53 protein-coding genes and 4 pseudogenes are annotated in these 43,406 nt (G+C 59.4%); 23 read left to right on the forward strand and 34 right to left on the reverse strand.

Going from position 1 to position 43,406, the window contains the following annotated elements; all coding sequences use genetic code 11:
- Positions 1 to 4: 4 nt before the first annotated feature.
- Complete coding sequence (locus JP75_RS19945) at positions 5 to 1,408, reverse strand: error-prone DNA polymerase family protein (RefSeq protein WP_425277298.1); 1,404 nt, start codon at positions 1,406 to 1,408, stop codon at positions 5 to 7.
- 192 nt (positions 1,409 to 1,600) lie between these two features.
- Positions 1,601 to 1,981 (reverse strand): annotated as a pseudogene (locus tag JP75_RS27415) (PHP domain-containing protein); the annotation flags it as partial.
- A gap of 185 nt (positions 1,982 to 2,166) precedes the next feature.
- Between JP75_RS27415 and JP75_RS19955 the strand changes: the two are divergent.
- From JP75_RS19955 to JP75_RS19970, 3 genes are all read left to right on the forward strand, one after another.
- On the forward strand, positions 2,167 to 2,610 hold the full coding sequence (locus tag JP75_RS19955) for a hypothetical protein (RefSeq protein WP_035086314.1): 444 nt from the start codon (positions 2,167 to 2,169) through the stop codon (positions 2,608 to 2,610).
- A 433-nt stretch (positions 2,611 to 3,043) separates the two neighbouring features.
- Complete coding sequence (locus JP75_RS19960; RefSeq protein ID WP_035086373.1) at positions 3,044 to 3,274, forward strand: hypothetical protein; 231 nt, start codon at positions 3,044 to 3,046, stop codon at positions 3,272 to 3,274.
- Between the two features lie 439 nt (positions 3,275 to 3,713).
- Entirely contained in the window at positions 3,714 to 3,947 is a 234-nt protein-coding gene (locus JP75_RS19970) for a hypothetical protein (protein ID WP_035086319.1), read from the forward strand.
- Positions 3,948 to 4,327: 380 nt separating this feature from the next.
- Here the strand turns inward: JP75_RS19970 and JP75_RS19975 are convergent, their stop codons facing one another.
- Positions 4,328 to 4,621, reverse strand: a complete 294-nt coding sequence (locus tag JP75_RS19975; protein WP_035086322.1) for a hypothetical protein — start codon at positions 4,619 to 4,621, stop codon at positions 4,328 to 4,330.
- Positions 4,622 to 4,764: 143 nt separating this feature from the next.
- On the opposite strand from JP75_RS19975, the gene ku (JP75_RS19980) reads away from it, so the two are divergent.
- Complete coding sequence (gene ku, locus JP75_RS19980) at positions 4,765 to 5,622, forward strand: non-homologous end joining protein Ku (RefSeq protein WP_035086375.1); 858 nt, start codon at positions 4,765 to 4,767, stop codon at positions 5,620 to 5,622.
- On the opposite strand, the gene ku (JP75_RS19985) is transcribed toward ku (JP75_RS19980), so the two are convergent.
- The 7 genes and pseudogenes from ku (JP75_RS19985) to JP75_RS20010 form a co-directional block, all read right to left on the reverse strand.
- Positions 5,619 to 6,449, reverse strand: a complete 831-nt coding sequence (ku, locus tag JP75_RS19985) for a non-homologous end joining protein Ku (RefSeq protein ID WP_035086324.1) — start codon at positions 6,447 to 6,449, stop codon at positions 5,619 to 5,621. The genes ku (JP75_RS19980) and ku (JP75_RS19985) overlap by 4 nt on opposite strands.
- Positions 6,450 to 6,933: 484 nt before the next feature.
- Positions 6,934 to 7,278, reverse strand: a pseudogene (locus tag JP75_RS25995) (SOS response-associated peptidase family protein); the annotation flags it as partial.
- 30 nt (positions 7,279 to 7,308) lie between these two features.
- Positions 7,309 to 7,563: an SOS response-associated peptidase family protein gene (locus JP75_RS25520; RefSeq protein WP_051960976.1), complete on the reverse strand. Its 255-nt coding sequence runs from the start codon at positions 7,561 to 7,563 to the stop codon at positions 7,309 to 7,311.
- A 301-nt stretch (positions 7,564 to 7,864) separates the two neighbouring features.
- A complete protein-coding gene (locus JP75_RS19995; RefSeq protein ID WP_035086325.1) occupies positions 7,865 to 8,146 on the reverse strand; it encodes a hypothetical protein in 282 nt (93 codons plus the stop codon).
- A gap of 66 nt (positions 8,147 to 8,212) precedes the next feature.
- On the reverse strand, positions 8,213 to 8,962 hold the full coding sequence (locus JP75_RS20000; RefSeq protein WP_035086327.1) for a DNA polymerase III subunit epsilon: 750 nt from the start codon (positions 8,960 to 8,962) through the stop codon (positions 8,213 to 8,215).
- 96 nt (positions 8,963 to 9,058) lie between these two features.
- Positions 9,059 to 9,394: a response regulator gene (locus JP75_RS20005; RefSeq protein WP_051960977.1), complete on the reverse strand. Its 336-nt coding sequence runs from the start codon at positions 9,392 to 9,394 to the stop codon at positions 9,059 to 9,061.
- Positions 9,395 to 9,396: 2 nt separating this feature from the next.
- Positions 9,397 to 9,699 (reverse strand): hypothetical protein, encoded by a 303-nt coding sequence (locus tag JP75_RS20010; RefSeq protein ID WP_035086328.1) that lies wholly within the window; start codon positions 9,697 to 9,699, stop codon positions 9,397 to 9,399.
- 33 nt (positions 9,700 to 9,732) lie between these two features.
- On the opposite strand from JP75_RS20010, the gene JP75_RS20015 reads away from it, so the two are divergent.
- Entirely contained in the window at positions 9,733 to 10,041 is a 309-nt protein-coding gene (locus tag JP75_RS20015) for a hypothetical protein (RefSeq protein WP_035086331.1), read from the forward strand.
- A 10-nt stretch (positions 10,042 to 10,051) separates the two neighbouring features.
- A pseudogene (locus JP75_RS26350) lies at positions 10,052 to 10,156 on the forward strand (exodeoxyribonuclease III); the annotation flags it as partial.
- 641 nt (positions 10,157 to 10,797) lie between these two features.
- Here JP75_RS26350 and JP75_RS20025 read toward each other — a convergent pair.
- The 9 genes and pseudogenes from JP75_RS20025 to JP75_RS20060 form a co-directional block, all read right to left on the reverse strand.
- The gene (locus tag JP75_RS20025; RefSeq protein ID WP_035086332.1) at positions 10,798 to 11,010 is read right to left on the reverse strand and encodes a hypothetical protein; all 213 of its coding nucleotides are present in this window, start codon (positions 11,008 to 11,010) and stop codon (positions 10,798 to 10,800) included.
- Positions 11,007 to 11,189: a DUF3606 domain-containing protein gene (locus tag JP75_RS20030; RefSeq protein ID WP_035086334.1), complete on the reverse strand. Its 183-nt coding sequence runs from the start codon at positions 11,187 to 11,189 to the stop codon at positions 11,007 to 11,009. The genes JP75_RS20025 and JP75_RS20030 overlap by 4 nt, the downstream gene beginning before the upstream one ends.
- A gap of 762 nt (positions 11,190 to 11,951) precedes the next feature.
- The gene (locus JP75_RS20035) at positions 11,952 to 12,764 is read right to left on the reverse strand and encodes a hypothetical protein (RefSeq protein WP_035086336.1); all 813 of its coding nucleotides are present in this window, start codon (positions 12,762 to 12,764) and stop codon (positions 11,952 to 11,954) included.
- Between the two features lie 3 nt (positions 12,765 to 12,767).
- A complete protein-coding gene (locus tag JP75_RS20040; RefSeq protein WP_035086338.1) occupies positions 12,768 to 13,103 on the reverse strand; it encodes a hypothetical protein in 336 nt (111 codons plus the stop codon).
- A gap of 931 nt (positions 13,104 to 14,034) precedes the next feature.
- Positions 14,035 to 14,601, reverse strand: a complete 567-nt coding sequence (locus tag JP75_RS20045; RefSeq protein ID WP_035086340.1) for a type II toxin-antitoxin system VapC family toxin — start codon at positions 14,599 to 14,601, stop codon at positions 14,035 to 14,037.
- Between the two features lies 1 nt (position 14,602).
- Positions 14,603 to 14,965 carry a hypothetical protein gene (locus tag JP75_RS27115; protein WP_244446367.1) on the reverse strand — a complete coding sequence of 121 codons (363 nt, stop codon included), beginning with the start codon at positions 14,963 to 14,965 and terminating at the stop codon, positions 14,603 to 14,605.
- A 77-nt stretch (positions 14,966 to 15,042) separates the two neighbouring features.
- Positions 15,043 to 15,402 (reverse strand): hypothetical protein, encoded by a 360-nt coding sequence (locus JP75_RS26355; RefSeq protein WP_152565927.1) that lies wholly within the window; start codon positions 15,400 to 15,402, stop codon positions 15,043 to 15,045.
- A 242-nt stretch (positions 15,403 to 15,644) separates the two neighbouring features.
- Entirely contained in the window at positions 15,645 to 16,379 is a 735-nt protein-coding gene (locus tag JP75_RS20055) for a FadR/GntR family transcriptional regulator (RefSeq protein ID WP_035086341.1), read from the reverse strand.
- Between the two features lie 14 nt (positions 16,380 to 16,393).
- A pseudogene (locus JP75_RS20060) lies at positions 16,394 to 16,582 on the reverse strand (sugar ABC transporter permease YjfF); the annotation flags it as partial.
- 119 nt (positions 16,583 to 16,701) lie between these two features.
- Between JP75_RS20060 and JP75_RS20065 the strand changes: the two are divergent.
- Positions 16,702 to 17,658 carry a nucleoside hydrolase gene (locus JP75_RS20065; protein WP_152565928.1) on the forward strand — a complete coding sequence of 319 codons (957 nt, stop codon included), beginning with the start codon at positions 16,702 to 16,704 and terminating at the stop codon, positions 17,656 to 17,658.
- A 5-nt stretch (positions 17,659 to 17,663) separates the two neighbouring features.
- Here the strand turns inward: JP75_RS20065 and JP75_RS20070 are convergent, their stop codons facing one another.
- Positions 17,664 to 18,566, reverse strand: coding sequence for a MurR/RpiR family transcriptional regulator (locus tag JP75_RS20070; RefSeq protein WP_051960978.1), 903 nt, complete (start codon positions 18,564 to 18,566; stop codon positions 17,664 to 17,666).
- Positions 18,567 to 18,735: 169 nt separating this feature from the next.
- On the opposite strand from JP75_RS20070, the gene JP75_RS20075 reads away from it, so the two are divergent.
- The 13 genes from JP75_RS20075 to JP75_RS20135 all read left to right on the forward strand — a co-directional run bounded on the left by JP75_RS20075 (position 18,736) and on the right by JP75_RS20135 (position 30,146).
- Positions 18,736 to 19,719 carry an ABC transporter substrate-binding protein gene (locus tag JP75_RS20075; RefSeq protein ID WP_084587816.1) on the forward strand — a complete coding sequence of 328 codons (984 nt, stop codon included), beginning with the start codon at positions 18,736 to 18,738 and terminating at the stop codon, positions 19,717 to 19,719.
- Between the two features lie 209 nt (positions 19,720 to 19,928).
- Entirely contained in the window at positions 19,929 to 20,942 is a 1,014-nt protein-coding gene (locus tag JP75_RS20080) for an ABC transporter substrate-binding protein (RefSeq protein ID WP_035086345.1), read from the forward strand.
- Between the two features lie 60 nt (positions 20,943 to 21,002).
- Positions 21,003 to 22,397 (forward strand): amidohydrolase family protein, encoded by a 1,395-nt coding sequence (locus JP75_RS20085; protein WP_035086346.1) that lies wholly within the window; start codon positions 21,003 to 21,005, stop codon positions 22,395 to 22,397.
- Between the two features lie 3 nt (positions 22,398 to 22,400).
- Positions 22,401 to 23,240, forward strand: a complete 840-nt coding sequence (locus JP75_RS20090) for an SDR family NAD(P)-dependent oxidoreductase (protein ID WP_051960979.1) — start codon at positions 22,401 to 22,403, stop codon at positions 23,238 to 23,240.
- 13 nt (positions 23,241 to 23,253) lie between these two features.
- The gene (locus tag JP75_RS20095) at positions 23,254 to 24,063 is read left to right on the forward strand and encodes an ABC transporter ATP-binding protein (RefSeq protein WP_051960980.1); all 810 of its coding nucleotides are present in this window, start codon (positions 23,254 to 23,256) and stop codon (positions 24,061 to 24,063) included.
- Positions 24,063 to 24,821: an ABC transporter permease gene (locus tag JP75_RS20100; RefSeq protein WP_051960981.1), complete on the forward strand. Its 759-nt coding sequence runs from the start codon at positions 24,063 to 24,065 to the stop codon at positions 24,819 to 24,821. Before JP75_RS20095 ends, JP75_RS20100 begins: the two co-directional genes overlap by 1 nt.
- Positions 24,818 to 25,594, forward strand: a complete 777-nt coding sequence (locus JP75_RS20105) for an ABC transporter permease (protein WP_051960982.1) — start codon at positions 24,818 to 24,820, stop codon at positions 25,592 to 25,594. The genes JP75_RS20100 and JP75_RS20105 overlap by 4 nt, the downstream gene beginning before the upstream one ends.
- 4 nt (positions 25,595 to 25,598) lie before the next feature.
- A complete protein-coding gene (locus tag JP75_RS20110; protein WP_035086347.1) occupies positions 25,599 to 25,901 on the forward strand; it encodes a cupin domain-containing protein in 303 nt (100 codons plus the stop codon).
- Between the two features lie 6 nt (positions 25,902 to 25,907).
- Positions 25,908 to 26,492 carry an ATPase AAA gene (locus JP75_RS20115; protein WP_035086348.1) on the forward strand — a complete coding sequence of 195 codons (585 nt, stop codon included), beginning with the start codon at positions 25,908 to 25,910 and terminating at the stop codon, positions 26,490 to 26,492.
- Positions 26,492 to 27,067, forward strand: coding sequence for a nucleoside 2-deoxyribosyltransferase (locus JP75_RS20120; RefSeq protein ID WP_035086349.1), 576 nt, complete (start codon positions 26,492 to 26,494; stop codon positions 27,065 to 27,067). The genes JP75_RS20115 and JP75_RS20120 overlap by 1 nt, the downstream gene beginning before the upstream one ends.
- Complete coding sequence (locus JP75_RS20125) at positions 27,064 to 28,467, forward strand: amidase (RefSeq protein ID WP_035086351.1); 1,404 nt, start codon at positions 27,064 to 27,066, stop codon at positions 28,465 to 28,467. Before JP75_RS20120 ends, JP75_RS20125 begins: the two co-directional genes overlap by 4 nt.
- A complete protein-coding gene (locus tag JP75_RS20130; RefSeq protein ID WP_035086352.1) occupies positions 28,467 to 29,348 on the forward strand; it encodes an SMP-30/gluconolactonase/LRE family protein in 882 nt (293 codons plus the stop codon). The genes JP75_RS20125 and JP75_RS20130 overlap by 1 nt, the downstream gene beginning before the upstream one ends.
- A 42-nt stretch (positions 29,349 to 29,390) precedes the next feature.
- On the forward strand, positions 29,391 to 30,146 hold the full coding sequence (locus tag JP75_RS20135; protein ID WP_051960984.1) for a sulfite exporter TauE/SafE family protein: 756 nt from the start codon (positions 29,391 to 29,393) through the stop codon (positions 30,144 to 30,146).
- Between the two features lie 430 nt (positions 30,147 to 30,576).
- Here JP75_RS20135 and JP75_RS20140 read toward each other — a convergent pair whose 3' ends face one another.
- Positions 30,577 to 31,494, reverse strand: a complete 918-nt coding sequence (locus JP75_RS20140) for a transglutaminase family protein (RefSeq protein WP_035086353.1) — start codon at positions 31,492 to 31,494, stop codon at positions 30,577 to 30,579.
- An 85-nt stretch (positions 31,495 to 31,579) separates the two neighbouring features.
- On the opposite strand from JP75_RS20140, the gene JP75_RS20145 reads away from it, so the two are divergent.
- Positions 31,580 to 32,419 (forward strand): transglutaminase-like domain-containing protein, encoded by an 840-nt coding sequence (locus tag JP75_RS20145; protein WP_035086355.1) that lies wholly within the window; start codon positions 31,580 to 31,582, stop codon positions 32,417 to 32,419.
- 606 nt (positions 32,420 to 33,025) lie between these two features.
- Here the strand turns inward: JP75_RS20145 and JP75_RS20150 are convergent.
- The 4 genes from JP75_RS20150 to JP75_RS25525 form a co-directional block, all read right to left on the reverse strand.
- Positions 33,026 to 33,229 carry a hypothetical protein gene (locus tag JP75_RS20150; RefSeq protein WP_035086356.1) on the reverse strand — a complete coding sequence of 68 codons (204 nt, stop codon included), beginning with the start codon at positions 33,227 to 33,229 and terminating at the stop codon, positions 33,026 to 33,028.
- Between the two features lie 7 nt (positions 33,230 to 33,236).
- Positions 33,237 to 33,920: a RadC family protein gene (gene radC / locus JP75_RS20155; protein ID WP_051960985.1), complete on the reverse strand. Its 684-nt coding sequence runs from the start codon at positions 33,918 to 33,920 to the stop codon at positions 33,237 to 33,239.
- 1 nt (position 33,921) lies between these two features.
- On the reverse strand, positions 33,922 to 34,542 hold the full coding sequence (locus JP75_RS20160) for an acyl-homoserine-lactone synthase (RefSeq protein ID WP_051960986.1): 621 nt from the start codon (positions 34,540 to 34,542) through the stop codon (positions 33,922 to 33,924).
- A 128-nt stretch (positions 34,543 to 34,670) separates the two neighbouring features.
- Positions 34,671 to 35,396 (reverse strand): LuxR family transcriptional regulator, encoded by a 726-nt coding sequence (locus JP75_RS25525; RefSeq protein WP_152565929.1) that lies wholly within the window; start codon positions 35,394 to 35,396, stop codon positions 34,671 to 34,673.
- A gap of 239 nt (positions 35,397 to 35,635) precedes the next feature.
- Here JP75_RS25525 and JP75_RS20170 point away from each other — a divergent pair, with 239 nt between their 5' ends.
- Positions 35,636 to 35,914 carry a hypothetical protein gene (locus tag JP75_RS20170; RefSeq protein ID WP_035086357.1) on the forward strand — a complete coding sequence of 93 codons (279 nt, stop codon included), beginning with the start codon at positions 35,636 to 35,638 and terminating at the stop codon, positions 35,912 to 35,914.
- Here the strand turns inward: JP75_RS20170 and JP75_RS20175 are convergent.
- Positions 35,908 to 36,126, reverse strand: coding sequence for a hypothetical protein (locus JP75_RS20175; RefSeq protein ID WP_035086360.1), 219 nt, complete (start codon positions 36,124 to 36,126; stop codon positions 35,908 to 35,910). The genes JP75_RS20170 and JP75_RS20175 overlap by 7 nt on opposite strands.
- 1 nt (position 36,127) lies before the next feature.
- Positions 36,128 to 36,409 (reverse strand): hypothetical protein, encoded by a 282-nt coding sequence (locus JP75_RS20180; protein WP_035086361.1) that lies wholly within the window; start codon positions 36,407 to 36,409, stop codon positions 36,128 to 36,130.
- Between the two features lie 336 nt (positions 36,410 to 36,745).
- On the opposite strand from JP75_RS20180, the gene JP75_RS20185 reads away from it, so the two are divergent.
- Positions 36,746 to 36,946, forward strand: coding sequence for an excalibur calcium-binding domain-containing protein (locus JP75_RS20185; protein ID WP_201772963.1), 201 nt, complete (start codon positions 36,746 to 36,748; stop codon positions 36,944 to 36,946).
- Between the two features lie 213 nt (positions 36,947 to 37,159).
- Here JP75_RS20185 and JP75_RS20190 read toward each other — a convergent pair whose 3' ends face one another.
- The 7 genes from JP75_RS20190 to JP75_RS20220 form a co-directional block, all read right to left on the reverse strand.
- The gene (locus JP75_RS20190) at positions 37,160 to 37,900 is read right to left on the reverse strand and encodes a sulfite exporter TauE/SafE family protein (protein WP_035086363.1); all 741 of its coding nucleotides are present in this window, start codon (positions 37,898 to 37,900) and stop codon (positions 37,160 to 37,162) included.
- A 2-nt stretch (positions 37,901 to 37,902) separates the two neighbouring features.
- Positions 37,903 to 38,964 carry an ABC transporter ATP-binding protein gene (locus tag JP75_RS20195; protein WP_035086364.1) on the reverse strand — a complete coding sequence of 354 codons (1,062 nt, stop codon included), beginning with the start codon at positions 38,962 to 38,964 and terminating at the stop codon, positions 37,903 to 37,905.
- On the reverse strand, positions 38,961 to 39,815 hold the full coding sequence (locus tag JP75_RS20200) for a carbohydrate ABC transporter permease (RefSeq protein ID WP_035086365.1): 855 nt from the start codon (positions 39,813 to 39,815) through the stop codon (positions 38,961 to 38,963). Before JP75_RS20200 ends, JP75_RS20195 begins: the two co-directional genes overlap by 4 nt.
- Complete coding sequence (locus tag JP75_RS20205; RefSeq protein ID WP_035086366.1) at positions 39,808 to 40,692, reverse strand: carbohydrate ABC transporter permease; 885 nt, start codon at positions 40,690 to 40,692, stop codon at positions 39,808 to 39,810. The genes JP75_RS20200 and JP75_RS20205 overlap by 8 nt, the downstream gene beginning before the upstream one ends.
- Positions 40,689 to 41,072, reverse strand: coding sequence for a VOC family protein (locus tag JP75_RS20210; protein WP_035086367.1), 384 nt, complete (start codon positions 41,070 to 41,072; stop codon positions 40,689 to 40,691). Before JP75_RS20210 ends, JP75_RS20205 begins: the two co-directional genes overlap by 4 nt.
- Before the next feature lie 8 nt (positions 41,073 to 41,080).
- Positions 41,081 to 42,286, reverse strand: coding sequence for a Gfo/Idh/MocA family protein (locus JP75_RS20215; RefSeq protein WP_035086368.1), 1,206 nt, complete (start codon positions 42,284 to 42,286; stop codon positions 41,081 to 41,083).
- On the reverse strand, positions 42,279 to 43,406 hold a 1,128-nt coding region (locus tag JP75_RS20220; protein WP_201772964.1), incomplete at its 5' end, for a Gfo/Idh/MocA family protein. The genes JP75_RS20220 and JP75_RS20215, both read right to left, overlap by 8 nt.

The following is a 43,406-nucleotide window of genomic DNA, read 5'->3' on the forward strand; positions in this document are numbered from 1 at the left end:
AAGCTCAACCCTGAATCTGTGCCATGGGCGCTGACGGGGAACACGAAGGATAGCTCGTCGGCTCCAATCCTTGCCGTCGCTTGAGATAGGGATGGACCATGTCACCCTGAATCGGCCCCGGGCGAACGATGGCGACTTCGATGACGAGGTCATAGAACTCGCTCGGCTTCAGCCGCGGCAGCATGGACATCTGCGCCCGGCTCTCGATCTGGAAGACCCCGATCGTGTCGGCCCGGTGGGTCATTCGATAGACCCGCGGATCTTCCTGCGGCACCGTCGCCAGGGTCAGCGACTGGCCATAGTGCTGGCGCATCAGGTTGAAGGCTCTTCGGATGCAGCTCAACATGCCGAGTGCCAGGACGTCGACCTTGAGGATACCGAGTTCGTCGAGATCGTCCTTGTTCCACTCGATAACCGTCCGGTCCTCCATGGCGGCGTTCGAGATAGGCACCAGATGATCCAGCCGATCGCGGGTGATAACGAAGCCACCGACATGCTGACCAATGTGCCTGGGAAAGCCGTAGAGCTCATTGGCGATGGTCATGACCATGCGGATCAGATGATCTTCGGGATCGATGCCGATCTGACGCATGCGGTCTTCGGGAATGTCGATACTGCCCCATCCCCAGTTCAAACCGCTGATCATGCCGATGGTGTCGTCGCTCATGCCGAAAACCTTACCGACGTCTCGGATCGCGCCCTTCGCCCTATAGGTGATGACATTCGCGGTGAGGCCGGCCCGATGGCGGCCGTACTTCTGGTAGATGTACTGCATCACCTCTTCGCGCCGTTCGTGCTCGAAGTCGACGTCGATGTCGGGCGGCTCGTCGCGCTCGGTCGATACGAAGCGCTCGAACAAAAGATCGACCAGCATCGGGTCGACTTCGGTGATGCCGAGACAGAAACAGACGGCAGAATTGGCTGCAGATCCCCTGCCCTGACAAAGGATACCGCGCTCCTGCCGGGCAAAGCGGACGATGTCCTGCACAGTGAGGAAATACGGTGCGTAGCCCATCTCGCCAATCAGGGCGAGTTCGTGAGCGAGGCCCTTCTCGACCTTGCCCGGGATACCGCCAGGATATCGCGAACGTGCCCCCTCGTAGCTCAGCCTCTCCAGGGTCTGCTGGGCGGTTTCGCCATTGCCGACAGTCTCCTCGGGATAGATGTATTTCAACTCGTCGAGGTTGAAGGAGATAAGCGAGAGGAACCTGTTGGTCTCAGCGAGCGCCTCGGGATGATCCCTGAACAGGGAGGCCATGTCATACGGATCATGGATATGGCGGTATGCGTGGGGCGCCAGGAGAAAACCGGCTTCATCGATCTTCACATGTTCACGGATGCAGGTCAGAACGTCCTGAACCATTCTGCGTCGCGGCTCATGATAAAGCGGGTCCATGCTCGCCAGCATCGGCAGCTCATGGGCACGACAGCCGGCGGCCAACCGATTGAGACGAGCCGTGTCCTGCCCGTCGTATCGATAGGTCGCGGCAACCCACACTCTTCCCGGTGCCGACTTCGCCAACGCGGCCGCGACGAGGAGATCGTCCTCGACTTGCTCGTCCCGGGGCACCACGATCAGCAATTGTCCATCTATGTGAGTCACCAGATCCCGGCGTTCGAGATGGCATTCGCCCTTGGGAGCGCGGCGATTTCCCAACGTCAGCAGCGCGCTCAGGCGACCATAGGCAGATCTGTCGGTGGGATAGACCGCCACATCCGGCGTGCCATCGGCAAAGACAAGTCGCGAGCCCGTCACGTGGCGGAAATTCGGAAACTCCTTGGCTTGGTCGCGGGCGGCAGCGAAGGCGCGGACGACGCCCGAAAGACTATTGCGATCGCAAATGCCAATGCCGGTCAGGCCGAGCCCCGCCGCCATGCCAACCATCTCGAACGGGTGTGAAGCGCCCCTGAGAAAGCTGAAGTTGGTCGCTGCCAAAAGCTCGGCATAGGACGTCGCTGCCGGCAGTGGAGGGACAGGCATGGTTGACTCTTGACGAAGTTTGTTCTTCTTATGTTCTCATTCCGAATGGTCGGGAGAGTCAAGATGGACGCGATCACAAGCCGAGTGCTGTGGATACCAGGTAGAGGCGAGGAGGAAGAGCGGCACCAGCAGACGGTGGCACTGGTTCACCCGATGGCCAAGGTATTCAATCTGGGACATCGGCGATGACCAGTCCCTGGACCTTCATCCACAAGCACCGAAACCCGAACCATCCTGATCTGCGAGGATGCTGGCCGAGCGAGGCCGATGCCCGGGGATATCATGGACTGGTGCTCGTGCCCTTCTACGATCCACACCGTGGCGCCACGTTGTGGGGATGGTGGGAATTGCGCCATGGGCTGAGCAATGACCCGATACTGTTCATCAGGGCCGACAACGACGAAATGGCCGAGGAATACGGGGCGAAAGTCGCGGAAATGGCGAACTGGGAACATATGCGAACAGTTCCCGAATGGACTGCCCCTCCTCATTCGTACGAGTTGATCGACTACCTTCGTTCGACATACGAGGTTTTCTACCAGCCGAACTTCGAGGCGCTGTGGTCGAAGCCCGCCAGTCGCGCCCAGGAGATAGAGGATTGGGAACGAGAGGTACCCTACGGAAGCTAGGGAGCGGTGAGCCAAAGCACCGCGGAGTTCTGCTGATCGCGCTGGCGACTGCCGCTTCGGTAGCACGGAGTGTTCAAATCACCCTCGGGTCGGACCGATTGAACCGGGGCGTTTTATTCTTCGACGCGAGGGTTGGATAACTCACCAGGGGGCAGCCTGGGCCAGCGCCTGACCTCCATCCTCTGCCCTGCCCTTCTGTACGCACACCGGGCTACCGTCGTAACCGCAATAGCTAAGGCGTCCGTCAGTGCGCACACGACCGAAGGCAGCATTTGGCGTGCCGCATTCTTCACAAAAATAGATCGGAAACTTGTGCTCGGCGTCGGCGGTCGACGAGATCGCGCCAGTGGCGGATTGAAACTTTGTCGGCATGGTCTCAGGTGGAATCGGTTTCGCGAAAGTGGCATTATCGATAGCAGCCGAGGAGACGGTCTTGAAAGCCGAACGCTTCAATCAAGCCCTGAAGTCGCTGCACTGGTCCAAGGAAACCTTGGCTTCGATGCTCGGCTGCGACCTCAGTTTGGTTGAAGCCTACGCCAGTGGAGCAGTTGAACCCCCACCGAAGCTCAGCGCATGGCTGGAAGTGCTCGCGCAGCTTCATGACGATTTGGCGGATCAGATGCCTAAGTCCCTCGCTGGTCAAAGGTACGACAGCAACCGCTAACTCGGGCGGAGCCAACCGCGGCCGGTCGACCCGACCAGACGGATTGAAAGGGCCCGATGGAGTACGCCGCCGAAACGCCGGTGAATTGTCAAAGTCAAATGAAGAGACCGCCGCAACCTGCTAGAAATTCCGCTTCAAGGGGGAACTGGCTTGGGCAAATTTCGAGTCATTGATTTGCGCTCCAATACAATTGAGCCGGAGCACATAGTTGACGCCCGCTCGCCTGAAGATGCGGCGTTGCTGGCATTGGGAGAGAAAGGCATTCGGGGCGGCCAGAACCGGACGCGCCTATTTTGTCGCGTCTATTGGGTTCAGGAGGGGCAGACGAACATGGTCAGGCTCTATCGGCCCCTATGGGAGGAGCCGGACGCTCAAAATTAGGTGCTCGCCTTGCCCCTGGGGCGCCATACTTCTAAATTCGCGGCAGAGAGGTTTGACTATGGAACAGCATTCTCAGGTCCTCACCACCGAAGTTGAGTTCGACGGTAATTCCTACACGGCCACATACTTCGTCGAACACGGCATCATCCACGCCAATATCGACGGTAGACTAGTGCACGCGCCCCTCACCCAAGAAGAAGCTCAACGAACTGTGCAGGCAATGCTGACAGGCCATCTGCTCCAGACCCATCGCAAGTCGGCGCAGCGTGATAGCTGGATGGACCACGCTTGAACCAGTCGTGAAATGCGCGCTCAGGGGACAACGCACGACTTCATTGCCTTAGCGACGGGCTCCGCATTGCCCATGCCCCCGCGGAGTCCGCGACTTTTATTGGGAAGGCTCGGAGCGTTGTTGCAGGCACTTGGGAAGGCTTCGACTTTGAGGGCGGTCGAAGCTTTTCGTTCTTCACTCAATATGGAACCGAAGTATTTCGGTTCATACGGCAGAGTGCCCAGGCGAGTTCGAGAGCCTGACTTGTACTGGGCACCAACCCAAAAGCCGCCTCGTACCTCAACAGAAGGACGATGAGCGGCTTTTGTTTTAGGTCATCCATGTTTCCCTAACCGACGACCGAGAGCGGGAATGGCCAAGGGACTGCTTCGTCGACAAAGTCAGTATTTGGCGCTGGCGTCGCTCGCAGGAAAGCTTTCGTCCACCGCTTCATCTACGTCATCCCATTTCCTCGGGGTTTCCGCCTGTGCGTTAGCGCCGGCATCTCGCACCTGTACCGGGGAATCCTTCGGGCCCGGTTTGCGCCCCTGAGGCATCGCGGCAGCAGAGTCCTTCGAGACATTGTTGGGATCGGGCGGCGTTTGACCGACCTCGGGCACTGGCGTTTCGTCGGCGTCACTGCCTGGTTCAACGTCTTTGAGGTTGGTCTTCTGGGAATATTCTGTCTTGGACATCGCTGATCTCCTTTTTGATCGAGATCAGCGGTTCACCCGGGAGAAAGTTCCACCGTGGCGACAACTGAGATTTCCCCGCCTCATTTCGCGGAACACCTTGGGGTGGCGACACGTTTTCGTCTCGGGAACTCGGAGTGTTCGAAATGGCTGCTCGTGCCGTCTGGTCTGGTGTGGTGAAAATCGCGGAGCTCGTCTGCCCCGTGAAGCTCTATACCGCGGCAACGCAATCCGAGCGTATTGCGCTGCACATGGTCAATCGCAGCACTGGCAATCGACTAAAGCGCGTCTACGTGGACGACAAGACGGGTAAACCTGTCGAGAAAGAAGATCAGGTCAAAGGCTATGAGGCGCACGAGGGCTCGTACGTCATCCTTGAACCGGAGGAGATCACCGCGGCGGTGCCAGACAGCGACAAGGTCTTGAAGGTCGAGCATTTCATCACCTGCAGCCAGATCGAGACCACGTATTTCGACAAACCCTATTATCTGCTGCCGGCAAACGAGGTGGGCGAGGAAGCCTTCATGCTGATCCGCGAAGCGCTGCGGAAAAAAAAGGCGGCCGCCATCGCCTATACCGTGCTCTTCCGCCGTCTTCGACCCGTACTGATCCGCGCTCACCGGAAAGGGCTTATAGCAACGACGCTCAATTTCGACTACGAGGTTCGCTCGTCCAGGCAGGCGTTCAAGGGCATTCCGAAGCTCAAGATCGCAGACGAAATGCTGGAATTGGCTCAGCATATTCTCAAGACCAAAGCCGGAAAGTTTGACCCCGAAAAATTCGACGACCGCTATGAGGAGGCCCTTGCTGAGCTCGTTAAGGCCAAAGTTGAGGGCCGCAAGATTATTCCCTTCAAGCGTCCCGAAACGACCAAGCCCAACGACCTTCTTGAAGCGCTGCGGATGAGTGCGGCAGGCAAGCCCGCGACGCCGCAGGGCAAGGCCCGGACCAGCAAGGCCGCGGTGGCAAAGAAATCTGGCGCTCCGCGGCGAAAGGCAAGCTAGCGGCGGGTCTTCTTGGCAGGGGCTTCGGGCTTGCCTTCGAGACTCTTCTTGAGGGCGGCCATCAGGTCGATGACATTGTTCGGAGCTTCGACGTCTTCCTCTCTTTCAGCGTCGGCCTTGGGGCGATCCTTCTTCGTCTTTCGCTGTTTTTGCTTGATGATATCGAGCAGGCGGTCCTGCACGGGATCTTCGACCATATCGTCGGACCAGGTGGTCGTTCGCTCTTCAATGAGTTGTTCGACCATTGCGAGCATCTTCTTGTCGACGGGCTTGTCGTCGACCTCTTTCCAATACTCATCTTCATCGCGGACCTCATCGCCGAAACGCAGGGTCCAAAGCAGGATGCCCGCATCCCAGGGCTGCAGCATGACCGCGCGCTCCCGGCTGTTGATGACAAGACGGGCGATTCCGACCACGTCGGCGTCCGCCATGGCTTGACGGATGACGACGAACGCTTCTTCGCCAACCTCATCGGCGGGCGTTACGAAGTAAGGGCTTTCGAAATAGGTCCACTCGATGGAATCGGCCGGTGCGAATTCGTCAATATCGATGGTCCGGGCACTCTCGAGCTTTACGGCATCGAGTTCGTCATCCTCCATGATGACATATTCGTCTTCCGCCTTTTCATAGGCTCTGGCCTGATCATCCTTATCGACCACTTTTTCCGATACAGCGTCGATATAGCGGGTGGTAATGCGATGATTGGTCTTGCGATTGATGGTGTGAAACTTGACCTTCTCACCTTCGCTGGTCACCGGGGAAAGGATCACGGGACAGTTTACCAGCGATAATTTTAGGTATCCCTTCCAATATGGTCGAACTGCCATTTTCGCCTCCGTTTCGCTGCGGTCTAAACGCGCTGAGCGCGACAGCTGTTCCAAAGGCCAATGTGGCGCGCGAACGAGGACCATCCTCGATTTCTCCCAGCCGCGCACGTGACGATTAACGCTTGCAGACTTGAGGCGTTCGGCAAGGATAGAGTAGCAGGTGATCGATCCGAAGCCCGGCGTCGCCGCCGAGAGGCGACCGTTGCCGCCATTGACGTTGTAGGCGGCGATCTTCGTGGACAGCGGGCTCAGGCGACCAGACCGTGGTTCCGTCCACAGATGGCAATGGGCGGAAGTTCGCTCCTGAGATTTGCCGCATGCCTCAAAACTCCCTTTCGGTCGGGGAAAAGAACGAGCGACATTCGATGCCGTTGCCGAATGCAGAACGCGCGTATCGCCAATAGCAGTCGCCTGCTCACCACCCAACCGGGCAAGCGGAGAGGATCGCCCGGATCGGGTATGGCCTCGAGCGCGGGCACATATTTCAGCGCAACTCGGCAATGATCGTGAGCTCGCCGTTCGGCAATGGACGCTGAAGTGATTTCGCCTCCGCCCATGGCGCACGTAGCCATACGTCGCGTTCTTCCTCGGCCCGTCGGATCACGGGCAATGCCTTCTCGTGGACTGCGCGACGACATCGTTGGGCTTCGTCGTGAAAAACGCAAAGACCTTGTGATGCCGGGGGCCTTCGGCCTTCCGGCGCGTGCCAGTCGGTCCAAAGGCCGGCAAAGAAGGTCATCGGCTCGGACTCGAATATGGCGAACCACGCATTCCCACTGATACCATCGGGAAGCTTGGTCGGTTCAGCAAAGCGATTGATCGGGACGAGGCACCGGTTCTCGACACCAAGATAGCCTTTCTAATCGTCGAACCAGGGATGCCGGATATTGATATTACCACGGTTGGGCTTCTCGGTGACAGGATCTTTCAGCGACGGCAGACCCCAACGCGCGAAACCGAGCACCCGGGTGTCACCACGCGACTTGATGATGGGCGCCGTATAGTCTGGGTAGATGGCATAAAGCGGCGGAATGTTGCGCATGGCATCTTCCCACTCCAGGACCAGCGTTTGAATCGCCTCAGTCGTCGTGGTCATGCTGTAGAGATTGCACATTTATCCAGCTCATGGTCGATGAGCGAGAAATGGCAATATTGGATGGTGCCGGCCGTGCCTACGACCGCTTCACCAGTGGCTTCGATGACGACGCCAGAGGCGAACCAGCGGCACAGCGATGAGAATGATGATTGCGAAAGCCGACAAAATGCCGGCGATTAAAGCGATGTCCATGGGTGCCCCGACAGCCAGATAGGCTGAACTGCGCGTACGCAGTACGGATCGCGCCCAATGATCGTGTGGTGCTTCGCGTAAACGGGCTCCTAACACGCGAAGATTGTGATCGACGGGAGCCGGGGGACTAATTCAGTTCGACAAGAGTTGCGGAAATGGTTTCGTCGATATGGTCTTCGATCTCGGCAAATAAAGCATCCACGACTGCCAGGCGCTCCGCGGTCGTCAGAGTCTCCTGAGCGCTCACGGTAAATGTCCTGGTGTGAAGCTTGCTATCGCGACGCAGCGAATAGCCGACGCGGAACTCGATCAGGCCACGCTCGCTCCAGAGATCGACCAGAAATGTCTGCAGATAAAACTTGTACCGCTCGATGAGCGTGTTCGAAAGCTCGTCGACGTATTCGTGCATTTTCCGCCCCTCCGACGGGAGCTTAGCGCCGAATTGCGACGGTCGTCACTCGCAATTCAAAACGGTTTAGAGCAATCGGCCCTGTACAGGAGACATAGGCTCTTCTGAGGGCACACCTCCACGTCGCCGCAATTCGGTCTCTGCGGTGAACCGGACATCGACGTCACGGTCCTTCGAGTAGTGCTCCAGTGCCTGATCGCTGATGTCTTGCCAGCCCTTGCCGCGTTCGGAACCGGCTGGCACGCGGGGCAATAGACCCGGTTGGCTACTCCATTCCAGAAGCTGGTCGATGGCGGCCTGATTCAGCATGTCTCTCAGGTGATGTGCTGTGACATAGGCGTCAGGGAAGGCGCGATGCGCCGGCAGCCCCACTTCATGCACCATACCCACCGGCATACGCTGGTAGCGCAGCATCTGGTTCGAGAAGCTTTGCAAATGCGGCCACAACCGGAGAGCGCATTTCCATGTGCAGATCCATGGGGCGCCACCGGATAGACGAGGCGTACAATAACGCTGCTCAAACGCCGCTCTATGCGCGGCCAACGCAGCTACCCCACCTTGTGGTTGCAGCACCTCCAGAGCAATCAGCTTCCACAACGGCGCGTCGGCGACGTATTCGTCGATGATGTGATGAATCGCCATTGTTTCCGGCGAAATCGGCCTTCCGGGGTTTACAAAGAGCGCACCACGTTCATCTGCTAGCGACCAAACACCATCGTCGGCCAGCATCACATCCTGCCAGCCGATTTCACAGACATCATAAGGTCCATTGCCGGCGGTCTCTAGATCTATGACGCGTATGCGCGATGCAGTCATCTGTCTTCCTCCGCTACCCCTTTTGTCTCAGCGTACCTGCAGAGCAGACAGAACGCGGCCGTAGATGACGGCGCGGCGCGATCCAGATAGCCGCCGCTATGCGAACATCTTTTGCAGCGTCGCCGCGTTGGGTGCCTCAGCCATCCGATCGCGAGTGCTGCAGAAATCGGGAAGATCGCCGTCCTCTTCGGAGGTGATGATGACCGGGACTGCCTGTTGGTCGCACTCTTCGAGAACGACCTCGCAGGTTTCCGATCCTAGATGCGTATCGACAAATGCCAGATCCGGCTTTTCGCGCCAGATCAGCTCCAGGGCCGACGAACAATCCGGCGCAGGTCCGAGCACCGTGTGTCCAAGGTCTTCGAGCGCTTGCTTTAGCGCCTTCGCCTGATCGGCATTGTCTTCGACGACGAGAATGCGGGATGGGACCATGATCAGATCGATCCCCTGATGCGATCGATGATCTGCGACAGCATCAGCTGCCCGGCGACACTGAAGACGAAGCGTTCGCCGCTCAGCTCGCCCAAATCTTTCGATTCCAGTTCTGCTACGGCCTCGGGGTCAGCTCGGTGGCCAGCAGCATCATTCGCAATGACGCTTTTAATCGCGTCACCGCTTTCCAGCTGATGAAAGGCCGCGAAGGCAAAGATTGCCAGTGCCTTGTCGCTCAGATCGTTAGGCGTCGTCACCATCATCTCCATCGCCATGGCACGCGTCACAGCAACGGTATTTGCCACCACTCGTTCCTGTCTGAAGAAGGGAGCTCGGATATGAACACTGCCAATCTGCAACTCGAAGGCCTGCTGATGGCCATCGCCGGATTGAATCAGATGCTAGTCACCAAGGGCGTCGTTACCGTTGAGGAAATCGACAAGTGCCTTGCTCGATCGGAGCAGACTGTCCTCGGCGACGATCGCGTGGTCGAAGACCTCTCGCCGGCCAATCGCGACGCCATCGCCTTCCCGGTTCGGTTGCTTCGCCTCGCCAACAGTATGAGCGACAGCGCTGGCACGCCATCCTTTGGCGAACTGGCTCGAATGGTCGGTGAGACGAAGGGACCGGACAACGATCAGCTCTAGGCCGTTCGGCATGAAGATCGCGACCTACAACGTCAACGGCGTCAACGGCCGCTTCCCTGTCCTTCTGCGTTGGCTCGAAGAGGCTGAGCCGGATGTGGTGTGCCTGCAGGAACTGGGCGGGATGCCGGTCTGCGGATCGACCATCTCCTCCTTGCGCCGTCCGTGGCCAAACGTCTCACAGACGCCGGTGTCGATCGCCATGTTCGCGGCTGTGAGAAATCGAGCGACCACGCACCGACGTGGATCATTCTCAAATGACGGCGCCGAAGACGCCAGATACATCCTCGTCCGCGCTCGACTGTGGCGAGCCTCCAACCCAATTTACCGAAGCGAAATGCCAGAGCCTCACCGAGGGCTGATGGCGGCCTGGCGACGGGTTCGGTCGACTGATCCCCAAGTCATTCCGGCGGCCCGCCAAGCGGTCGATACAGCCAAGCACGCCTTGGGCGAACGCGGCCCACTCTGGTGGACTGGCTCCCCCGATCTCAACCGAATGCTAGCAAAGAATTCCCCTATGCAGAATGGGCGGCCTCGGTTCGGTGATGGCGTGCCCGAGGTCTAGTCTTTTGGAACTTCCGCCGCTTCCAAAGCTGGCGTGATCGAATTGGGATCGTCCGGCAATGGAATATACCCTGGCTCATGAGCCAGTCGCGAACGATGACAGAGAGGGCTTCATCTCGCGTCATGAGGCCTCGTGGTGGTCGGTCTCGATCCTCTATGAAGCAGTCGAGACCTTCCGAGAGTGCGTCGTCTAGCTCAAGCTTTGCCATTGCGGCCCTTGCCATCGCCATGCGGCGGCGCCTTGCCACCGTGGGTGTAGCTGTTCGTTCCGGGATCGTCCTTATCGGGAGGGTTCGATCCGCCAAGCTGCGGGATTTTGTCGTAGTCCTCTTCGGTAGACGGGTGAGGATCTGCGACATCATTCTTGGCGGAGGTGCCTTCACCGGTGGGCAAGCTGTTCCTGGTCATTTCGAGCCCAGCTTCTTTTCGACCGCCTCGCGGCTGTTGCCCACCGATTTGACGGCGGCCTTGACCTGGTCTTTTGACCTGCCGGTCTTTTCGGCCTCGTAATGGACCTCGTGATCCTGGACGGCGGCGACCCTGGCGCGATCCTGCGCGCGTCCTCGTGATGTCTGCGTTTGTGCCATTGTTGGTCTCCTCAGTTCTCCTGAGCGGCCAACGCCTGAAGGACTCTGAGAGTTGCGTTGCAACGGGAATGGAATCGCGGGCACTGAATTGCATCGCCGATGCCGATGAGTTCTCCATGCCGGCCTAGAGGCCGCCCCTCCTCAAGGCGGCACCGTAGCCCGGATTCACAAGCTACCCAGCGGTACCGCGAGGCAAGATTGGGGTGGAAGAACGGGCCGGCTGCCGCAGGCGGGTGAACGTGGTGAGATGGTGGCCATGCGCCTGAAGTCATCGCCTGATTGAGGATCGCATGGTTCGGGCGTTCCCTTTTGGCCTCTTCAATCTAGGAGCCAAAGATGATCACGATCCTTCCCAACTCCCTGTCAGCCCGCTGCGTCAGAAGCTGATCGAGGACATGACCGACGGCGACCCAGCGCAACTATATCCGCAGTGTGGGGGCGCTTCGCATCGTTCCTCCGGCGACCGCCGGACACCCAAACACGTTGCGCGAGATGATGATTATCGCACATTCCCCGGCATAGAAGCCGTTGTGCGATCTGACCATTATCGATCACCCCAGGCCGCCCACGGCTCGTGGCAGGTCATTGAGCGTTTGCTTGGCTTGGTGATCCCATTTCCGTTTCGGCGGGACCGACGAACCACTTGGCTGAGAGCCGCACGAGTTCCCATGCCTGAACCAGGCGTTGGATAGCCTCTGTCGTCGTGGTCATGGAATAGAGACTGCAATGCTTGCGCGCCAATCGTGCGGGGCTCGCATCAGGCTAGTCGCGTTCGAAGTCGGACGGTTCGTCCCGGAGGGTCGGAACTGCTTGGAGTTCATCGGTCGCTCGACGAATAGTAACTTTGCTGCTGTGATCGCCAAGCGCCGCCACAGGCTTTCCCGCCTCGTCGACGCTAAGCGCGCCCACTAAGCTCAGATCTGCGGTTTGAATATAGGACTCGGCACGGTCAAGTGCTGAAGTCAATCGCTCACGCAGATTCTGAGCGGTCACGCCCGCGGGCAGCCCACGTACCGAAAGATAGTCTTCGTCCGGCACCGAATGCGAACGGCGGCGGATCTCCTCGATGATTTTCTGAGGCGAGAAGTTGGGAGGTTTTCCCGACGCTGCCAGCACGAGCGGTCCGAGGTGAGAAAATCGCTCCTCGATGGTGACGAGGTCAACGTAGTCGCGAGCTTTGGTACGAGTTGAGGCTGCACCGACCTTGTTGACCGCCAAGTCCGCCGTGCTGAGTCGAACGCCCCATTCAGCGTCCCGAACCAGCGGAAAGTAGCGGTATCGGGTCTCGCTCATCCATTGCAGAATGGTGGCGTCGCCGCCTCTCGAAACAGTACATTCCACCACACCATAGATCAGTACGTCAGTGTTCACCTTGAAGCCGGCATCGGTCAGGGATGCCATGTCCTTCCGAGCTGTCGCGACAATTTCCTCATCGGTATCGTGGAATATATCGAGGTCATCCGACAGACGAAACCAGTCCTCATTCAGGACTGCACCGCCCGCCATATAGCTGGTGTCCGAGCGGTTTGCGGCGATGACCGCCATCACGTCTTTCTGCAGCGAAGTGAGAGCCATGATCTATGCCGCGCATTGTTCAAGAAGCTTGCGACCAGCAATAAAGGCCTTGGCATCGCCGCGGGCCATCAATGCCTTGGCCAGGACGCGCGCCTTTTCCTCGACATTGCCAAGACGTGACAGGTCGATATTGTCGAGCACCCTGACGCCATAGCGGATCACGACCTCGTCGATGCTTTGCTGAATAAGGTCACGACGATGCCTGTGGCTGCGGCGCATGGCAGCCGCATAAGACAAAATCTCTTCTCGTCCGCTGGCGGGCACGAGCACTTCAACACGAACGAGGTCCGCAGCGCCACCAGCCGATCGATATCGCTTGATCCTGTCCTGAATACTCATGGATTTCTCCTTTACGACCAAAATAGGCGTATCCGGGATACGCTTCAAGATCAAAACCGGCCATGCCTCTCCACCTGCGTTCGCCCGGCCGCGCCCACGCAGAGCAAGCATCCGCATCGTCAATGAGGTGCACCAAGAGGCATCTCATCGCCTTTGGCGCCGCCCCGCAGGTGGGCCGCGCCGTGTTCGACTATCTCTATGAAATGCGCCCTTGCTTGAACCTTCGTGGCACGCAACGCCGCGACCAGCATCGATGCGCAGCATCTGGCTGTACTGAGGCGCTTGGCCGTCGGGATGCGCGGAGAAGGCAGTCAGGCTCTCACCAGCTATTCCAATTCGCTCGACTGGGTGGAGAATTCCACGACACCATTGCCAAGGCCTCTGGCAACGAGTTGACGCGGGAGACTCCGGCGTGAAGGGGTCACGCGATCCCGAGGTCATCTTCAACCTAATCCGATATTGCTGGCCCATTAGCTTGAAACGAGCGCAGACGGCTGAATATGTACTCGCGCTTGACCGCGGCGTAGTGGTTGGCGCGTTCAAACCGTCGAACTGGGCACCTGCCCGAGCTGCGGATTCTCCCGACATCAAAGACAAACGCGACGAACCCGGTCGAATTGCGGCCGGCGCCAGAAGAGATATGGCAGTTTTACGTGGGTGAGCATGGCAAGCGGGCAAACCCAACCGCCTTACCTGCCGTTCGCCAAGCCTGCCGTTACATCAACTGCTAGCAGGAATGAGAGCATCGAGCGTCGCGACAGGATAGGGAGCGGAAAAGGCGCAGCTTTCGAAGCTGGGGAAGCCGGCCATGTGTTCGCGACAGACGCCGAAGCCGGAGGAATTTTCGTTGCTGCCAGCCGATCGGAAGAATGCCTCAGCTTTCACTACCGCTTTGAGGGCAAGGACGCGCGAGTTGGGGCATGACGAGATTTCAGGGTCGACGATAGAAGAGCACGCGAGCGGCGGGGACGAGTTGTAGCAGATAGTCGAAATCGGCAATGTTGCCGGTGAGCATCGCGAAGCCGAGCTTCTGAGCCTGGAGAAACAGGATGCAGTCGTGAAGGGCGCGAAGCCTCGCGTCCTTGTCGTGGCCTTGGAGTCGGCAGAGAATACCCGAGAGCATGGCAGCCCGCGCCAGAACCTCGACATCGGGGGCGAAGGTGCGATGTGCCGGCATCGCGTCGACAAGAACGCCGATCTGCTTGACGGCGCTTTTGGTCCGCGGATCGGCGGGATCGAGCACGCCGACGGTGTGCATCAGTTCCTGGATCGCCACGGTCGAATGGTTCGCTGTTCGGACATTGAGGAGTTCGTCAACGGCGTCGGGAGCCCGGCCCTGCAATCCATCGATATAGACGCAGGTGTCGAGCAATAGGCCATGACCCGCGCCGGGATGATCTCCGATAAAGGGTAGCTCTGCATCGTCCCGCCGCGACAGGGTGCGGCCTGGATCGAGCCGGCCCCAACGAACGGCGGCATCGAAATCGAAGGCGGCCACCTCAGAATCCGAGCTTCAGAGACGGATCGACCGTTCCACGCGTTTTGTCGAAGGCTTTGCTGAACCCGTCCTCGAGCGCCACATTGGCGAGCGCGAATTCGATGAGGTCGGTATCTGTGCTGATCCCCGTCTGCTTTTTGGCCTGCTCCAAGAGAGCCGGACTGATGCGCCCGCCGATGCGCGCGCTCTTTTCGCCGAGCAGTCCGGACTTCTCGGCGGCCGACAAAACAGCCGTGCGGCGAGCAGGATCGATGAGGACGAACCTCCCGGTCTTCGGCGCGCGGCCGAGCTTCGTCTTGCGGCTTTTGCTCGGGGAGCCGCTCATGCCGGCGCGAGCAATCGTGGGCTTGCTCGTCTTCGCCATTTCGTTGCTCCGATGTTGAACGTTTTTGAATTCTGTCCAACATAGCATCTGGATAGCTAGATTCAAGGCGAGGCGCATCACTTATGCAGCGGAGACCAGAATAGCGATCCCCAAGGATCTTGAGCGGCGTGGCAACAAATGTGAACACCGCCTCGCCGATTGCAGCCAGCGCTTCCAGATAGAGCATTTCGATGATGGGAATGCCCCGGCGCACCAACAATTCGCGTGCCGACAGGGCACCCCATCGAGAACAGGTCCGTGATGACACCGGTGCCGTTCGGATAGTCGACCTGTCCATGCAGCTTTGTCATGGAATAGAGGTAGGGCGAGTGCGATGGTCCATAAGGAATCCCGGAATGCAGCCCCACCGCCAAGTCGAAGACTCCACAATCGCCTGAACTGAAACCAAGATAATCGTGGACCTGCTCCTTGGACATGACTGCTCTTACCTCCTTAGCCCTAAGCACCTTAGGAGCGACGTCCATTCAGTCCAGTTTCCAAAGACCTCATTTCGCCCAGCGAACCAAATGCATATGGTTGCTCGCGTGAGGTTGTAGCATCTTTATCGGACATGGTGTCGGGGCATGGCGGAGACACCCTCAATGCGGCACCCGCGAGTCCGGCGGTTCGAGGGCTTTGCTTTGCAAAGCACCTCACCATGAGGGTTACTAGGACGGCTTCAGACCCCGTCCAAAATCCGCTTCTGATCGAGATCGAGGCAGGTGATGAGCGCGTCGCGTGCCCCGTCTACTTTGCCGGCCTCGATGGCAAGGATGACTTTTTCCAGCCCTGCGACCGTGGCTTCGCAATAGGCCCTCACGGTATCGCTGCGACGCGTCAGGGCGACAGCCAGCAGCAACTCTAGGACGCCCACGACGGCGCGCAAAAGCGTGTTTTGCGAGCTTTCAGCGATAAGGCTGTGGACTTCGAGACAAGCGAGGCCGAACTGTTCGAGACTGTCGCCTGAGGTTGCGGCCTGGTGCAGCCAGTATTTCATCAGGCGGACATGTTCGGCCGTGCGATGGCGGGCCGCGCCTTCGACAGCGGGCAGCTCCAAGGCGGCGCGGACTTCGAAGAGGTTTTCGTAAAAGCGCCGGTCCGGCGGGGCGTAAAAGTGCCAGGCGAGGACCTGGCTATCGAAAAAATTCCAGCGGCTTTTGTGGGAGACACGGGTGCCGACCTTGGGGCATGCTTCGACGAGGCCCTTGGCTTCGAGGGTCTTGACCGCTTCGCGCAGAACGGTGCGGGAGACGCCGTAGGTTTCCATCATCACCGCATCGCTGGCCAAAACGGAGCCCACCGGGAACTCACCCCCGACGATGGCCCGGCCGATTTCGTTGATCACGAAAGTATGGAAATTGCGCGCAGCGTGCCGGCCCGAAAGCGACCGGATAAGGCTGCCAGCTTCGATCATGGTGCGGTCTTGCCTTAGGCCTTTTGGGCTTTCTCTCCGGGTGCGGACGCAACGAATATCCGGCGCTGCAGCACGATGAACAGGAACAATAGAATGCCGATGACGATTTTCGTCCACCAGCTCGACAGCGTGCCATCGAAGATGATGTAGGTCTGCACAAGACCAAGCAGCATCACGCCGATGAAGGTGCCGAGGACGAAGCCATGGCAGCAGGCTGGCATACGCATGACCCTGGTGCATAATTTTCACCTTAGCGGCGAGTTGCAATTTTAATTACAGCCGATAGGCTCTGGTTGTCTGCCAGATTTACTTGGAGCTTTTCGTGCCCAAACAATGCCGTATGATTCTCGATGTCGATACAGGCATCGACGATGCCATGGCGATCCTCTACGCCGTCAATCGTCCCGGCATTACGCTTGAGGCGCTGACGACGACTTATGGTAATATCGATGTCGCCTCTGCTACACGGAACAGTCTTCAAATTCTGGAAGCGGCGGGCCATTCCTGCGTTCCGGTGGCGGCAGGTGCCTCCCGCGCGCTGACCCGGCCCTTCACCAAGGCTGGTAGCCGCATCCATGGGCCAAACGGCATCGGCAATGTCGATCTGCCCATCCCCAAAGCCAGCGCCCGCGACATTTGGGCGCCCGATTTCATCATCGAACTCGTGCGCGCCAATCCCGGAGAATTGACGCTGGTGCCGGTCGGGCCGATGACCAATGTCGCCCATGCTCTGATGAAAGCGCCCGACATTGCCCAGAAGCTTGCCGGCATCGTGTTGATGGGTGGCACGATCTGGCACCCCGGCGTGCCCGGCATTCCGAGCCCCGTCGCCGATGCCAATTTTTTCAATGATCCGGAAGCGGCGCGCATCGTCCTCAAGTCCGGTGCCAAGGTCACCATGGTCGGCATGGACGTAACCATGAAGACCAAGCTGACTGCACCGATGATGGACGACATAGCAGCGCGCGGGGGGCCTGCAGCGCGCATCGTCATGGAAGCGGCACGCTTTTATCTCGCAGCCTACCAGGCGCAATATACTGACATCACCTATTGTGCACTCCACGATCCATTGGCAGTCGCCGTCGCGGAAGACCCTTCAATCGTCTCGCTCGAGTCGATGCAAATCGATGTCGAATGCGTGGGCGAACTGACACGCGGACAGGTGATTCCCGACCGGCGCCGGACCGGTACCACCGTGCCAAATGCCGAAGTGGCCATTGCGGTCGAGGCCGAAAAATTCGAAGCGCTGTTTGTTGAAACCATGGTGATGGGCGCCTGAGGCGCCTATCGGCCTTCGGGGGTGATGAGCCAGGGATAGGCAAAATCGGCAAATTTCTGCGCGCCGTCGGCGGCGCTCGGCGTTTTGGCGGCAACCCCGGCAGCCAGAGCTTCGAGCATGGCGAGAATGGCGGTGTCGGACGTTGAACTAAAAGTGCGGCGAGCTCGCACATAGAGCGTGAGTGTGCCCAGCCTTGCAAGGGGCGATGTCTGGTTGTCGGTGACCGCAAGAATAGGAATGGAGCGCCGTTGCGCCGCCGCCGCCAGTTCCACCGTCTCGCGCATATACCGCGGAAAAGCGATGGCAATGATGAGGTCTTTCTCGTCGTAATGGGATAGGGCTCGCGACGCCGAAAGCATGCCGCCACCATTATCGATGGTACGAGCGTAATGCCCGGCAACCTCCAGCCGATGCGACAGGACATTGGCCAGCGCCGCGGCATTGTCGAAGGCGAGAATAAAGATATTGCGCGCGCCAAGGATCATGTCGACAGCTTGAACGATACGCGCGGCGTCCAGCCCCTGCATGGTTTCGTTTAGATTGCGCAGATCCTCCTCAAAGGACGCGAGCACCGCCTCTTCGACGGTCGATCCCTTTGAGAGCGTCGTTTTGAGCCGCTCGACCGGCTCGAAGATGGATTCGAATCCCCGGATCACTTCGGCACGAAACTGGGCATATCCGTCAAAGCCAAGCTTTCGCGCGAACCGATTGGCCGTCGCGACCGAAACACCCGTCGCCTCGACGGTCTCGTTGATCGACATTTGGGCAATCCGAATTGGCTCGCTCAACACGTAATCGGCAAAAGTCTGAAGAGCCTGAGACAGTTCCGGATAGGCCGCTTCAATGCGCTCAGCGACCACCGAACCGGCGGGCAAATAGCCAGTTGCCGCTTTTTTATGCATTACCATTTTTTGCCTCAAAACAGTCTTGTAAAAGATATTTCATGTGGTAGCGTCACTGTAACAAGAGATTGCAGGAGGTCAAACCTGCAAGCCGAGCGGGAGGTTAGTTGATGCCAAGGGAACGTAAAAAGTGCCGAAGAACAGGGATTTTGCATTAACCCGGCGCCACCTGCTTATGGCAGGGGCAGCAGGCCTTCTCGCCAGTGGATTACCCCGTCCGCTGCTCGCTCAAGACACAGCCAGTATCACCACCGCCTTTGGCTGGATTTCCAATGTTGAATATGCCGGCTTTTGGGCTGCACTGGACCAGGGCTATTTTACTGAGGAAGGGCTCGACGCACCTTACCTCGCCGGCGGACCCAATGCGCCGGATGTGCTCGTATCCTTGGCCTCGGATGCAGCGCAGGTCGCCTTCGCCAATTGGCTGCCGTTGCTCGATGCCATCGGCAAGGACAATGATTTCCAGATTCTCGGCTCGGCTTGGGCAAAAAGCCCTTCAGGCCTGCTTTCGCTGGCCGCCAACCCCGTTCGCACCCCGCAAGATCTCGTCGGCAAGCGCATTCTAGCGCAGAACCCGTCTGACACCTCAATTTTTGATGCAGTGTTGACCAAGGCTGGTCTGCCACTCGACTATGAGATCATTCCCACCGGCTTTTCGCCCGAACCGCTCCTGGCGGGCGATGGCGACGTCTATCTCTGCTTTGCCACCAATCAGCCGATCACACTCGAAAACATGGGCATGGTCCAGGACAAGGACTTCGTCGTCACGCTCTTTGACGACATCGGCTATGTGGTGAAAGCCGGCCTGATGGTGGCCAAGAAAAGCTACATCGCAGAAAACCGCGATACGCTCGTCAAATACGCCCGCGCCATGATCAAGGGCTGGGAATATGCCTTTGCCAACCCAGCCTACGCTGCCCAGATCGTCATCGACAATTATGGCGCCGATCTCGGCCTCGACCTGGCTCAACAGACCCGCCAGATGGAGCTCCAGATCCCTCTGATGAAGCCGACGCCGGAATACAAGCTCTACCTGTTCGACACCGCCGACATCACCGGCAACATGACTGAAGCTGCCGAAGCTGTCGGTCGCTCGGTGCCGCCGCTCGCCGACCTCGTTGACTTCAGCATCGCCGAAGAAGCCTACGCAACACTCTAACTGCTGCTGGACAGACCCATAGGTCCCTCTCCTCTCCCCTGACGGGAGAGGAAGCGGGTCCCGCGCGTAAACGACCCGAAGGGTCGGCGCACGAGCCCCTGGGAGGATTCCGCCAAAGGTCATCGCCACTCCGCCCAACGCCTTCCGGTGCCCCCCCCCGGAAGGCCAATGCCCCCGCTTGTCCCAACCGGAATTTCGGAACCGCCACGATGCAAAGACGCACTCTGCTCAAATCCGCCGCCGTTGGCCTTGCTGCCGCTGGCCTTCCGCGCAGCCTTTTCGCCCAGGACCTGACGCCGCTTCGCGTACAGTTGGGCTGGATCTCCAATGTCGAATATGTCGACCATTGGTTCGCCCTCGAAAATGGCTATTTCACCGAAGCAGGGCTCGACGTCACGGTCATGCCCGGCGGCCCCAATGCGCCCGATCCGCTGACCATGGTCGCCGCCGGCAGCGCCGAAATCGGCTATACGAGCTGGCTGCCATTCCTCGACGCCGTGGCCAAAGGTAATGACTTCGTCATTATCGCGGCGCGTATGCAGACCTCGCCGCTCGGCATCATCTCGCTCGCGGCCGCGCCAATCCTTGAACCCAAGGACATCGTGGGCAAGAAAATCCTCGCCCAAGGCCCGGCCGAACAGACATCGATCGAAGCGACGTTGAGCCTCAATGGCCTGCCCAATGACTGGGAGATGGTGACGGCTGGTTTTTCGCCCGAGCCGCTCGTGGCCGGCGATGGCCAAGGCTACACCGCCTTTGCGACCAACCAGACCATCACCATGGAGAAAATGGGCCTCCTCCGCGACAAGGACTTCTTTTTCCGTTCCTTCGACGAGCTTGGCTTCCCGGGCTATGCCGGCATTGCCTTCGTCTCCAAGGCCTATCTCGAGGCCAATCGTGAGGCGCTGGTCAAATATACCGCCGCCATCATCAAGGGCTTCAAGGCAGACGAGGACGATCCGGCGCTCGGTGCCAAGATCACCGTGGAGAAGTATGGCGCTGATTTCGGCCTCGATCTCGACCAGCAGACCCGCCAGAACGAGCTGCAGATCGATTTCATGCGCCCCGGCGGCGCGGCCGACTTCCCGCTCTATGCCCTCGACCCGGCCAAGATGGAAGGGCCCATGTATGACGCGGCGCGCGCCACCGGCCGCACGGAACTGCCGCCGATCGCCGACATCATCGACACCTCAATTGTCGAAGACGCACTCAAGCTGGCCTGACGCGGCCGCCCGCGCCGATTTTGTGGCGCGGGCCTCTACTTTTGATGTGAGGATTTTCAGATGAGCCAGACTCAGGAACCCCAAACTGTCGATCTTGTGGTTACCAGCGCCGATATCGTCACGCTCGACACCGAAAACCGCGTCATCCGCGATGGCGCTATCGCGGTTGATGGCAAGCGCATCGTCTGGATGGGTCCGAGCAGCGAAGCTAACCGCTACAACGGCAAGACGGTCATCAACGGCAAGGATCGCATCATCCTGCCCGGTCTGATAGATGCGCATTTCCACACCGGCCAGCAATTGCTGCGCGGCAAGCTGCAAGACATCGCCCGCCGTCGCCCGCTCAAGCTGCCGGTCTGGAAGAACTATCTTATTCCCTGGGAAAGCTGCCTCGACCCCGAAGACGTCTATCTCTCCGGCCTCGTCGCCTATTCCAACATGCTTCAGGTCGGCACCACCTGCTTTGCCGAGGCTGGCGGCCCACATCCGGACGAGATGGGCCGGGCTGCCATGGATGTCGGCATTCGCGGTTTCGTCTCGCTCTCGACCGTCGACCAGAGCGAGAACATCGGCGCCGAAGTGCCGCCCAACATGCTCATGACCCATGACGAAGCGCTTGAGCGCAACGTGTCGCTGGTGGAGCGCTGGAAAAGCAATGACCGCGTTTCGGCCTGGCTCTCGCTTCGTCAGGTGATCGTCTGTTCGCCCGAATTGATCCGCGATATCTCGGAAGCGTCGCGGACGCTCGACGTGAAGATCCACACCCATCTGTGCGAGGGCAGCTACGAGATCGATTACACGCTCGAAAAATTCGGCAAACGGCCGACCGAATGGCTCGGCCAGATCGGCGTTCTCAGTCACCAGCTCCATTGCGCCCATTCGGTACTATTGTCCCCGAGCGAAGTGGACCTCTATGCAAAGCACCGGCTGTCGGCCTGCCATTGCGGCTTCAACAATTATTCGATCGGTTCGCCCCGGGTCATCGAAATGTGGCGACGCGGCATCGATATTGGCCTTGGCACCGACGGTCCCGGTGCGGGCGGCACGCTCGACATCTTCCAGGTCGCCCATGTGACCCGTGTCGGCCAGCAGGCGGTCAACAGCGCCGTCTACCATGAGCGCGAGCCGATTTCGGCCGAGGAAATCCTCAAGATCGGTACCCATGGCGGCGCCAGGGCCCTCGGTATTTTCGATCAGGTCGGGAGCCTCGAGGTGGGCAAGAAGGCCGACTTCGTTCTTTGTGACACCTCAATGATGGATGCCGCGCCGCTCTACGATCCGCTCTTTGTAGCCGCGAGCGTACTGGTCGGCAGGGATGTCGTAACGGTCATTGTCGATGGCAAGGTGGTGATGAAGGATCGGGAACTGCAGGGGATCGACGCCGAGGCCATCAAGGCCAAGTTGAAAGAACGCCTGCCCGTCATAACCGAGCGCTTCGAGAAGCTGGTGGCCTGATCCATGACGAAATTCGAGACGGTTCAACGCCGCGGCCCGCTCCGCATCCGGGAGCCTGCGATCTTTCCGATCCACGCGGGAAAACGCGTCATCGTCACTGGTGCCGCCGGTGGTTTGGGAAAGGCAATTGCGGGCCTCCTGGTCGCGCAGGGCGCTAAAGTCGTCGTCGTCGACCTCCGCCAGGAGGCAGTGAACACCGCGGCCAATGAACTGGGTGGCAGCACCAAGGGCGTCTTCGGCTATGCGCTCGATGTCGCCGACGAAGCCGCCGCGGCTCTGTGCGTCACCCAGTCCATCACCTGGCTCGGGGGCATAGACGGGCTCGTCAATTGCGCCGGCATCGTCCTCCACGCCGACCCTCTCGCCATTTCCCGCGCCGATTGGACGCGCCAGTTCGAGGTCAATCTTTTTGGCGCCTATGAGCTTGCGCGGCTCGTCGCCAAGCAGATGATCGTCGATGGCATTCACGGCGCCATAGTCAATATCGCGTCGGAAGCCGGCAAGAAGGGTCATGTCGATTCCATGGCTTATAGCGCGAGCAAAGCCGCCCTGATCAATCTCACCCGGACGCTCGCCGAAGCACTGGCGCCCTATGACATCAACGTCAATTGCGTCTGCCCCGGCGGCATGTCGACGCCGATGCTGCGCGAGGTCGCGGCGGTTTATTCCGGGATCACTCAGACGCCCGCCGACGATGTCTTTGCCCAGATGCAAAGTGCAACTCTTGGGCGCCATACCGAACCGCGCGAGGTGGCGCGCGTCGCTTCATTCCTCCTCAGCGACGAGGCCATGATGATCCGCGGCCAGGCCGTCAATGCCGATGCCGGCGACACCCCTTATTGAACCGGAAATGCCGATGAACGCTCCCCTTTCTTCTGCTCCCGCGACGGCACCCGAGGCCTGGGCCATCAATGTCGATCATGTCGGTAAGACTTTCACGCTCGATGGCGGCAAGGAACTGAAGGCCATCGACGATGTCGATATCAAGATTGGTCAGGGCGAATTCGTCGCGCTGCTCGGTCCTTCCGGCTGCGGCAAGAGCACTATCCTGCGGCTTGTCGCAGCGCTCGAGGATGTCAGCACCGGTCGCGTCACGGTGGAAGGCAGCAATCCGACGGCGCTCTCGCGTGCTCATCGTCTTGGCGTCGCGTTCCAGGACCACGCGCTGCTGCCGTGGCTGACCATCCGCGACAATATTGCCTTGCCCTATAAAGTCGCCGGACGGCCGGTGGACGACAAGCGCATTGCAGAACTTTTGGCCCTCGTCGGACTTTCCGGCTTTGAAAAAGCGCGGCCGCGGCAGCTCTCTGGCGGCATGCGGCAGCGCGTCTCCATCGCCCGTGCCCTCGTGTTAAAACCCGATGTTCTGCTGCTCGACGAACCCTTTGGCGCGCTGGATGCCGTTACTAGGCGCCACATGAATGTCGAACTGCAGCGCATCTGGAGCGAACAGCGGATTACGACCCTTCTTGTGACGCACTCCGTCGAGGAGGCGCTTTTCCTTGCCGACCGGGTGATCGTCATGAGCGGACGTCCGGGCCGAATCATCAAGGAGATTCAGGTGCCTTTCGCCCGGCCGCGCAGCCCCGATGTGCAGCGGACCATGGAATTCCACCATCTGGCCGACGAACTGACCCTCGCGCTCGAACCCGAGGGGCATCATTGATGAAGATGACCGCAGAACGCTGGCAGTCCCTGACCCTGGGCATTGTCGGCATTGCCCTCTTTCTCGCCGCCTGGGAAGCCATCGGCGTCAATCGCCTCGCCGGCCTCACCTGGCCACCGCTAAGCGCGGTGTTCCAGTTCATGTTCGATCCCACCAAGGCCCAGCTTTTCATCCGGGCCATGGAAGCGAGCTTCTCGATGGTGATCCTGGGCTATGTCACCGGCAGCGTCGTCGGCATCGCCCTTGCCGGGCTCGTCCATGTCCTCCCCGTCGTCCGCCCCGGCATGGATCGGTTGGCCAGCGTCATCCACGCCATCCCCGCTATTGCGCTGGCGCCTCTGTTTATCGTGCTGATCAGCCGCGAATTTACCGGCATGGCGATTGCCGCGCTCAATGTCTTTTTCATTCTCTATGTCTCGACCACGTCGGGCCTCAACAACTCGACCGCCGGGCACCGCGACCTTTTCCAGGTCCTAGGCTCGAGCCGTACGACCCGGCTGCTGCGCCTCGATCTGCCCGCGGCCCTGCCGGCGGTCGTCAGCGGCATGAAATATTCGGTGCCAGCGGCCTTTATTGGGGCGATCCTCGGCGAGTGGTTCGGCTCCTCGCGCGGGCTTGGCCTCCTTATGGTCAGCGCCATGCAGAACTTCCAGATCCCGCTTCTCTGGAGCGCCGTCTTCATCGCTTCCACGGCCTCTCTGATCGTCTTCGGCCTCATGGGCCTTCTCGAACAGTTCGTTTACGGACGGTACAAATGAGCCCGGTCTCGCAAACCAGAAGCCCCCTCGACTGGGTCAAGACAGCGATATCTCGTTATTGGGGTGTCGTCGGTGTTCTCATCGCCTGGCAGGCGTGGGTAACGATCACGGGCGTCAATTCCATCGTGATTCCCCACCCGATCAATGTCGTGGGCGACCTCGTCTTCAATCCCGGCGTCTATCTCGCCAATGCCGGCCAGACGCTCTTCCTCGCTGCCGCGGGCCTGATCCTCGGTATGGCGCTTGGCACCATGGTCGCGATCGTCGCCTGGTCCTCGCGCATTCTCAGCGGCATTCTTGTCCCGCTCGGGCTGATCTTTTCCTCGGTCCCCGTCGTCGCCCTGATCCCCGTCCTCGCACGCCTTCTCGGCTATGACGTGAAGACGGTCCTCGGCATCGTCATCATCATTTCCTTCTTCCCCGCCTTCGTCTTTACCGCTGCCGGCCTCAAGTCGCTCCCCCCAGGCAGCAGCGATCTCTTCAAGGTGTTCGGGGCCAGCCGCTGGACCCGGTTTGTCCATCTGGTCCTGCCTTCGGCTGTCCCCAACTGGATGATCGCCCTTCGCCTTTCGGCTCCACCGGCGGTTCTGTCGGCCATGCTGGCAGAATTCCTCATGGGCAAGAGCGGCCTGGGATTCCTCTTTCGCCAGTCGGCGACCGAATTTGCAACCGAGCGCGCCTTCGGCACCAGCGTGATCGCCACCGTCATCTCGGTTCTCTGCTTCACCTCCGCTGTGGCCGCGGAAAAATTCATCAACGAAAAGTGGAAGTGAGCCCATGCCCCACAGGATCGAAGACCTCAAACCCTGCATAGCCACCGTGCAGGTGGACAATGAACGGGTGAGGGTCACCCGCTACACTTTCCTCCCTGGCACCGATACCGGCTGGCACACCCATGGCCACGACTATGTCGTCGTGCCGACCCGCGCCGGTACGCTCACCATCATCGAGAGGGATGGCTCGACGCGCGAGGTCGCCTATGTGCCGAGCGAATCCTATGCCCGCACCCTCGGCGCCGAGCATGACGTCGCCAACCTCTCCGATGACACCGTCGAATTCGTCGAAATCGAACTGAAGTAGGACCAGATGACCACCAAGGTAATTCTCCCGCCGGATCCATGGCAGAACGTAAGGACGCTTCATGGCCTGCCGGCCGACGAAGTGATCTCGGGCCTCCAGAAGAGCCTCAGGCGCGGGCTCGCCGAGACTGCTCTGCTCATCGCCTATGAAATGTACATGACGAGTGCCGAGATGGAGGAAATGCTCTGGTCCCGCCTCATCGTCATTGCGGTCGAGGATGTCGGCTATGGCAATAAGGACCTGATCGTCCCGATCGACGCGCTCTATCGCAACCATTCGCGCTATCCGCGCCCGATCGGTGATCGTTTCCTCTTCGCTGCTCACGCTATCCGCCTGATCGCCGACAGCCCCAAGGATCGCACCACCGACGACATGGTCAATTTCGCCAAGCTCGAAAACCAGGTGCGCGGCAAGGGTCCCGAAGTGCCCGATTTTGCCATCGACATGCACACCAAGCGCGGCTGGGAAATGGGCCGGGGCTACGAGCATTTCATGACCGAAGCCAGCCGCGTCGAAAACAAGATTTCCGATGTCGACACGTCCTATCGCGATCGCATCATGGCCGCCATCGCCGCCGGCGAGCTCACCTGATGAAGAAGGTCTATATTGCCGGTCCGGAAGTGTTCTTTCCAGACGGGGCCGACATCATTAAACGCAAGGGCGAACTGGCCCGGAAATATGGCTTTATAGCAAACAGCTTTGAAGCCGGCGATTTCCCGTCCGAAAAGTTTGCCTTCGGCATGGCCATCAGCAAAGCCAATGAAGACATCATGCGCGGGTCCGATTTCGTCCTCGCCAATATGACGCCCTTTCGGGGCGTCTCGACCGATGTCGGAACGGCTTACGAAATCGGTTTCATGTGTGCATTGGGCAAGGATGCCTTCGCCTACACCAACGATCCGCGCTTTTACGATGTCCGCATCAGCGATGACTATTACGCTGGCAAAGTTGGCCCCGCCGCCGATGGCATGATCCGTGGGCACAGCGACGGCTGGATGGTCGAAGACCACACCATGGTCGACAACCTCATGCTCGACGGCGGCATTATCGCCCGTGGCGGTCTCGTTGCCCGCTCGCCCGATGGTGTGACACTCCCTTGGAGCGATCTTTCGGTATTTGAATTGGCCCTCAAGGCCGCTCGCGCCTTTTACGATAAAGCATCATGACCCTTCAAAAGGACGCCACCGCACTCGCCGCAGATCTCGCGGCGGGGACGATCTCGGCAGTGGATCTCACGAAAACGGCGATTGCCGCCATCGAGGCCGGGGACGGCGCCATCAATTCGGTGGTCATTCGTGATTTTGATCGCGCTCGCGCCGCAGCCATCGAGGCAGACAAGCGTCTCGCCAGCGGCGAGCGCCTGCCGCTCCTCGGGGTAACCGTCACGATAAAGGAATCCTTTGACGTGGCTGGCCTTCCAACCTCTTGGGGCCTCGACGTCTTCCGTGATGCCATAGCCACCGAGGACGCGGTGACCGTCGCCCGCCTCCGCGCTGCCGGCGCGATCATCCTCGGCAAAACCAACGTGTCCGAGGGACTTGCCGGCTGGAACGCGACCAATCCGGTCTATGGCCGCACCGACAATCCCGTCGCTCCCGGCCATACGCCCGGGGGATCGTCGTCCGGCGCGGCGGCGGCCATCGCCGCTGGCTTTTCTCCGCTCGACATAGGCTCCGACTTGGGCGGGTCTATCCGCGGCCCCGCCCATTTCTGCGGCATCTTCGGGCACAATTCCACGGCAGGGCTTTTGCCCCTCCGCGGGCATGTCCTTGCCGGCCGCAAGGCGCGGCTCGACATGTCGGCGCCGGGCCCGATGGCGACCAGTGCTCGCGACCTGGCTCTCGGCCTCTCGATCATGGCCGGCCCGGACCTTGATGACGCCACCGGCTACCACCTCGCACTGCCCGCTGCGCGGCACAATACCGTCGCAGATTTCCGCGTTCTGCTGCTTCCTGAACACCCCCTCGTGCCGACCGAAGCCAGCGTTCGGCAAGCCGTTGAAGCGTTTGGATCAGATCTCGCCCGCCGTGGTGCTGCCGTCCGATCTGCGCGTGGCATCATCCCCGACCCAGCCGAAAGCACTGCGGTCTATATGGCACTGCTCAGCGGAGCTTTGGGCCTTGGTCAATCACCGGAAGCGGCCGCAACGGGACGGGCAAAGGTTGCCGCTCTCGATCCCGGTGATCAGTCCATATCCGCCATGCGCCTTCGCGCTGCCGTCATTTCGCATGCAGACTGGCTGGTCGCCAACGAAGCGCGCGTCAAATTGCGCTGGGCCTGGCGTGAACTGTTCAAGTCCTATGACGTAGTCATTTGCCCGCCGACTTCGGTTCCCGCTCTAAGCCACGCAGACGCCGCCGCAACCCGCATAACGGTCGATGGGCAAGCCATCGACGCTGGCGATCCCGTGGTTTGGGCAAGCCTTGCCACCGCCGCCGGCCTTCCTGCCACGGTCATGCCGGTCGGTAAGACGTCCGACGGTCGTCCGCTCTGCGTCCAAATTATCGGCCCCTATCTCGAAGACTATACCCCCATCCGCCTCGCCGAACTGATGAGCCGTGCCTGATGCAGATTGAAGCCATCGGCGCGGTGCGGACGATCCTTGGGGAATCCCCCGTCTGGGATGTCGACAAGGATCGGCTCTATTGGGCCGATAGCCTCGGCAGAAAGATCTTCTGTGCCGCTCCTGATGGTTCCGATCTCGAGCAATGGGATACGCCAGCCAATATTGGATTCATGGTTCTTTGCCGCTCGGGTCGCGGTCTTGCGGCGATGAAAACCGGGGTGCACTTCATCGACTTTCAGGACAGCACATTTTCCCTCATTGCCGCTCCGGAGCCCGACCTCCCCAACAACACGCTCAATGACGGCAAGGTCGATCGTGCTGGGCGCTTCTGGTTTGGATCGATGGACATTACCAGCCAAACCGAGGGCGGCACGCTTTATAGGCTTGATCCCGATCTGACCCTGACCGCGATACACCGGGGCGTGACCATCTCGAACGGACCGTGCTGGAGTGTTGACGGCCGGACTTTCTATTTCTCCGACACGCCGCGCGCCCTGGTCACTCAATTCGAGTTTGATCTCGCCACCGGCACACTATCAAACCCTCGTCCATTTCTTCAGCACGACCGCAGAGATGGCAGTGGAGTCGATGGCGCGACGGTCGATGCGGAAGGCTACTATTGGTGCGCCCATGTCTATGGCGGCCACATCGCTCGATATGCGCCGAACGGCACGTTGGATCGGACGATCGAACTGCCCACAGGCGCAGTGACCAGCATTGCCTTTGGCGGTCCCGACCTTGAGACAATTTTTGTGACGTCTATGTCGAAATCGCTACAAAGCGGCGGCATGCCGGATTCAATCGACGCCGGAGCGCTCTTTGCCATACGCGGCCTCGGCATTCGCGGCCTGCCAGAACCCAAGTTCGCGGACGTCATCTAGCTCATAGGCGGTGCGTTCGCCGAAGATGTGGAATATTCGCCTGTGACCGACTGGATAGGACTTTCCCCCGCGGCCTTGGCATTGTTTGGCGCGGCCATTTTTGGCGCGGCAGTGCTTCGTGGGTTTAGCGGCTTTGGCTTTGCCCTGGCAGCAGTTCCCTTGGTCGCGATGATCGTGGCACCGGCCCGGGCCGTCGCCATTGTCATATTGGTGCAGACGGTGATGGGGCTGCGCGACATTGCGCAACATCATGCCATTATCGATCGGTCAGGCGTGGTGCGACTGTCGCTGGGGGCGCTGATTGGCACGCCTCTTGGCGTAGCGGCTCTGCTTCTGCTCGATCCTCCGACGATCAGGCTATGCATCGCGGCCATAGTGGGCATCGGGGTGCTGTTCCTGATACAAAAACCCCATCCCCCTGCGCAGCTACGCCCATTGCTGGCCCTCGCGACTGGCTTTTTGTCCGGACTGTTTGGAGGGCTGGCCGCTATGCCAGGGCCGCCCGCCGTCGCCTACTATCTGTCAGGATCGACATCAGCCAATGTCGCACGCGCTTCGCTGATGGTCTTTTTCTTCCTGACATCCGCGCTAGCACTACCCGGATTGATCCTCGGCAACCTCATCGACATCCAGGTCGTGGCACTCTCCTGCGGTGCTCTGCCCCTAATGCTTGTCGGCACAGGCGTCGGTTCGCGCCTTTTCAAGCTCGCTCCAAGTTCGTCTTACAGGGTGGTCGTACTTTCAGTTCTGATCGCGATGGCCGTGAGTTCTGGTTTGCAGAGTATTTTGAACCGCTAACGGATCCCAACCTCAAACGGGCTAGAAGCTTTTGGGACGGCGTGGACTGGTTCGGATCGGCATCGGTTAGTCGCCCTTGCACCCCATTGCGGTCATTCAGCAGGCCGCTTACAGCTCCCGAAAGCTGCCTTTGGTAAGGATCAAGTTAGCGGTCAGCGTGAGGACTGCCTGGTCTGATCACAGTGCGATTATGTAAAGGGGGCTTACGCGGCGCCAAGCCGACCGTGAGCCACGTATCGCCAATTCTTCGACCAGCGTCCACGTCATGCCACCAAACAGGAGTGTAGCGGCGGCGTTTAGTGGATATCGGCTTACTGCTTCTGCAACGCGCATAGCAAAGATGTGACATTTGCCGCATCGCTCGAAAGGTCAGGTAGCTGGCGCAGCCCCAGGCGTTCGCCCTCGCAGTCTCCACTACGCAGCCTTGGCTTTACGTCGACGAAACGTCGTTCTCGGTTGAGGGTAATCGATTTGACCTATCGGGAATGGAGGAAACGTTTACCTCAACTTTCATGCCCATATAGCTATCGCGGCTCCCTATGAAGTTGCCGGTGAGCGGCCTGGCCTGACTTGGCTCCCGCGCCACACCAACACGAATAAGATCCCTACTACCCAAGATGCCGTTGGTTGGGTCGAACTCCAACCAGCCGGCGCCGGGGAGGAAAACTTGAACCCAGGCGTGGGTCGCGCCACCGCCTCTGAGGAACTTGCCATCGCGGGTAGGGACGTAGACGTAGCCGGTGACAAATCGGGCGGCGAGTCCCAAGGCTCGGCACGCTTCGATCATCAGCCACGCGAAATCTCTGCAGGTTCCTTTTCGCTGCGATAGCGTGAGCTCTGGAGCCTGGGTCCCGGGCGTCATGCGGCGCGAGTACACAAAGCTCTCCTTGATGCCTACAGTCATGGTCATGAGGAGATGGCCAAGCTCTGTCTCCATGCCTGCGCGCGTAAAGCCTCGTGCCCACTTTTCAAGCTCAGTACTGGGGTGATGCACCCGTATGCACGGCGCAAGATCGGGAACCATGCCCTCCGGGTACAGCAGCGGCCATGTCTTGGCCGAGGTATCTATGCTGAAGTCCGGTCCAGCACTTGGCCTATGATCGACTGTGATTTCCGTCTCGAACCGAAGCTCGGTTGCCATGGAATCGAAAGTGACGGCGGTGACGCAGTTGCCGAAGGGATCGAGCATCCATTTCACCTCTTTAGGATTTGGCGAAACGGACAATGCTGTGCTCAGCAATCGCTGGTCGTAACTGTCGCGCGGGCGGAACATCAGGCGATGCTGACCGAACCCGACGGGCTTCGAATAGGCGTAGGTACTGGTATGGCGGACGCGTAATATCGTCATGCCGGAAAAAGGCCACAGAAGTGGCCCGGTTCCAAGGAACTTTCCGAGTACTGCTTGGCTTTCCTGTCCACCACCGGAGGGGCCCATGCGCTTTCTGATCGACTGCACACTACAATACGAAGCGTTGACTGAGACCACATTGATCCTCAACGTTGAGGCGCAACATGGCGAGAGACAGCGCATCGTGCGCGAGAAGCTACTGATTCCAGACGGGGTCTCCAGCGAGACTCACGAAGTGCCCGAGACGAGGAATCGGTATCGCCGGATGATCCTGCCTGTTGGCGCGCACCGCATTCGCTATCGTGCGGAAGTCGAGACGAGTCCCGCCACTTTTGACGTTGAAGAGGTTTTGTCCCTCCCGGTCTCGGAACTACCTTTCGAGGTTATGCCCCACCTCCATCCATCACGGTATTGCCCTTCGGACAGACTGGGACGCTTCGCGTGGAGGCAGTTCGGCGACATTGCCTCCGGGCATGAGAAGGTCGAGGCGATCTGCAACTGGATATTTGAGAATGTCGACTACATTGCAGGCTCCAGCGACAGCAGCACGTCGGCGCACGAGACGTTCACATTCCGAGCAGGTGTCTGCAGGGACTTCGCTCACCTGGGCATCAGCTTCGCCCGGGCGCTAGGCATCCCGGCGCGCTTCGTTTCCGTCTATGCCTCGGATCTCAAGCCGCAGGACTTTCACGCGGTGTTCGAGGCTTACCTTGGCGGTCGTTGGTACATCTTTGATGCCACTAGGCTGTGTTCCATCGACCGGCTTATCAAGATTGCTGTGGGGCGAGACGCAGCGGACAGCGCTTTCGCAACGTACTATGGCCAGCTCAGTGGACCACCGAAGTCAATAACTGTGCGTCATGTCGACGGCGACCGCGAGGCTGACGAGGATTGGACGGTGGACGCCGTTAGCCTTTCCAACTGATCGGCCTTCAAACAAAGCCACGGGCTTTGTCATAGAGGTGTGCGTTCGGCACTGTCGGGAACGCGCCCTCATTCGGGACTTTCAGGCCGCTTTCGCAACTTCCCAAAAGCATAGGTAATCGGGCTGGTTCTGAGCATGAGGCGAGCTCCCTGATGTGATTGTGGTCAGAACGACCACCGAGAAGCAGGGAGACTATGATGGGATATTATATGGTGTTGACGGTTGAACGCCTCGCCGCCATGTTGCGATGACGCGCCAACCCCGGATACGATCGTAGAGACCCCAGCGTCCACTTCGCGCCCCATTCCGGCCGTCCTGAGGCATTGGGAAAATCCAATGCCCTTACGCACGGTCTATTCCAAGGTAGTTCGGGCCTTGATCGTCAGAAAGGCTTTCAAGTTCTACCCGCCCCATGCCAGTACCCTTCGGGTCTGTTAATATCCAGGCCACCTTTTTCTCGCCGTTCCCCAACTGCAACTTGAGCCCGGCGCAGGGCCGCGCGTTTTCTCGCCACCTATAAGCAGGGTGGCACATTCACGCTCCCGCCGGGTCAACTTGTCCCAAGCCATCGGGGGTCTCCATTTCCGAAGAAGCTAATGACGCCGGTCAGGCTCGGCGAACCGCTGGCATCCTTCTAATCGGTCTGACCTTTGCGTGGTCGACCCAGAGGTTGGGCGGATTGGTATCCTGGTCGCTGACCTCCTCGGACAATCCTTCATCTTCGAAATCAGGATCCCCATCGAGGACATCGACGATAGCGATGAGTTGCTCGATAATTGTGCTCAAAGCTTCCCGTGTGTGCTTATCCATTGCGCCCTCATATAAGCTTCAGGCCGCGTAAGGATCTATGTCCGTTGCGACCAACGATAATGTGGTCATGGAGCGTGATGCGGAGAGGTTTGGCGGCTTCCTCAATCTCTCGCGTCATACGCACGTCGGCGGCGGATGGCGAGGGGTCGCCCGAGGGATGGTTGTGGACCAGAATAATGGCCGATGCGGAGAAATCGAGGGAGCGCCGAACAACCTCGCGAGGATAGACCTGGGTGTGGTCCACCGTCCCGACCTGCATCACTTCGTCAATGATCAGCCTGTTTTTCCTGTCGAGGAAGAGAATCCGAAGCTGCTCAACGCTCTCGAACGCCATAGCCGCCCGGCAGTATTCGATGAGCTCAGACCACGAAGAAAGGATCGGCCGGTCATTCAGTAGGTTATCCTTGGCGACGTGTTGGGCGATGCTCAATGTCAGTGCCAGATGGGACGCCGTCTTGACGCCGATGCCCTCAATCTCCATGACCAGTTTGGCGGGAGCAGCAAGGACCTGCGGAAGCGATCCGAACCTTTCGAGGAGAGCTCGCGCACATAATTTGCTGCCGCGAACCCCGAGAGACGGCCGCAATAGGTTGCTTAGCATCCGCTCCTGCGTGTGCCTGTCCCAGAGAATTGGCGGCCTGGAGGAAAATGGTCCGACGGACGACTCCGCAAGCCCCTCATTTTTCTGCATTTCAGGCCGCCTTCAGAGGGATTGAAAGCGAGAGGAGGCCACCTGTCACCTTGCCCCAGCGACGGGCACCAGCGAGCGCCGCTTCGGAAACATCGAAGTACGCGGGGAGCCAGTCCTCGCCGCCGATATCGATAGGATCACCGTGGATGTAGACGTTCCAGCCCATGCGCTTCCAGATCGCCAGCCATTTGACGTCTTGAATGCCACCGACCTGGCGGTAGCCCTTTGCCAGGCAGTACTCCATCACTGCCGCGCAACATTGGGCCTTAAGCACGAGGCCGCCGCCCTCGCGGCGTTCGGGAACTACGAAGCCACGGGTCCACTCCACGATGCTCGAATCTCGCGGCATCGGGATGAGGCTGCAGCTGTTCGGAAACACCTCGCTGAGCAGGTGTGGCAGGTGGGTCGGCACCAGCCGGGAGCCAGCCACGAACTCGTCGCCATCCATGACGACCAGATAAGCGGCCGCTGACGTATCAAACGGGTCGATTTCGAGACCGTCGGGAGACTGTTGCACCCAGCCGAGCTCTTCGGCGTAAACGGCGTGCCTAGCCCGGAAAAAGGCGTCGAGTTCAAGCTGGAAGAGGTGTTCGTTGTCGCGGGTAACGAAGTGGAATTCCATGGTTGCCCCCATTGCTGATGGGAACAACCTGCAACTGGCTAAGGGATGCTACTATTGTCCGGAAGGACGGTTGACGCTGGGTCTCAGCGCCAAAAATCTATGCAGCATAGATAGTAAGCTCGGACCGCTCACAAAATGATTTGGCGGGATTTGAGCGCGCGAGCGACCGCATGTGTCGTCGTCGTAGCGTTGAGTTTCAGGCGGGTATGGGCGAGGTGTTCCTTCACAGTTCGCTCCGATAAATTCAGAATATCACCGACGTCGCAGGCGTTCTTGCCATTGGCGATCCAGCGCAGAACTTCGCGCTCCCGCTCCGTTAGCCGGCCAAAGGGTCTTGCCTTCTGATCGTAAATTTCGACAGCGCGCATTTCGGCGTGAATGCAGACTTGGTGAAGCATCGCGCGAGAGAGAGGAGCCAAATCCACCGGTCTGTCGGCCCCGAGTGAGACGACCGCCTGAACGCTCGAAGGGTCGCCCATGGGAAATCCAATGCCATCTGCGAGGCCAAGCGACTTCGCTTCGGAGGCAATTCGGCCGGCGACCCGAGTGCGTGGTGCCGCGTCCCGGGCTTCCTTCCAAGAGAACGGACGAGCCTGCGACAGCGAAAAGAGGCTCACCGGGTCGTGCCAAAAGTAAGCGCCTTCTCGATATCGATCGAGCCAGTTCGATGGCCAGCTATGAGCGATGACATAGGGTTCAGCATCTTCCCCGAGCGCCGGCAGACGCGTCATCATGAAATAGTCAAAACCATATCGCTTCAGTGCACCGGCAAAGTCGGCGACCAATCCTGTCAGTGTCTCATAGTGCTGACAGCGCTCGATAAACTCTATCGCTACGTCGACCAGCTCCCCCAATGGACCGCCCTCCGTATAATTACGGTCAGCATTCTATTCGGCGGCAAAACTAGTTCACAGTTCTGGGTTTTGCCAAATTTTACCAATGGCAAGGATAAATCACAATTGGCGACGCAACCTGTTTCTGCTAGCCGCCCACCGAAAACTCTCGTATTTCTATCAAACTCTGCTGCCGCACTATACGAGTTGGCCTTGAGTATTTGCGATGCTCGACTCTTTCTTGGAGTGGCTGGTTATCAATGATCGCTGACTTTCGGTATCAGACTGTGCCCGGCCGCGACCAGGTGGTCATCAAGCTCTTTTGGGAAAACAACGAGCCCATGGGTCGCGTGATCGTTCCGAGCGCTATCGAGCAAGAGATGGATGAGGCCGACATGCCCAAGGCCGAGACGTTTCCGGTTTTCACCGCAATCGGGTACGGCGTTTTGCTCGCTGGGAAATCGCAGCGGCCTTTGTGCCTCACTGGGGACCGCAGTGTCTGGGACACCAATTGGGGCCGGCTAAAGGAAGCTCATTGACGTCCGGGAATGATCTCGATGATCCTGACATCCCTGCAATCGTCGCCGAGCGATCGGAGAGCTGCAACGACGTCGAGCATGCGTTCGTCAGCGCACTCAGCCTGACGACGGTGTTCGGGAACACTATGGAGGCCCTTGAGCACATTTCGAAGGCGAGCGATCTCCTGCTCACGCGATCGGGCCTCTTCGAGCTGCTGAATATAGGTGCTCATTTCAGTTTAATTCCAGGAGGGTTGCAGCGATCGCCTCATCGATATGATCCTCAATCTCAAGGAAGATCGCTGCGATGACGGCCCGGCGCTCAACGTCGTTGACTGCCTCGGCGGCGTCGATCTTGACCGCGAAGCTTCGTAGCTTGTGGTCGACGCGCAAAGAAAAGCCAACTCGGAATTCGATGAGCCCGAGATCACTCCAGAGGTCGACCATGAAGGTCTCGACATAGAGCTTATACTGCCCGATCAGTGTCGTGCTTAACCGGTCGACATATTCCCGCATCGAAGCCCCCCGCCTATCCAGCTTATCCCTCTTATCCCCCGTGAGTCATATGCTGGTATTGTGCGTGACAGGCACACAGATACGGAGGAACCGATGACCAGCGGCACCAGGAGAACTTTAGCTCAAATTCTCGGCGCAATGTCGGTTGCATCCTGTTCGGCATTGATCTTGGCCCCAATTGCAGCCAGTCACGCAAAGTGGGAAATAGCACTCTCTGGGCTATTTCTGTCTGTTCTGCTAGCACTCGGTGCTGTGGTGGTGCAGAGACACTAGATCCTATCACTGTTGACTTCAAATCCCTCCAATGACAACGTAAGGATTGGGGGAGAAAACATCTTGAAAATACTTATGGGAACTGCAGCCGCCGTGGCGTTGCTGCTTTCGATCGATACGGGCGTATACGCTCAGAGCGACATGGACTGCAAGGATTTCAGCTCCTGGCGCGAAGCTCAGGAATTCTACGAACGGAGCGGTCCGGGCGACCCCCATGATCTTGACCGCGATCGGGATGGCGTTGCCTGCGAGAGTTTGCGCTGATCTTCAGAGACGAGTTTTTGGTGTATGCATTTGCGTAGACATCACGTCCCGCGAAAAGTTCAAAACCGCCAGCTGCAAGGCGCACCTTTGAAGACATTCAGAACGTCTCCGCGAAATCCTGAAAGCGGACACTTTTGGAGTCAATTCGTGCGCGCACGGGCCTTCTAATCTACAGTGAACCCTAGCCTCCAAAAGCTCTCGAAAAGCATCACGTTATCCGACCACATCCAGCAGAAGTTTTAGGGCTAGTATGAGTAGCAGACCTTGGATGATCGGGCCGAACCAGCGCTCGGGTACCAAACTGGCCACCCGCGATCCAACGAACATGCCTGCTAGCATCGGAAAGCACGCCAAAGCGCTGAGAGCGAGAAGCTCCTGATCAAGTAATCCCGTAAGGCCAAGCACCACGACCTGGGTGGCCCCACACAGCAGGAAAAAGCAGGAGATGGCTCCGCCGAAACTGCGCCTTTGCAGCCCCAGCGCACTGAAATAGGTTACTGAAGCCGGTGCCGACAGGCCCGCTGCGCCGTGAAGAAAGCCCGACAACAACCCGGCAGGTACAGAAACAATACGAACTTGCCCGGCGGTCAGCACCCAGTGAGGCCGCGTCAGGCGGAAGATTAGATAGGCGAAGACCGTGACGCACAGCACCACGGCGAGCCAGTCGCTGGGCACACGCGCCAATGCCAGACTGCCAGCGGTCACGGCCAGCCCGGCAAAGATCAGGAAACGCCCAAGATAGGGCACGCTACGGATCTCCGAGCGAGAAGCAAACGCCTGCGAAAGATTGGTCGCAATATTTGGAATGAGTAGGATGACCACAGCCATGCGGACATCGTAGAGAATGGCGAGGGCGGGCGCGACGAAGAGCGGCGCGCCGGCTCCCGTGAGCCCCTTCAGCACGCCGCCGCCAAACAGGCAGGCCGCGACAACCACCAATGCTACGGAGTCCATTCCTAAAGCTTCGCTCCATCGTTGATACGCAGGCCACCTCGATCAAAGCGATGCAGATTGGATCGGGAAACCCCGATCGGCAGCGTGGCGCCTGGTTTTATCTCGACCTGTCCGGAAAGAGTCACGGTAACCCCGTGATGGGAGTTTGGCAGCCGGCCATGCAAGATCGTCACGTCACCAAGATGTTCGACGACCTCGACTGCAATCGATCCCAGGCCAACGTCGGCTGGCCCCGCCACCAGATGCTCGGGCCGCACGCCGAGCGAATGCGTCGTGGCGAAGTCACCGGCGATACCTTCAGAAAGTGCCGAGGTCGGAAAGATGTTCATGCGCGGACTGCCGATAAAGGCAGCGACGAATAGGTTCCGCGGATAATTGTATAGATCGAGCGGCGAACCAGTCTGCTCGACACGACCGCCGTTGAGCACCACGATCTGGTCGGCCATGGTCATCGCCTCCACTTGATCATGAGTGACGTAGATCATAGTCGTTCCCAAGTCCCGGTGCAGGTTGGATATCTCAACTCGCATCTGCACGCGCAATTCGGCATCAAGATTGCTTAGCGGCTCATCGAACAGGAACAGACGTGGTTCGCGCACGATAGCGCGGCCGATCGCAACACGCTGCCGTTGGCCGCCAGACAACTGGCGCGGCTTGCGTCGCAAGAGCGGCTCGATCTTCAGGATTTTCGCAGCACGGGAGACACGCTCGGCGATCTCTGCCTTGCGCATCTTTGCTGTCTCCAAACCAAAAGACAGATTCTGATAGACGTCCATATGCGGATAGAGCGCATAGGACTGAAACACCATGGCGATCCCTCGGCGCGAGGCAGGCGCCTCGTTCATGCGCTGGCCATCGATCACCAGATCGCCGCTCGTGATCGGCTCGAGGCCGGCAATCATCCGCAGCAAGGTGGATTTGCCGCAGCCGGACGGACCGACAAAAACCACGAAACTGCCGGGCTTTATGGCTAGGTCAATGCCGTGGATGATCGGTACATCACCATAGGACTTGCAGATATTGGTGAGTTCAAGCGCAGCGGCAGACGAAGTCGGAAGGGTCATCTCTTCATTCCCGTAGTAGCGATGCCCTCGACGAGCATGCGCTGGAAGATGATGAAGATCAGGAAGAGCGGCAGCAGCGAGAGCACCGACATGGCGAACAGGGCGCCCCAGCTCGATTGGCTCGACGCATCGATGAAGCTGCGCAGTCCCAGTTGCACGGTGTAGTTGCCGATGCTGGTTAGGTAAATCAGCGGGCCAAAGAAATCTTCCCAGGTCCAGATGAAGGTGAAGATGGCGGCCGTCGCCAGAACCGGCAGAGAAAGGGGCAACATGATTTTCCAGTAGATGCGCCAAGGGCTGCAACCATCCATCATTGCCGCTTCGTCGATCTCGCGCGGAATGCCCCGGAAGAATTGCACCATCAGAAAGACGAAGAAGGCGTCGGCCGCCAGAAATTTCGGCCCGACCAATGGCAGGATGGTATCGACCCAGCCGGTGTTGAGGAACATCACATACTGAGGGATGAGCGTCACATGATAGGGCAGCATCAGCGTGCCCAGCATCATGGCGAACCAGAAGTTGCGCCCAGGAAAATCCAGTCGCGTGAAGGTAAAGGCCGCCAGCGAGCAGGCCATGAGATTGCCGATGACGGAGATGACGGCAATGACAAGAGAGTTGAGGAAGAACTGGCCAAAGCTGACGCGCAGCCCGCTCCAGCCGGCGACAAAACTATCCCACACGATGGCCGAGGGCCAGAGCGAGCCGCTGTCGAAGATCTCAGCTTCCGGCCGAACCGAGGCCGAGAGCATCCACAACAGCGGATAGAGCATGACCACCGAAGCGGCGATCAGCAGCACGTGGGTTATGGTACGCACAGGCCAGGATGGCGGCGTGATTCCTTGGTCACTCATCGTAATGCACCCAGAAACGCGAGGTCAGGAAGGCGAAGGCGGTAAACAGCGCAATGATCACCAGCAGCACCCAGGCCAGCGCGGCTGCATAGCCCATACGGAAATTTCCGAAAGCCTCCTGGTAGAGGTAGAGTGTATAGAACAGCGTCGAGTTGGCCGGGCCACCTGTACCGTTCGATACGATGAAGGCGGGGGTGAATGCCTTGAACGCGTCGATAGTCTGGATGACGAAATTGAAGAAGATCACCGGCGTCAGCAGCGGCAGGGTGATGAGGAAGAATATCCGTCGCCGCGATGCGCCATCCATCGAGGCGGCCTCGTACATGTCGGTTGGAATCTGGCGAAGACCAGCCAGGAATATGATCATCGGGGAGCCGAACTGCCAGACGGCCAGGGCCACTAGCGTGAGCAGCGAATAGCGAGGGTCGGAGATCCAGCTCGCGCCCTCGATGCCGAACTGCGCAAGGACAAGGTTGAGCACGCCGTTGCGCCCGAAAATCTGTCGCCAGAGGATCGCGATGGCCACGCTGCCGCCGAGCAGCGACGGCAGGTAGAAGATGGCGCGGTAAACAGGCAGTCCCCTGATGCCACGATCAAGCAGTATCGCAATTGCCAGGGCAAAGGATAGTTTGAGCGGTACCGACAGGATTACGAAGACGAACGTGACGCGCATCGACGCCCAGAACTTGGCGTCAGCGGTAAATAGCCGGACGTAATTCTCCAGCCCGACCCAGACGGGCGGCGACAGCAGATTGTAGCTGGTGAAAGACAGATACAGTGAATAGAGCGTCGGCCCCAGTGTCAGGCCCAGGAAACCGATAAGCCAAGGTAGAAGAAACATGTAGCCCGCCAGCGGGCTGCGTGCGGCGTGGCTCATGATCGGCGGTCCCCAACGCGCTGCGCTAGTTGCAGGCATAGGCCGAACGGATCGCGCATGAAGGAAAGGCGGTCGCCGCGAGGCGTTGTCTCGACCGGCCCCAGCGTGGCTGCGCCCGCCGCGACCAAGCGGGCGATATCGGCCTCGATATCGTCGGTCGTGAAGGCAAGGTGGAAAGTATCTGCGCTGAGATCGGCAAGCGGCATCGGATCGGCCGGCTTGCTGTAGAGCTCGAGACGCATGTCGTTATCGTCGGCGATGAAGGCGCCGACGGGGGATTGGCGCCGCATGCTAACCGCATGCATGCCAAGGTGCGCGCAATACCAGTCCGCCGCCGCAATCGGGTCGCCCAGATTGAAGGCAAGGTGCTCAATGTGCATGGTGTCTCTCAGCGATAGTGTGCCGCTATGGCTGCGGGATCGTGTAGGTCGACTTGTCTCGCCGGTCGGGCCCAGTCGAGACCGAGTTCGGAGAACAGATGCTCTTCGGCGAAAGCCTTGGCGATCGCGTCATCGATGCCGGCAAAGACGGTCTTGATAGAGTCATCGACGGTGCTTCGAGTAATGCGATCGGCAGGCAGGTCTTGAATAGTGGCGCCTATATGCGCGCCGTTGACGACCAGGGTATGGACGCGGCCGATGTCAGGTCCACAGATGAACCGATCGGCACCGGACAGGCGGTCGACGATATTGTCCATCATGGCGTCGCGAAGTGCCGGTCCAGACAGGCAATCGAGCTTCTCTGTGCCGGTGTGACGCCTGATCTCGAGGTTGGTGAAGGTCCAGTGGATTTCGCCCTTGTCGCCCCGAACGACGATCTCGGGATCGAGCGATGTTTCGCTACTGTGGGTAGCGAAGAAATAGAGCGGAATGCCGGCCTCTGTGTCGATACGGAGCGCTGTCGTATCGGCGGTTTCGATAGCATGGGCACGGTAGAGTTCGGCGGTAACGGAACGCAGCGCCGCCGATTGCATCAAGCTGGGGCCTGCCAGGAAACACAGCATGTTGAGCTGGTGGGCCATAGCGTTGTTGAACGGGGAATCGAGGACCCAGCGCCCGTCGGCCTTGATGCGTCCGATCCAGTTGCTGTTGTCGTAATAGCGATCAAGGCGTGGCCACATGCCCCGGCACTTGATGGCCTGCACGGCCCCGATGTCGCCATCGAGGATGGCCCTCTTCATCACCATGGTTTCAGGCGCATACATCGTCTGGTAGCCAACGGCGACGAACCGCCCTGCTGTCTTCGCAGCTGCCTCAATGGCATCGACCTCGGACAGGGTTGCAGCAATGGGCTTTTCCACCAGCACATTGGCGCCCGCTTCTAGCGCCGCCACGCTGAGATCAGCATGCGACTGGATCGATGTCGGTACTGTGCAAAGATCGAGTCCGCCTGCCTCAGCTTCGAACAAGGCCTCGGCACTGCGATAGAGCTTGGCGCCTGCCGCGGTGAGGCGCGCCGCGGCTGCTTCATCCTTCTCAGGATGTCGCATCACGGCGGCCCCCAGTGACAGTCGACCCCGCTCGACCTGCCGCAGCAGGTCGGCGATATGCACGCTACCGAAGCCGGTGACGCCGATGACTGCGACCCTAGGCATTGGAGCCTCCGGAGAGGCGAGAGAAGAGGGCGTCATATTCACCACGGTCGAGCGGAAGATCCACTGGCCTGCCGACATGGCTCGACAGGATCAGGGCGTTGGCGAGTTCCAGAGACTGGCGCGCCGAGACCCCGTCACAGATCAGTGGCGCACCGTTGAGGATGGCATCATGCAGGTTGCGATAGATGTCGAGGTGATCGCCGCCCCCTTCCAGCGGCACGAGGTCGACGTCGTCGGCCTTGAGCTCGGGAATGGCTTCCTTGCTGGTCTTGGCAATCTCGGCAAAGTCTGGCGACAGTCGCCGGCGGGATAGCTTGCCGTCGACGATTTGAACCATGCCGGACGTGCCGACGATTTCGAAGCGCTCGGGACGGCCAGCCTCGGCCGTGGTGATATGAAGCGAACCAAGCGTACCGTTGGGCCACTCGCAGATGGCATGCACTGTGTCTTCGGTTTCGATGTCGTGAAGGATCGTGCGGGTCCAAGCGAACACCCGGGCCGGCAGCCCGAACAGGTGGCAGATGAGATCGAGATTGTGGGGGGCCTGGTTCATCAGGACGCCTCCGCCTTCTCCCTTCCAAGTGCCGCGCCAGCCCCCGCCCGCATAATAAGTTTTGGTACGCGGCCAGGCCGCGACCATGTCGATATGCTGGATGGTCCCCAATTCGCCGGCATCGACCAGGGTCTTGATCGCGCGGATATCACCGCGAGCGCGCTGCTGATAGTTCACGGCCAGCAAGCGATCATTGCGCTCAGCCGCTTCTACCATCGCGTCGGCCTCCGACACCCGCACGGCCAGCGGCTTCTCCACCAGCACATGTGCGTGGGCATTGAGGGCATCGATGGCGATCGGCGCGTGATAGGGATGCGGCGTGAGAACCACCGCCACGTCAGGCCGGGTTGCGTCGAGCAGCGCCTGATGGCCTGCAATGAATGGCACGCCCAACTCGGCAGCCCTTTCTTCGCCCAACTTCTGGTTGACGTCGGTGACACCCACCAATTGGGTCGTATCGAGATCGAGCGCCCAGCGGTGCCATTTGAGAATGCCGGCGCCTACGCCGATGATTACGTGCCGAAGCGGGTCGTCTAATCGCCTGGCCGTCAAGAGGTATGTGCAAGC

The organism is Devosia riboflavina (assembly GCF_000743575.1).
Classification (GTDB): Bacteria; Pseudomonadota; Alphaproteobacteria; order Rhizobiales; family Devosiaceae; genus Devosia; species Devosia riboflavina.

What these genes read in the sequence shown, in the direction of transcription:
- JP75_RS20170 (WP_035086357.1), top strand. Translation starts at nt 35,636, where the DNA reads ATGATCGCTGACTTTCGGTATCAGACTGTGCCCGGCCGCGACCAGGTG.
- JP75_RS20030 (WP_035086334.1), bottom strand. Translation starts at nt 11,189, where the DNA reads ATGGCACAAACGCAGACATCACGAGGACGCGCGCAGGATCGCGCCAGG.
- JP75_RS20100 (WP_051960981.1), top strand. Translation starts at nt 24,063, where the DNA reads ATGAAGATGACCGCAGAACGCTGGCAGTCCCTGACCCTGGGCATTGTC.
- JP75_RS20175 (WP_035086360.1), bottom strand. Translation starts at nt 36,126, where the DNA reads ATGAGCACCTATATTCAGCAGCTCGAAGAGGCCCGATCGCGTGAGCAG.
- JP75_RS20075 (WP_084587816.1), top strand. Translation starts at nt 18,736, where the DNA reads ATGGCAGGGGCAGCAGGCCTTCTCGCCAGTGGATTACCCCGTCCGCTG.
- radC (WP_051960985.1), bottom strand. Translation starts at nt 33,920, where the DNA reads ATGCAGAAAAATGAGGGGCTTGCGGAGTCGTCCGTCGGACCATTTTCC.
- JP75_RS19975 (WP_035086322.1), bottom strand. Translation starts at nt 4,621, where the DNA reads ATGTCCAAGACAGAATATTCCCAGAAGACCAACCTCAAAGACGTTGAA.
- JP75_RS25520 (WP_051960976.1), bottom strand. Translation starts at nt 7,563, where the DNA reads ATGTGCAATCTCTACAGCATGACCACGACGACTGAGGCGATTCAAACG.
- JP75_RS20040 (WP_035086338.1), bottom strand. Translation starts at nt 13,103, where the DNA reads ATGAGTATTCAGGACAGGATCAAGCGATATCGATCGGCTGGTGGCGCT.
- JP75_RS19955 (WP_035086314.1), top strand. Translation starts at nt 2,167, where the DNA reads ATGACCAGTCCCTGGACCTTCATCCACAAGCACCGAAACCCGAACCAT.
- JP75_RS20195 (WP_035086364.1), bottom strand. Translation starts at nt 38,964, where the DNA reads ATGACCCTTCCGACTTCGTCTGCCGCTGCGCTTGAACTCACCAATATC.
- JP75_RS20015 (WP_035086331.1), top strand. Translation starts at nt 9,733, where the DNA reads ATGAACACTGCCAATCTGCAACTCGAAGGCCTGCTGATGGCCATCGCC.
- ku (WP_035086375.1), top strand. Translation starts at nt 4,765, where the DNA reads ATGGCTGCTCGTGCCGTCTGGTCTGGTGTGGTGAAAATCGCGGAGCTC.
- JP75_RS20035 (WP_035086336.1), bottom strand. Translation starts at nt 12,764, where the DNA reads ATGGCTCTCACTTCGCTGCAGAAAGACGTGATGGCGGTCATCGCCGCA.
- ku (WP_035086324.1), bottom strand. Translation starts at nt 6,449, where the DNA reads ATGGCAGTTCGACCATATTGGAAGGGATACCTAAAATTATCGCTGGTA.
- JP75_RS20160 (WP_051960986.1), bottom strand. Translation starts at nt 34,542, where the DNA reads ATGGAATTCCACTTCGTTACCCGCGACAACGAACACCTCTTCCAGCTT.
- JP75_RS20125 (WP_035086351.1), top strand. Translation starts at nt 27,064, where the DNA reads ATGACCCTTCAAAAGGACGCCACCGCACTCGCCGCAGATCTCGCGGCG.
- JP75_RS20005 (WP_051960977.1), bottom strand. Translation starts at nt 9,394, where the DNA reads ATGGTCCCATCCCGCATTCTCGTCGTCGAAGACAATGCCGATCAGGCG.
- JP75_RS20140 (WP_035086353.1), bottom strand. Translation starts at nt 31,494, where the DNA reads ATGACGATATTACGCGTCCGCCATACCAGTACCTACGCCTATTCGAAG.
- JP75_RS20000 (WP_035086327.1), bottom strand. Translation starts at nt 8,962, where the DNA reads ATGACTGCATCGCGCATACGCGTCATAGATCTAGAGACCGCCGGCAAT.
- JP75_RS20215 (WP_035086368.1), bottom strand. Translation starts at nt 42,286, where the DNA reads ATGCCTAGGGTCGCAGTCATCGGCGTCACCGGCTTCGGTAGCGTGCAT.
- JP75_RS20095 (WP_051960980.1), top strand. Translation starts at nt 23,254, where the DNA reads ATGAACGCTCCCCTTTCTTCTGCTCCCGCGACGGCACCCGAGGCCTGG.
- JP75_RS20205 (WP_035086366.1), bottom strand. Translation starts at nt 40,692, where the DNA reads ATGAGCCACGCCGCACGCAGCCCGCTGGCGGGCTACATGTTTCTTCTA.
- JP75_RS27115 (WP_244446367.1), bottom strand. Translation starts at nt 14,965, where the DNA reads ATGGCGAAGACGAGCAAGCCCACGATTGCTCGCGCCGGCATGAGCGGC.
- JP75_RS20145 (WP_035086355.1), top strand. Translation starts at nt 31,580, where the DNA reads ATGCGCTTTCTGATCGACTGCACACTACAATACGAAGCGTTGACTGAG.
- JP75_RS19970 (WP_035086319.1), top strand. Translation starts at nt 3,714, where the DNA reads ATGGAACAGCATTCTCAGGTCCTCACCACCGAAGTTGAGTTCGACGGT.
- JP75_RS20120 (WP_035086349.1), top strand. Translation starts at nt 26,492, where the DNA reads ATGAAGAAGGTCTATATTGCCGGTCCGGAAGTGTTCTTTCCAGACGGG.
- JP75_RS26355 (WP_152565927.1), bottom strand. Translation starts at nt 15,402, where the DNA reads ATGTCCAAGGAGCAGGTCCACGATTATCTTGGTTTCAGTTCAGGCGAT.
- JP75_RS20130 (WP_035086352.1), top strand. Translation starts at nt 28,467, where the DNA reads ATGCAGATTGAAGCCATCGGCGCGGTGCGGACGATCCTTGGGGAATCC.
- JP75_RS20210 (WP_035086367.1), bottom strand. Translation starts at nt 41,072, where the DNA reads ATGCACATTGAGCACCTTGCCTTCAATCTGGGCGACCCGATTGCGGCG.
- JP75_RS20150 (WP_035086356.1), bottom strand. Translation starts at nt 33,229, where the DNA reads ATGGATAAGCACACACGGGAAGCTTTGAGCACAATTATCGAGCAACTC.
- JP75_RS20025 (WP_035086332.1), bottom strand. Translation starts at nt 11,010, where the DNA reads ATGACCAGGAACAGCTTGCCCACCGGTGAAGGCACCTCCGCCAAGAAT.
- JP75_RS20085 (WP_035086346.1), top strand. Translation starts at nt 21,003, where the DNA reads ATGAGCCAGACTCAGGAACCCCAAACTGTCGATCTTGTGGTTACCAGC.
- JP75_RS20190 (WP_035086363.1), bottom strand. Translation starts at nt 37,900, where the DNA reads ATGGACTCCGTAGCATTGGTGGTTGTCGCGGCCTGCCTGTTTGGCGGC.
- JP75_RS20200 (WP_035086365.1), bottom strand. Translation starts at nt 39,815, where the DNA reads ATGAGTGACCAAGGAATCACGCCGCCATCCTGGCCTGTGCGTACCATA.
- JP75_RS20080 (WP_035086345.1), top strand. Translation starts at nt 19,929, where the DNA reads ATGCAAAGACGCACTCTGCTCAAATCCGCCGCCGTTGGCCTTGCTGCC.
- JP75_RS19945 (WP_425277298.1), bottom strand. Translation starts at nt 1,408, where the DNA reads ATGCTGGCGAGCATGGACCCGCTTTATCATGAGCCGCGACGCAGAATG.
- JP75_RS20180 (WP_035086361.1), bottom strand. Translation starts at nt 36,409, where the DNA reads ATGCGGGAATATGTCGACCGGTTAAGCACGACACTGATCGGGCAGTAT.
- JP75_RS20070 (WP_051960978.1), bottom strand. Translation starts at nt 18,566, where the DNA reads ATGGTAATGCATAAAAAAGCGGCAACTGGCTATTTGCCCGCCGGTTCG.
- JP75_RS20090 (WP_051960979.1), top strand. Translation starts at nt 22,401, where the DNA reads ATGACGAAATTCGAGACGGTTCAACGCCGCGGCCCGCTCCGCATCCGG.
- JP75_RS19995 (WP_035086325.1), bottom strand. Translation starts at nt 8,146, where the DNA reads ATGCACGAATACGTCGACGAGCTTTCGAACACGCTCATCGAGCGGTAC.
- JP75_RS20105 (WP_051960982.1), top strand. Translation starts at nt 24,818, where the DNA reads ATGAGCCCGGTCTCGCAAACCAGAAGCCCCCTCGACTGGGTCAAGACA.
- JP75_RS20110 (WP_035086347.1), top strand. Translation starts at nt 25,599, where the DNA reads ATGCCCCACAGGATCGAAGACCTCAAACCCTGCATAGCCACCGTGCAG.
- JP75_RS20115 (WP_035086348.1), top strand. Translation starts at nt 25,908, where the DNA reads ATGACCACCAAGGTAATTCTCCCGCCGGATCCATGGCAGAACGTAAGG.
- JP75_RS20055 (WP_035086341.1), bottom strand. Translation starts at nt 16,379, where the DNA reads ATGATCGAAGCTGGCAGCCTTATCCGGTCGCTTTCGGGCCGGCACGCT.